We start from the raw sequence: 57001 nt of genomic DNA on the forward strand, positions 1-57001 counted from the left end.
GCTGCGTAAACCAGTCCGGAAATACGGCCGCCTGCCTGCATAGGCCGGGATGCGCATCCCGGCCTATGCATCAAGTAAACCACAATACGTCCACACAAGTCCGGGGTGACGGAGTGCGGACCATACCACTCGCCGCTTAAACGAGCCCGACAGGCAGCGGGCCACATCAAGAAACCCGAACGCGAATTAACCGCGCAGGATCGAACGGCCAGCGTAGGCAGCCTGCGGGCCCAGCATTTCCTCGATGCGGATCAGCTGGTTGTACTTTGCGAGCCGGTCGGAACGGGCGAGCGAGCCGGTCTTGATCTGACCGCAGTTCGTCGCAACAGCGAGATCGGCGATGGTGGAATCTTCCGTTTCGCCCGAACGGTGCGACATGACGGCGGTGTAACCGGCCTTGTGCGCCGTCTCGACCGCATCCAGCGTCTCGGAGAGCGAACCGATCTGGTTGACCTTGACGAGGATGGAGTTTGCGACACCCATCTTGATGCCGTCGCGCAGACGCGCGGAGTTGGTGACGAAGAGATCGTCGCCGACGAGCTGGCACTTGTTGCCGATGAGATCGGTCAGCGTCTTCCAGCCTTCCCAGTCGTCTTCGGCCATGCCGTCTTCGATGGAAATGATCGGGTACTTGGCAACGAGTTCCGCCAGATATTCCGCCATTGCGCCCGATTCCAGCGTGCGGCCTTCGCCTTCGAGAACGTATTTTCCGTCCTTGAAGAATTCGGTCGAGGCACAGTCGAGACCGACGAACATGTCGTCGCCCGGGCGGTAGCCGGCCTTTTCAATCGACTTCATGATGAAATCGAGCGCGGCCGGTGCGCTTTCGAGACCCGGTGCGAAACCGCCCTCGTCGCCGACATTGGTGTTGTGACCCTGTGCCGCCAGTTCTTTCTTCAGCGTATGGAACACTTCAGAACCCATGCGCACGGCTTCGCGGATGTTTTCCGCGCCGACCGGCAGGATCATGAATTCCTGGAAGTCGATGGGGTTATCGGCATGCGCGCCGCCATTGATGATGTTCATCATCGGAACCGGCAGCAGATGTGCGTTCGGGCCGCCGACATAACGGTAAAGCGGCAGGCCGGAGGCTTCGGCAGCAGCCTTGGCGACAGCGAGCGATACGCCGAGGATGGCGTTGGCGCCGATGCGCGACTTGTTCGGCGTGCCGTCGAGCGCGATCATCATCTGGTCGATCTGGATCTGGTTCTCGGCATCGAAACCGCCGATGGCGTCGAAGATTTCCGTATTGACGGCTTCGACCGCCTTTTCCACGCCCTTGCCGAGATAACGCTTGCCGCCATCGCGCAGCTCAACCGCCTCATGCGCGCCGGTGGAGGCGCCCGAAGGAACGGCGGCACGGCCCATGGAGCCGTCTTCGAGGTAAACATCGACTTCAACGGTCGGGTTGCCGCGGCTGTCGAGGATTTCGCGCGCGATGATATCGGTAATGGCAGTCATGGTCTCTCCCTTGGGAATGGAACAGATATTTTCCGTCGCCTGTCTTAGACGATGGTGAAGAAATTACAATGACGACGGGTGGCAGAAACGGCGCGCCCGCCATTAAAATCGATTGGCACAGACTGTGCTCGCCGTAACGCCTCCGCCCCTCAGGCTTTGGTGATGGCGTCGAAAGCAAGCAGCTTTTCGAGCAGTTTCGGCATGTCCTTCAGATGAACCATGTTGGGGCCGTCCGACGGTGCATTGTCCGGGTCCTCATGGGTTTCGATGAAGAGCCCGGCGACACCGACAGCAACCGCCGCCCGCGCGAGCGTCTCGACGAATTCGCGCTGGCCGCCCGTGGAACCGCCCTGCCCGCCCGGCTGCTGAACCGAATGCGTGGCGTCAAAGACAACAGGCGCGCCGAGCGAAGCCATGATCGGCAGCGAGCGCATGTCGGAAACAAGCGTGTTGTAACCGAAGGAGGCGCCGCGCTCGCACAGAAGCACATTCGGATTGCCGCTCTCATTCAGCTTGGCCAGCACGTTCTTCATGTCCCAGGGGGCGAGAAACTGGCCCTTCTTGACGTTGATAACGCGGCCGGTTTTCGCGGCGGCGACGAGAAGATCGGTCTGGCGGCTGAGAAAGGCCGGGATTTGCAGCACATCCACCACTTCGGACACGATGGCGCATTGTTCTTCGGTGTGAATGTCGGTCAGAACAGGAAAGCCGAATTCCTTCTTGAGATCGGCGAAAACCTGCATAGCGCTGTCAAGGCCGATGCCGCGTTTGCCGGAAAGCGACGTACGGTTCGCCTTGTCGAAGGACGACTTATAAACGAGCCCGATCCCCAGCTTGTCGCAAAGCTCCTTCAGGACACCGGCGATCATGAAAGCATGTTCCCGGCTTTCCATCTGGCAGGGGCCGGCAATCAGAGAAAATCGCTCGCTGTTGGAAAAGGAAACCGAATTGGCGCCGTCGCCGGCGGTGACTTTGAGATTGTTCGTAACGCTCATCATTTTTCCTCGAAGGCGAATGCAACGCCCTGACCGGGCGCGGCGGACACCACAAGACGGCCGTCCGCTTCTGCGCTGAAGACGCCATTAGCAGCAAGCACCGCTTCTGTCACGGCAAGATCGTCAACGGAAAAGACGATGCCTGCGCCGTGCAGGCCATTCGGAGAATTGGGCAGGCTTTCGCTGAAGGCCGGTTTTTGGTTCAGCCTGATGTGCGCGTTGCCGGTCGCAAAAATAATATCTCCATCTGGAGACATCTCCTCCTCACAGGCAAATACCGTTTCGATCAGACGGACTGCGTTCTGATCGCCACCGGAAAACAGAACGATCTCGCTGAGGCCGGAAGCACCATTGGCGTGGCGCTCCAGCGCCGCCCGGTCGTTCGGCAAAGCCAGCAATCGCTGGCAGCTGAACAGAAAGAAATCCGAAGCCGCGCCGCTCGCTGCGAATGCCAGCCGGAATGCCGCCTCACTCTCTGAACCATCCGGCATCCGCACGGGCCGTGAAAATTCAAAGATATCGCCTGCCGAGAAGCCGGATGCGGAAAACCTGTCATGATCGGCAATGGCGCTTTCGCTTCTTGCCACCAGGGCCGAAAAACCCTCCTCGCCATGACGCTGCCGAAAGGCCCGATCCCTACCGGTGAACACGTCGCCCCTGTTCACCGATTCATTATATTTAGCCGGGTCAGCAATCGCGAGCGGTTCCAGATAGGTGCCGTCCGTGAAGAAAACGCAGGCATTCTGCGTTCCGAAGGGATGGAGAGCCTCCGGCGCGACGGTGAAGCCGAGAAGCTCAAGGCGGTCTTTCGCCACGGCAAGAGACTGTACCGGCAAAACGAGATGATCGACACTATTTCGGTTCGCCATTTTCGAGCCCCTGTGCTGCGGGTTTGCGCGTGACAAAAGCACAGATGATGCCAGCAATGCAAACAGTCAGCTTCGCCGGGCCGGCCCGGTCAAGCACCTATGGCTTACCGGCATGCATCGAGACGGTTGATCGCCTCCACGTTTTTCGCCGACGATCCTTTCGGATCGAAATCCGATGCCAGCCAGATGTCGACGATGGCTTTCGCCAGTTCCGGTCCGATCACGCGGGCGCCCATGGTGATGATCTGGGCGTTGTTGGATTTCGCCGCGCGTTCGGCGGAATATGTGTCGTGGGTCAAGGCGGCTCGGATGCCGGGCACCTTGTTGGCGGAAATGCAGACGCCGATACCGGTTCCGCAAAACAAGAGGCCGCGATCGAATTCACCGGCGATGATGCTGCCGGCCACGGCTTCGGCCAGATCGGCATAAAATCCGTCCTGACTTCGATCCACGACGGTCAGCCCTTGCCTGCCGGAAAGATGGGCGAGCACCGCATCCAGCAGGGGTTTTCCGGCGCTGTCAGCGCCCGCGACAATTCTCATTTCGGTGTCTCCCGTTATTCGCGTGCGAGCCTCGTGGGCTTCAGCCGACATGTCCTGTTTTCAAGATTGCAATCTGGCCTGTGCGCCTTCGGCAAGGCTGCGCAGGATGAGCGCGCAGGAGGTGGCGCCGGCATCGAGAACACCGAGCGAGCGCTCGCCGAGACGGCTGGCGCGGCCGATCTTCGCAACGAGATTGATGGTCGAATCCCTGCCGGTTTCGGCGGCAGCGACAAGGGCTGCGGCAGCATCGTGGAATGACGCGCCCGAGGCGGTGGCGGTGTCGAATGCCGTCACCGCCGGCACCAGCGTATCCAGCAGCGTCTTGTCGCCCACCTTGGCCGAGCCGATGGAACTGACGCCTTCGAGGCCGGCATGCAGCATTCTGCTGAAGGACGGTGCATCGATAACCTCGGCATTTTCGATTTTCTCGGCGAATTGCGTAAACATCACCCCATAAAGAGGCCCCATGGAACCGCCGATTTCCGTCATCAGGATCGTGCCGAGCGTATCGAGCGCCTTGGCAAGCGAGGCGTCCTGCCCTCTAAGCCGGTCCGCCGCCAGGCCGAATCCCTTGGCCATGTTCACGCCATGGTCGCCATCGCCGATCTTGCCGTCGATCTCGCTGAGATAGGCGCGGTTTTCGATGATGCTTTCGGCCATGGAGAGAACGATGTCGCCGGCCCTGGCGTTCTGAAAAGACTGCATGAATTTTCTCCTCACAGCATAACGGTGCAAAGCGCTTCGGCATCGAGCAGCGGTTTCAGCTCGTCATCCAGCGCCATCACGGTCAAAGTCGCGCCCACCATCTCAAGCGACGTGAAATAGTTGCCGATATAGGTTTTGTGGATTTTCAGGCCACGCGCCGAAATCTCGGATTCTATCGTGTCGTTGAGGATGTAGAGTTCGTTGACGGGCGTCGCGCCAAGCCCGGAGACCAGCACCGCCACCTCGCTGCCGGCCGGCAGGTTGTGATCATCGAGCACGATCTTGCACATGTCCTTCGCCACATCAGCGGCGGATTTCAGCTTCTCGACGCGAACGCCGGGTTCGCCGTGGTGGCCTATGCCCACTTCCATCGTGCCCGGTTCGATCTGGAAGTTGGGATGGCCGACCGCCGGCAGGGTGCAGGGGCCGAGACCGACGCCGATGGAGCGGCAATTGTCGATGGCCTTCTGGGCGGTGGCGCGCACCTCCTCCAGCGAAGCGCCGCTTGCCGCCTTGGCGCCGCCGATCTTCCACATGAAGATTTCGCCAGCGACACCGCGGCGTTTCTCACGCTCCTCGGGGGCAGCGGAACACACATCGTCATTGGCGACGACGGTGGCGATCTCGATGCCGTCTTTGGCGGCGAGTTTTGTCGCCATCTTCACATTCATATTGTCCCCGGCATAATTGCCGTAGAGCACGATCACGCCCCTGCCGCCATTGGCTTCGCGGATCGCGTCGTGAAAGCTCTTGGCCGTGGGTGATGAAAACAATTCGCCAACGGCGACGGCATCCAGCATGTTGCGGCCGGTGTAGCCGATAAAGGCCGGCTCATGGCCGGAGCCGCCACCCGTGACAACACCGACCTTGCCGGCGACCGGCGCGCCCCTGGCAACGACGACACGCGGATTATCCGCGAGGCGCACGATGTCGCGATGGGCCTTGACGAAGCCTTTCACCGTATCCTCAACCACCTCGTCGGGGTTATTCACAAATCTCTGCATTACTCTCCTCCTTTATGCCGTCTACGCGCCAGCCCCTATCGCCTCTCAGGCGACAGCGGCTGAGCTTGCGGCTCCGCCCCCGGCCAATCCTCTTTTGACAGCGTCAAGCGAAACCGTCAGAGCCTGCTCTATTTCCCGAAGCGATGCGGGGCTGATACGCCTTACCGGCTGGGCATCCGCGCGACGGTGAAGGCGGGCTGGAAACTCGATGCTGATCGGCATCTCCGGCTTTTTGGCAATCTCACCGAGCAGCTTGTGGCAATCGATATCGCCTTCGCCCACCGGCACGAAAAACCAGCCCTCCGGCGTGCGTTTCACATCCTTGATATGCGCATGGACCGAGGCCGGCAGCGCCGCCACCGCGTCATCGGCAAAATTCTTGAGTTGCGGACGATGGGACGCGGTATTGGCCGCGTCATAATTCAGCCCCAGCCATGGGGAGCCGAAACGACGCGTGAGCGCGACGCCCTCCTGCGCGATGTTGAAAAGGTTGTCGCTGCCATCGCCGGGATTTTCCAGCCCGATCACGATGCCGAAGGCCTCAGCACGACGCAGAAGCACTTCGATATTGCGCAGGAACCGGTCTTCGCGTTGCCGGGCCGAGGCATTTGTGGCGATAACCCTCGCGCCGATTCCCGCTGCAAAAGCCATTCTGCCGGTGAAAATTTCTACGGAATCGTCCAGTCCAAGATCGATATGCGACGACATGGCATGGCAGCCCAGCCCGGCATCATCAAGCGACCGGCGCCATGACGCCATTTCAGCCGGCAGGAACGCGCTTTCATCAAATGGTTCGGTGTAACCGACGATAAAGGCAGGCTCCACATGGCGAAAACCGATCCTGGCGATGCTCTCCAGCATCTCCTCGCGCCCATAGCCGTCATATGGCGCGCCGGACGCCGATATGATGCGATCTTTCATGCAATCCTCCCCTTGAGCCGCAGCCGAAGGGACGATGCCGATCACGCTGCAACCTCATTATTCCGACCGGAAAATGACGGAGAGCTCCGCTCGTGAGCAAGCGGAAAAAATTAACGCGCCAGTGAATTCAATTCACGTAACAATCGCATTCCTATTCAAACGCAGGATCCTGAAGGTCTTCGATCAGCCAGTCGGCAAACCGTCTTGCCAGTCTGCGCTGGCTGCCGGATTTGGGATAGGCGAGATAATGGCCGACATAGTGGAGGTCCTGCGTCGCGCCGCTTAAGGGCGCGACCAGCCGCCCGGATTTTATCTCGCGATGGGCAAGCCGTGTCGATTCCAGCGCCACGCCGACGCCATTGGCGGCGGCATCGATCGCCAGGAAACTACGGTCGAAACTCATGGCCTGAATGGGCGGCTTGCCGAGCCCGTTGGCCTCGAACCAGTCCGGCCATTGCAGACGTTTGTTGTCGCTTCGAATAAGCAATTGCCGGTTCAAATCCCGGGGTGTCGTGATCTCGTCCGCGAGCGCCGGCGAGCACAGCGGCGTGACACGCTCGCTGCCCAGCGGAATGATGATGAGATCGTCTCCCTGCGGTTCGCCATAGATGATATCGGCATCGAATTCACCATCGACGAAACGCACATAGGCGGTGCTGGCCGCCAGCCGCACCTCAATGCCCGGATTGGCGTTTAAAAATTGCGGCAGGCGCGGCGACAATACCTGCGCCGCATAGCTCGGCGCGCAATGCAGGCGCAGAAGATGGGAGCGGTTGGAGGACACTACCTCAATGCCCTGCCGCAACTCCTCGAAGGCGTTCGATGCATGTGTCAGAAGCGTCTGCCCCGCCGCCGTCAGGCGCACCGTTCGTGTGGTGCGCTCGAAAAGCGGCGTACCGAGCACCCTTTCGAGCTTGACGATGGCATGGCTGACGGCGCTCGCCGACAGGTTGAGCTCATCGGCAGCGGCCCGGAATGAGCCAAGTCTGGCGGCGGATTCGAAGGCGCGGATGGAGGTGAGTGAAATGCCGTTCAACATTCGATTACTGAAGCAGATTCATGAGATGATGTAAACTTCGCGTTTGAAGCGCCCTCTGCCCATCTGCAATATCGAGGCTGCATTCGTCGCAGGACGGGATGCGGCGGCAGGTCGGGAGCACCGCCGTCAAGCGTATGAAGCCGGCCCGCCCGGCTTGGGAGGATTGCTTATGTTGTTGAATGGAAAGACCGCGGTTATTTCAGGCGCCGCCAGCAAACGCGGCATCGGCCGCGCCACGGCGGAACTTTTCGCCCGCCACGGCGCCCGCGTCGCCATCGTGGATCTGGATGAAACCGGCAGCATCGAAGCTGCGGCCTCGCTTGAAAAAGTGGATGGCGGCGAGCATCTCGGGGTCGGCGGCAATGTGGCGGATCGCGCCTCCTGCGAGGCGGCCGCGCAAAAAGTCATCGCCGCTTTCGGCAAGATCGATATCCTCATCAATAATGCCGGCATTACCCAGCCGGTGAAGACGCTCGACATTACCGGCGCAGACTGGCAGCGCATCGTCGATGTCAACATGACCGGTGTGCTGAATTTCAGCCAGGCCTTCATTCCCAATATGCGCGACAATGGCGGCGGCTCGATTGCCTGCATGTCGTCCGTCTCCGCGCAACGTGGCGGCGGCATTTTCGGCGGGCCGCATTATTCGGCGGCCAAGGCGGGCGTTCTCGGTCTCGCAAAGGCCATGGCGCGTGAATTCGGCCCTGACGGCATTCGCGTCAACTCCGTCACTCCCGGCCTGATCCAGACCGACATTACCGGCGGCAAGCTGACCGACGATATGCGCCGCGACATTCTCAAGGGCATTCCGCTAAACCGTCTCGGCGACGCTATCGATGTCGCCAATATCTATCTCTTCCTCGCCTCGGATCTCTCCTCCTATGTCACCGGCGCGGTTGTCGATGTGAATGGCGGAATGCTCATTCACTGAAAACCACCTTTCGAAGCCGGAAAATCGGCTTCGATTTTTCTGACCGGGAGGAGGAAACCATGGCTCAGGCGTATTCGGACACAGATGCAACGAAGGAAGCGGCGCTGGCGAATGTATCGCTGGCGGAACGCGCCTGGCGCATCCGGCGCAACGCCCTTTTGATGGGTGAGGTGCAGGGCCAGGGTTATGTAGGCCAGGCGCTCGGCATTGCCGATGTTCTGGCGGTGGCCTGGTTTCACACCATGCGTTACCGGGCGGACGATCCGCACTGGGAAGGCCGCGACCGGTTTCTGCTTTCCATCGGCCATTATGCGATTGCGCTTTACGCGGCGCTCATCGAGGCGGGCATCATCCCGGAAGACGAGCTGGAGACCTACGGCTGCGACGGATCGCGCCTGCCCATGTCCGGCATGGCCTCCTATACGCCGGGCATGGAAATCACCGGCGGATCGCTCGGCCATGGGCTTGGCATAGCGGTCGGAATGGCTCTTGGCCTCAAGCGCAAGAATTCCGACCGGTTCATCATCAACCTGATGTCGGATGGCGAGTTGGGCGAAGGTTCCACCTGGGAGGCCGCGATGGGCGCATCCCATCACAGGCTCGGCAATCTCATCAATCTTGTGGATTTCAACAATCAACAAGCGGACGGCCCTTCCCGCGAGATGCTGTCCTCCGAACCCGTGGACGCCAAATTCGCGGCCTTCGGCTGGCACGTGCAGCGCGTGGACGGCAACGATATCGACAAGGTTCGCGAGGCCTTCGATATCGCAATGTCACTTGCCGATGACAGGCCGCGCGCCATCATTTTCGATACCCGGATGGGCCGCGGTGTGCCCTTTCTCGAAAACCGCGAAATCACCCATTTCATTCGCGTGGAAGCGCATGAGTGGAAGCTGGCGCTTGACGCCCTTGAGGAAGGACGGCCGCAATGAGCGCAGCAGCCCCGCAGAAGCGCCTTACCACATCGGCGATGATCGCCTCCATCGCCGCCGAAGGCCAGCCGACACGGCCTGCCCCCTTCGGTCACGCCCTTGTTCAGCTGGCGAAGGAACGCGAGGATATTGTCGGCCTCACCGCCGATCTCGGCAAATATACCGACCTGCATATTTTCGCCAAAGCCTTTCCCGAGCGCTTTTATCAGATGGGCATGGCCGAGCAGCTTTTGATGAGCACTGCCGCCGGTCTGGCGCGCGAAGGTTTCGTGCCCTTTGCGACCACCTATGCGGTCTTCGCCGCCCGCCGCGCTTATGATTTCATCGCGATGGCGATTGCCGAGGAAAACCTGCCGGTGAAGATCGTCTGCGCCCTGCCCGGCCTGACGACGGGTTACGGCCCCAGCCATCAGGCAACCGACGATCTGGCGATCTTTCGCGCGCTGCCGAACATGACGATCATCGACCCGTGCGATGCGACCGACATAGAAGGCGCGGTGCCAGCCATCACGGATTTTAACGGCCCCGTTTATATGCGCCTGCTGCGCGGCCAGGTGCCGGTGGTGCTCGAAGAATATGGCTATCGGTTCGAACTCGGCAAGGCGAAGCTTATCCGCGATGGTGCGCAGGTTCTTTTCATATCGTCCGGCATATTGACGATGCGGGTTCTCGAAGCGGCTGCCCTGCTTGAGAAGGAGGGCGTCGGCTGCGCCGTGTTGCATTCCCCCACCATCAAGCCGCTCGATACCGCCTCGATCTTCGCGGAAGTGGACCGGGCGGATCGTCTGGTCATCGTGGCGGAAAACCACAGCGAAATCGGCGGGCTTGGAGAGGCCGTAGCGATGGCGCTGATGAAAAGCGGCCGGGTGCCGCGCCTGCGGCAGATCGCCCTGCCCGATGCTTTTCTGGATGCAGGCGCGCTGCCCACCCTGCATGACCGCTACGGCATCTCGACGGCGATGATCGTGGCGCGCGCAAGGGCGTGGCTGGAGAATGAAAATTTTGAAGTACCGCACGGTTCGGTCTAAAGGCTGAAGCTCAGACATGGTGCGGAATCAGCCCGGGGGGAGCCGGCGGTTTCAAGGGAGTGGAGCGCGTTATCCGCGTGGTCGGACAACGCCGAGAGTGTTTAAATCCAGGGAGGAGAAAAATGAGTATTTCCATCAACAGGCGTATGTTCCTGACCGGTACCGGACTGGCGCTGGCTGCGCCGGCCGTTCTGACGACGGCCCGCAACGCCCGGGCCGCCACGACGCTGACGCTCGGCCATGGGGCTGCGCCGGGCAATCCGCGCACGCTGGCGGCCGCGAAATTCGCGGAACTCGTTGCCCAGAAAACCGAAGGCCGCGTGGCGATCAATGTCGCCGGTTCGGAAACGCTTGGCAGCGACGCCGCCATGCTGACCAGCCTGCGCACCGGGGCGCTGGATTTCACCGCCAACAGCCAGGGTCCGGTTTCGAGCGTTGTTCCAGAACTTGCGGCGCTTGGCCTGCCCTTTCTGTTCAGCAATGCCGATCAGGCGATCAAGGTACTCGAGGGCGATGTCGGCGCATCGCTCGATGCGCGTTTCCAGAAGGTCGGCATCGTGCCGCTCGACTGGTGGGATAACGGCATCCGCCATGTCTCCAACTCCAAACACGCCATCACCAAGCCACAGGACGTCGCGGGCCTGAAAATCCGCACGCCGGCCGACCCGATGACCATGGATATCTTCAAGGCGCTGGATGCGGCGACGGTTCAGATCGCGTTTGGCGAACTCTACATCGCGCTTCAGCAGGGTGTCGTTGACGGGCAGGAAAATCCGCTCGTGAATATCGAAAGCTCCAAGCTTTACGAGGTCAACAAACATATCAGCCTCACCGCCCATAAATGGGAGTCCACCCCGTTCCTGATGTCCAAATTCGCCGAGGGGCGGCTGGGCAAGGATTTTGAGGCGGTCAAGGCGGCTGCGAAGGAGGCAGGCGCGCTTCAGCGCAAACTCTCGGCGGAAAAGGCAAGCGCGTCACTGGCCGCCTTCAGGGCCAATGCCGCCATCGAGGTGGTGGAAGACCTCGACCACGCGGCCTTCGCGAAAGCGACCGCGCAGGTGCTGGAGACATGGAAGCAGAAGCCCTTCGGCGATTTCGTCGCCGCGCTGGAAAAGGCTGCCAAGGGCTGACGAGCAGGATGCCGGGCCGGCGCATGCCGCCAGGCCTCGCCTTCATGTCCACCGACAGGATCGGCGGGAGCCTCGCTCACGCCGACATTCATACGGTTTCAGTTTTCAGGAGATGCGCCAATGCTCGAAGGAGCCTTGTCCGCCGCCAATCGCGTTGACAGTTTCATCGCCACCCTCTGCCGCATCATCATCGTGGCAACCGGCATTCTGCTCACGGTCATCATGACCGCAAACGTCATCGTCCGCTATCTATCGACATCCGGCGGGCTGGATTTTGCGGAAGAACTGCCAACCATGCTGTTTCCATGGTTCATCGTCGCTGGCATTACCCTTGCCGCGCAGAGCGGCGCGCATATGGCGGTTGAATGGATCTATGACAAGTTCGACGAACGCGGCAAGGTGGGCGTTCTGCTGTTCGCCAATCTCGTGACGGTCGCAAGTTTCGTCATTCTCGCGCAGCAGGCGCTTGTCGTCGCCGAGATCGCTGGCGCGGAAATCAGCCCTGTGCTGCAATTGCCCAATAGCATCGGATATTATTCCATCGCCTTCGGCGCGGCACTGGTCTCGGTCACGACCGCAACCGCGAGCCTGCGCATTCTCTCCAGCGGCTGGCATGCCCGCCCGCACGGTGCAACCGAGGAGATGCCGCTATGACCATCGTGATGATCATTGCATTTTGTATTCTAATGATGATTGCGGTTCCGGTCGGTTATGCGCTGATCATCTCTGCCGGCGTCGCCGTGCTGTGGAACGGTTATGTGCCGCTTTTGATCGTGGCGCAGCAGGTGTACGACCAGACGCAGTCTTTCCCGATGCTGGCGCTGCCGTTCTTCATGCTCGCGGGCACGCTGATGCTCGGCGGCAAACTCGGAACCCAGCTTCTGGAACTCGCCTCCAAGGCCATGCAGCGCTGGCGCGGCGGCCCGCTTTCCACCACCGTCATTTCGTCGGTCGTGTTCGGCGGCGTGTCCGGCTCCGCGGTCGCCAATGCGAGCGCACTCGGTTCGGTGCTCATTCCATGGCAAAAGCGCCAAGGCTACCCCGCTCCCCTCTGTGCGGCCAACAATGCCACCTCAGCGGTCATCGACGTGCTCATTCCGCCGTCGATCCCGATGATCCTCTATTCATTGGTCAGCGGCGTCAGCATCGCCAATCTGTTCATCGCCGGCATTCTGCCGGGCCTGCTCATGGCCGCCGGTTTCATCTTCGTCTGCTGGGCCATTGCCGTGCGGCGCGGTTATGCGGTGCGTGACGAAAGCATCCGCAAGCGCGATCTGGCGCTACTTGCATTCCGCAGCCTGCCGGCGATCCTCCTGCCGATCCTGATCATCCTCGGCCTCCGCTTCGGCTTTGCAACGCCAACCGAAGTGGCCGTTCTTTCCGTCGTCTATTCGCTCGTGCTCAGCATCTTCTTTTATCGCGATCTGACGTGGAAGCGTTTCTGCGACAATTTCGTCGAAGCTGGTTCCGCAACCGGCGTCGTCATGCTGGTCATCATGGGCAGTGCGGCGGTGGGCTGGGTGCTGACCTTCGATCAGGCGCCCCAGCATTTCGCCACCTGGGTGGCCGAGAATATCTCCAACCCGATCCTGATCATTCTCATGATGAACATCCTGATGCTGATCATCGGCATGCCGCTCGATCTGCCGCCGTCGATCCTGCTGCTCGGACCGATCTTCGTGCCGCTCGCCGATATGATCGGGCTCGACCGGGTGCAGCTCGGCATGATGATGGTCATCAATCTCGGTATCGGGCTCTATACGCCACCGATCGGCACCACACTCTTCATCTCGTCCTCCATAGCCAGAGCGCCGCTCGGCGCGACGACGAAGGAATTGTGGCCGTTCTTCACCATGGCGATGCTGCTCCTCATCGCGGTCAGCTTCATTCCTGCGCTCACGATCTACTGATATAAGAGCCGTAGCAAACGGCAGCCAGAAACCACCGGCCGGGTCTCTCCGATCGGTGGTTTCTGGTATTCAAGATGCGGCACACATCGTTAGATCTGCTTTGTTGATAGTTTCGACGATCAAATCACGATCTGCGATGCACCCTTCACGAAGTTTTAGGGGATTGCGGAACACATATGGAACATATAGTGTTCGTTCTGTATTTGTTTCGCGACTTCAACGACGATTCTCAAGGGTGTTTTCCTCATGCTCACGCGCAAACAGCAGGAATTGCTTCTCTTCATTCATGAAAGAATGAAAGAGTCCGGCGTGCCGCCCTCCTTCGATGAAATGAAGGACGCACTCGATCTTGCATCCAAATCCGGCATCCACCGGCTGATCACGGCACTCGAGGAGCGCGGCTTTATTCGCCGGCTACCTAACAGGGCGCGGGCGCTGGAAGTCATCAAGCTACCGGAGGCCTATGCGCCGGGTGCAAGGCCGCAGCGCGGCTTCTCGCCGAGCGTCATCGAAGGCAGCCTCGGCAAACCGAAGACGCCGGAGCCGGCCCCTGCCCCCAAGGCGCCCACTAATGATTTCGCCGGCGCCGCCACCGTGCCGGTCATGGGCCGCATCGCCGCCGGTGTGCCGATTTCCGCCATCCAGAACAACACCCATGATGTGGCCGTGCCGGTCGACATGCTCGGCTCGGGCGAACATTACGCTCTTGAGGTCAAGGGCGACTCGATGATCGAAGCCGGCATTTTTGATGGCGATACCGTCATCATCCGCAACGGCAACACGGCCAATCCGGGCGACATCGTCGTGGCACTGGTGGATGATGAAGAAGCGACCCTCAAGCGTTTCCGCCGCAAGGGAGCGTCCATCGCTCTGGAAGCCGCCAACCCCGCCTATGAGACCCGCATCTTCGGACCGGACCGGGTGAAAATCCAGGGCAAGCTCGTGGGGCTGATCCGCCGTTATCATTAATTGGCAGCCCGCCTTTTTTCGCCAGGGGCGTCATCGAGAAGAGGACGCTCCCTTTGAGGCATCTTGGCTTGTTCCCTGGAACAATTCGGCCCTGCGCAAGTAAAGAGAGGGTGTGTTTCGCCCTCATCTCCGGGCGGTGACGTGGATATGCCTCCTTCTCCCTTCCCTCACCTTCCCATTCATCAACGCGGCTTATGGGAGCCATGGATTATTTGCAATATTCCAAAGGCCATCCGCCGGTATAGAAATGCGCGTCATATCGGGGAAACATGTCATGTACGATCTTTATATCGCCAACAAGAATTACTCCTCATGGTCGCTACGGCCCTGGGTGTTGATGCGCACGCTCGGCATCGCCTTCGATGAAAAACTCGTTCCGTTCGGAGAAGGCGTTTCCTTCTCCACCTTCTCGCCGACCGGCAAGGTGCCCTGCCTTGTCGATGAGGGCGTGACGGTTTGGGAATCGCTGTCGATCGCCGAATATCTGGCGGAAAGACACCAGGGCGTCTGGGCGACCGACAAGCAGGCACGGGCCTGGTCACGTTCGGCGGCGAGCGAAATGCATGCGGGCTTTTCCTCGCTGCGCAATCTCTACCCGATGTCGGTCGGCATTCGGGTAAAGCCGAAGGGTGGCGATACCGGGCTTGCGGCCGATATAAAGCGCATCGATACGCTGTGGAGCGAAGGCCTCGCGAAATTCGGCGGGCCTTTTCTTGCCGGCCAGAAATTCACGGCGGTCGATGCCTTCTTCTGCCCGGTGGCATTTCGTTTCCAGACTTATGGCGCGGAACTTTCGCCCGCGGCGAAAGCCTATTGCGACCGGCTGCTCGCCCTTCCCGCGATGCGCGAATGGTACGAGGCCGGACTGAAGGAAGTCTGGCGCGATGCGGCGCATGAAGAGGAAATTAGCGGGATCGGCGAATTGACCGCGGATCTGCGCATCAAGCCCTGACGGTCCATGCTGGCGGCACTTTATTGCGATGCCGCCAGCAACCGCATGATGGCATCAGGCACGTCGTGATCGAAACGGCCGCTTTTCCAGTCGTAATAGCGATGTTCGCTCCAGGGCCTGTCCATGCCGGCGATTGCGGCGCGCAGCCTGCCGACGACCGCTGCCTGCTCGTTGCCGGCGAAGTCCATTTCCAGCGAACCGATCCGTCGCAGGATATCCCGGTTCAGCAGAAGTGCACCCGAGCGGCATTGGGAGAAGGACGTTCTGCGGGAGACGATAATGATATCGGCGATATCGCAAGCCTTTCCGGCAAAGCGGCCATCTTCCAGAACGATGATCCATTCGCCGCTTCCCGCGCGCGCAACACACCATGTGCCTTTGCTGCAGGTGAAAACACCGGGCTCGGCGTCTCTCAAGGCCGCTGTCATCTGCCGTGCAACTGCACTCATCTCTTGCGGATCAAGCTTCGCCCTCGGGGCCAAAGCCACGGTTTTTGCCGTAGCCTCGCTCTTTAGAAAGACCGGCGGCACAGGCTGTTCCGGCAAAAGCAGCGCCCTTTGCCACTGGCCATAAACGAAACCCTGCGGCTGAGCCTTCGTCGTGTAGGCTTTGCCGTCTTCCAGCAATGCCACCAGCTCGCCATCCTCGTGAACAAGCAAATCGGGCGGATCGCGATAGGCCGTGGCGGATGACAGGCCGAAGGCGAGGAATAGAAGCGGCATGCCCAGAAGCGCAAGCCGGCTGCGCAGCAAAGTCAGCAGCAGAAAACCAGCCGAGGCGAGCCCCAGAAACCACCCGTGCGGCCGGCCCGTCGCAGCGCTTCCGCCCCAGGACGCCACCTCCTGCGCAACCTCGATGACGAGGGCCATGCCGTATCCCATGACCTTCAGAAATGGTGCGTCCAGCCCGAAAGGCATCAGCAGCATGGCGACAAGGCCGAAAGGCATGACGATCAGCGACATGGCGGCCAGATTGGCGAAAAGTCCATAGGTGGTGACACGCTGAAAATGCTCGACCGAATAGATCGCCGTCGAAAGACCACCGATCAGCGACGTCGTGATGACACCGCCGATAATGGCGCCCGCCGTTTGCGCCACCGTCATCCATGCCGGTTTGCGTCCGATGAACAGACGCTCGCGATCGATACGCCAGCGGCTCCAGGCGGCATAGGAGGCGACGAGCGCGATGGTCGCGGCAAAAGACATCTGAAAGCTCGGACCCATGATTTCCGAGGGCGAAAAAGCGAGAATGACCAAAGCGGAAAGCGCGACATTCCTGAGGCTGAGCGAGGGTTGATCGAACAGCACAGCGATCAGCATCACCGACATCATCAGCCAGGCGCGTTCGGCGGAGACGGCGAAACCTGAAATCAGGTAATAGGCGAGCGTCATCAAGAGCGCGGCGAAAGCCGAAATCTTCTTCACGGGCCAGCGCTGCGCAAATGCCGGAAAAAGGCTGAAGGCAAGCCTCAGTCCTACGAAGAATATGCCCGACGCCAGCGCCATGTTGAGCCCGGATATGGCGACGATATGGGCAAGGCCTGAGAGCCGCAACGCTTCCATTGTTTCGGCGGATATGGCCTGTCTCTCATCGGTGACGATGGAGGCGGCAAAGGCGCCGGCATCGCCGCCGATGGTGTTGCGGATGCGCTCGGCAATGGCGGTGCGAAGGCCATAGAGCCGCATGTCGGCCCATTCCAGCCAGCCCGTCTTCGCGTCGATGCCGGGTGGAGTTACCGTCTGTGGCGGCTTATAGAAGAATCCGGTCGCGCCTATGCCCCTGAAATAGGAGGCGAAGGCGAAATCGTTGAGCCCAGGCAGGGCCGGGCCGGATGGCGGCGAAAGCCGCGCCTTGCCACGAATGGTCGCGCCGAGCGCGGCGGGCTCGCCTCCCCCACGTGACAGGAGCGAGACCTTCCCCGGCGGGCGTGACAATCCCGGCGCTTCCGTTGCGGTGAGTTGCACCACATATCGCCAGTCCCCGCGCGCATCCACCTCCCTTCGGGTCACCGTGCCGGTGATGGTGGTGGTGACGGGCGTATCCAGCACCACTGTTCCGGCACGCCACGCTTCGACCCCGGCGAAAAGCATGCCCAGCAAAAGCAGCGCGAAAAGGCCGCAGGCCGTGGCTGCAAAGCCCGAGCGATATTTCGCGAAGAACGCCAGACCGGCGGCGATGAGACATGTGATCGCCAGAACGGAGAATGAAGGCGAGGTGTTGAGGGAAAACCAGAGGATCGCACCGCAGCCGATGAAAACCGGAACGAAAAGAAAATCGTGGCCGAATGCGCGCTCCTCGGCGACGCATGCGGCGATTTTTTGGGAGGCGATGGTTCGCAGGTTCGGCTTGCCGACAAGAGCGGGCATGTCATATGTCGCGACATCGCCGGTTCTGCGAAGCGGATAAAGGATTTCCGCCGTGCCGGGCAAATCGCCCTGCATCGTTTCGGCATATCTGAAATGCTGTTTTTCCCCTTGACCGAGCAATCCGCGCCGCGCCCCTGCCGCACCGGGAACAGGTTTGCAGGGGGATGCGAGGGATTGCAATCCTTTCCTTTAACCCTGCGTTGACTGAGATTGAATTGCCATCGCCGGGAAAGACGGAAGCAAGGCAATTGCGTTTGCCGCAATGCACAATTTGACCTTTGGATAGCTTGGCATCTGCGCAAGGATCATATAGCTAATCGGTAGACGCTTAACCGCGGGGCGTGTCTCAACGCCCCCACCCGCATGTTTTCGGAGGATCAGTATGACGGAAAAAAGCGCTACAGTGACACTTGGCGAAAAGCAGGTCGAACTCCCGGTCAGGGAAGGCACGATCGGACCAAGCGTCGTCGATATCGCCACGCTGTACAAGCACACGGGCTCTTTCACTTACGACCCGGGTTTCACGTCGACGGCCTCCTGCGAATCCAAGATCACCTATATTGACGGTGACGAGGGCGTTCTCCTGCATCGTGGTTTCCCCATCGAGCAGCTTGCCGAACAGGGCGACTTCCTGGAAACCTGCTATCTGCTGCTTTACGGCGAACTGCCGACCGCGGCTCAGAAGAAGGACTTCGACACCCGCGTGACGCGCCACACCATGGTGCATGAGCAGATGAGCCGCTTCTTCACCGGCTACCGTCGCGATGCGCATCCGATGGCCGTCATGTGCGGCACGGTCGGCGCTCTCTCGGCCTTCTACCATGACTCGACCGACATCACCGATCCGCACCAGCGCATGGTCGCTTCGCTGCGCATGATCGCCAAGATGCCGACAATCGCCGCCATGGCCTACAAGTACCATATCGGCCAGCCCTTCGTTTACCCGAAGAACGACCTCGATTACGCCTCCAACTTCCTGCACATGTGCTTTGCCGTGCCCTGCGAGGATTACAAGGTCGATCCGGTTCTGGCCCGCGCCATGGACCGCATCTTCATCCTGCATGCCGATCACGAGCAGAACGCCTCCACCTCCACGGTGCGTCTTGCCGGTTCTTCGGGTGCGAACCCGTTCGCCTGTATCGCGGCCGGCATCGCCTGCCTCTGGGGCCCGGCTCACGGCGGCGCCAACGAAGCGGCGCTCAACATGCTCAACGAAATCGGCACGGTTGACCGAATTCCGGAATATATCGCCCGCGCCAAGGACAAGAACGACCCGTTCCGCCTGATGGGCTTTGGCCACCGCGTCTACAAGAACTACGACCCGCGCGCCAAGATCATGCAGAAGACGATGTACGAAGTGCTGGAAGCCACCGGCAACTCCGACGATCCGATCATGCAGGTCGCGCTGGAGCTGGAAAAGATCGCCCTTTCCGACCCCTACTTCGTCGAAAAGAAGCTCTACCCGAATGTCGACTTCTATTCGGGCATCACGCTGAAGGCGCTCGGCTTCCCCACGACCATGTTCACCGTTCTCTTCGCTCTTGCCCGCACCGTCGGCTGGATCGCACAGTGGAACGAAATGATCGAAGATCCGCAGCAGCGCATCGGCCGTCCGCGCCAGCTCTATACGGGCGCCGGCAAGCGCGACTACGTTCCGGTTTCCAAGCGCTAAGCCGCGAAACCCTATAAGATCAAAGGCCGGCAGGTTTTCACCCACCGGCCTTTTTTGTTGGGCATCGAAATGGTTCTCAGTGGCGTGCCGCGACGCCCAGGAACTGCTTGAGTTCGGGTGTTGCGGGATTGGAAAAAACCTCCTCCGGCGGGCCTATTTCATGCACCCTGCCCTCATGCATGAAGACGACGCGGGAGCAGACGTCGCGCGCAAATTTCATTTCATGCGTCACCATCAAGAGCGTCATGCCTTCAGCGGCAAGTTCGCGCACCACCGCAAGCACTTCCGCAACCAGTTCGGGATCGAGCGCCGAGGTAATTTCATCGCACAGCAGCGCGATGGGCTGCATGGCGAGAGCGCGGGCGATGGCGACGCGCTGCTGCTGGCCGCCGGACAATTCATCGGGATAGGCATCGAATTTATGCGCCAGCCCGACCCGTTCCAGCATCTTGCGGGCAACGGCTTCCGCTTCCGGCTTCGGCGTCTTCTTCACCACGGTCTGCGACAGCATGACGTTGCCGCCGACGGTCTGGTGCGGGAAGAGGTTAAACTGCTGGAAGATCATGCCGACCTTCAGCCGCAGGGCTTTCAGATGCAGATCGTCTTCGAGAAGCTGCGCGCCGGCGACCGATATGGAACCGGCCGAAATTGTCTCCAGCCCATTGATGCAGCGAAGCAGGGTCGATTTTCCCGATCCGCTCTTGCCGATGATGGCTATGACCTCACCCGGCTCTACATCGAGGTTGATGCCCTTCAGAACCTCGTTGCTGCCATAGCTTTTGCGGACTTCAGTGATTTCGATGAGCGACATTGAGCTTCCTTTCGAGGATCTGGCTGCTCTTCGACAGAGGCCAGCACAGCGCGAAATAGATGAGGGCGACGAGTCCATAAACGGTGAAGGGCTGGAAGGTGGCGTTGGTGACGACCGTGCCGGCCTTGGACAGTTCCACGAAACCGATGATCGAGGTCACGGCCGTTCCCTTGATGACCTGCACGAAGAAACCGACGGTTGGCGGAATGGCGACCCGCAGGGCCTGCGGCAGGATGACGTAACGCATTTGCTGCAGGCGTCCCATGGCAAGGCTTGCCGATGCCTCCCACTGGCCCTTGGCTACGGATTCAACGCAGCCGCGCCAGATTTCCGTGAGGAAGGCCGCCGCCCACAGGATCAGCGTCAGGCCCGCCGCCAGCCAGGCCGGCACATCGATGCCGAACAGGCCGAGGCCGAAAAAGGCGATGAAGAGCTGCATCAAAAGCGGCGTGCCCTGAAAAAGCTCGACATAATAGCGTGCGAAAGCCCGCATCGATTTTTTCCGGGAAATGCGCATGAAGAGCAGAAGCAGCGCCACCAGACCACCGCCGGCAAAAGAGACGAGCGAGAGAAGGACGGTCCAGCGCGTGGCGAGCAGCAGGTTTCTGAGAATATCCCAAGTGGAGAATTCGATCATCGGACACTCCTGCGCGGAAAGATGAGGTTGCCGCCCATCACCAGCACCTGCCGGAGAAGGATGGCGAGCACGAGATAAATGACGGTGGAGACCATATAGGCTTCGAAGGCGCGGAAGGTGCGCGACTGGATGAAATTGGCCGCGAAGGTCAAATCCTCGGCGGCGATCTGCGATACGACCGAAGAGCCGAGCATGACAATCACCACCTGCGACGAAAGCGCCGGCCAGATGCGTTGCAGCGAGGGCACCAGAACCACATGCCGGAAGGTTTCAAAGCGGGTCATGGCAAGGCTTGCCCCCGCCTCGAACTGCCCCTTTGGCGTCGCCTGAATACCGGCCCGGATGATCTCGCAGCTATAGGCCCCGAGATTGACCACCATGGCGATGTTGGCGGCGGTCAGTTCCGACAATTGCAGGCCAAGCGATGGCAGGCCGAAAAAGATAAAAAACAATTGTATGAGGAATGGCGTGTTGCGAATGAGCTCCACATAGGTCGCGACCGGCGGCCGCAGCCATTTGGGGCCCAGCGCGCGCACCCAGGCGCAGACGATGCCGAGGGCGATGCCGAGAACGCCGCCGATGGCAATCAATTCCAGCGTAACGGCGATGCCTTTGGCGATCTGCGGATAATAGTCGAGAAGCCATCCAAAATCGAATGTGTATTTCACCCGATGCTTCCTTTCGGCGAGGACAAACCATGCGCCGGTCCTGCCTCAAGGCGAGGCCGGCGCATGCGTTTTTCCGGGTTGCTCAGAGATCCTTGGGCAGGTCGGTTTTCAGCCATTTCTGCGCGATCGTGTTCAAGGAACCATCGGTCTTTGCGGTGGCGATGATGGCGTTGACCTTTTCAAGCAGCGCCGGCTGTTCCTTGTTCAGGCCGATATAGCAGGGCGAATTCTTGATCAGGAACTTCAGTTCGGGGCGCTTTGGCGGGTTCTTGGCGAGAATGGCGGCGGCCACGACATTGCCCGTGGCGACGGCTTCTACCTGGCCGGCGAGGAAGGCGGAGATCGTGCCGTTATTGTCCTCATAACGCTTGATGGTCGTATCGGCAGGCGCCACCTTCGTCAGCTCCAGATCCTCGACGGCACCACGGGTGACGCCAATGGTCTTGCCGGACAAATCTTCAGCCTTGGTGACGGCAACCGAATCCGGCGCGAACACGCCGTTGAAGAAGGGTGCATAGGCGGTGGAGAAGTCGATGACCTTTTCACGGTCCGGGTTCCTGCCGAGGCTCGAAATCACGAGGTCGACCTTGTTGGTCTGCAGATAGGGAACGCGGTTAGCGCTGGTGACCGGTACGAGTTCGACCTTCACGCCCAGCTTCTCGCCGATCAGATTGGCGACGTCGATATCGTAGCCCTGCGGGGCCATATCCGTGCCGACGCTGCCGAAGGGCGGGAAATCCTGCGGGACGGCAACGCGTATCGTGCCGCGGGAGGTGATATCACCGAGCGCATCGGCAAAGGCTGCGGGCGAAAAACCGAGCGTTGCGGAAATCGCGGCAATGGCAAGCAGTGAACGTCTGGAAATCATTGAGAATTACTCCTTGGGGCTTGAGGAAAGAGGCTGAAGTGAAAGGGAATTGCGAAGCTCGTAGAGCGGGTCCGGCCTGCGGGTGAGATCGAGACCGGTTTCGACCTCGTCGAGATGGCGGATGGCGAGTTCGGCGGCGCCATGGAAATCGGCAGCCTTGATCGCTTCGAAGATGCGGCAATGTCCGTCATGCGACTGCTGCGCATGGAAATCGGACTGATAGAGCATGGAGATGAGGATGGTTCTCGCCGTCAGGTCGCGCAACGTTTCGACGATGATGTCGTTTCCAGCGATTTCGGCGATGCGGATGTGAAAATCGCCCATCAGGCAGGTCAGGCGCTGGCGGTCGCCTTTGGCAATCGCCGCCTTCTCCTCATCGAGATGATCGGCGAGGATGGCGATGCCTTGCGCGCTGACGCCGGAAAGATTGCGCAAAAGCCCATATTCGATGATGCGCCGCGCCTCATAGACCTTGATGGATTCTTCGGCGGAAGGCTCCACCACGAACCAGCCGCGGCGCGGGCTGACGGTGACGATGCCGCGCGTCTCCAGCCGCATCATCGCTTCGCGGATGCGCGTGCGAGACACGCTGAAAAGGCTGGCGAGCTGGTTCTCGCTGAGGCGGGTTCCCGGACGAATGCGCGCGGAAAGAATGCCGGAGATGATGGCGTCTTCTACCGCGCTCTGGGCGCTTTCTGATGTATGGCTATCTTGCATACAAGATTGAAAGCAAGAGGTGTGCCAGTCGGAAATTTATGGGCCGGGAGCCGTCTGACGGTCAGCCGTTTGCCGCCCTAACGATCAAATGCAGTAAAATCGCGCCCTCGCCTGCCTGCATCGGCAGCAGGACGGCAGCCCGTGGGAGAGTGTGCCTATATGATTATTGTGAGGGACGAGCTTTGCTCTTCAGGACATCCAGAAGAATGCGCGCACCGGTTTCGCCCGGAGGCACATCCGTGTGCAAACGCTGCTGCACGAGTGCATAACCTTCGAGCATCGCCTGCCGCTCGGTGGTGTCGGAAGACAGACGCTCTGCCCAGCGCAGCATCGAACCTGCCCTTACCACCTCGTTGAAATATTCCGGCACGACGGCGTAATCGGCAATCAGGTTCGGCAGCGCGCCTGTCCAGGTCTTCACCCGCTTGCTCAGCATGGTGAAAATCCAGTCCGTCTTGTAGACCGAGATCGTCGGCACGCCCGCGAGCGCGAGTTCCAGAATGACCGTGCCGGAAGCGGCAATCGCCGCATCGGCTTCAGCAAAGGCATTCCATTTAAAAGCGGAATCGATACCGATTTCGGGCCTGATATCCTCCGGCCATGACGCTGCCAGTTCGCGGATGCGTTTTTCCTGACGCGGCACGGTGGGCAACAGGAACCGCGTCGGACCGTTGCGCTCCACAAAAGCTCTCGCTGCCGCCTGAAACGGCTCCATCAACCGCGTCGTCTCCGTGGAACGCGACCCTGGCAGGAGGAGAATGGTCTTCGGTTCGCCATTCGCCGGCAGAGAACGTTCCGCCCGCTTTTGACGCACGGAGAGCACATCGGGGTCGACGCTGAGGCGATGACCGACAAAAGTTGTCGGCGGACCACCGAGACGGCGCATGGCTTCCGGCTCGAAGGGCAGCAGCGCCAGCACGTGATCGACATAGGAGAGCATCGCCGTGGCGCGATATTCCTTCCACGCCCAGACGCTGGGGCAGACGTAATTGACGACCGGCAGATGCGGCAATTGCTGCCGGACTTTTTTCGCAACGCGATGGGTGAAATCCGGGCTGTCGATGATCAGGAGAATATCGGGCTTTGCGGCGGCGATTGCCTGAGCGGTCTGGTTGATCCGCGCAATGAGCTTCGGCAGTTTTTTCAGAACCTGCGTGAAGCCCATGATGGAGAGTTCGGAATAGTCGAACAGGGAAACCAGTCCCTGCGCTTCCAGCGCTTCGCCGCCGACACCGACCAGCTCGACAGGCCCCGTATATTGGGCCTTGAGCGAGCGGATCAGATCCGCGCCTAAAAGATCGCCGGATACTTCCCCGGCTATGACCGCCACTTTTAGTGCCGCCGTCATCCGATCATGTCTCCGCCAAGTGATGTATCGATGCCGCAGACGAATATGCCCGCCTCATCGGCCGCTTTCAACATCGCCTCGCGATCAAGCACCAGCGCCCGCCCGGCTTCGACGGCAATACCAGCCAGCCCGGCTTTTCGCGCATTCTCTACCGTTTCCACACCGATTGTCGGCAGGTCGGCGCGCACATCCTGCTGCGGCTTGCACAGCTTTACGAGCACACCCCTGCGGCGCGGGGATATCCGTCCTTCGGCGCGCAATGCCGCGACGCGCGCCAGCATGGCATCCGTGCCCTCGACGCCTTCCAGCGCGACAATGCGGCCGCCGACGGCGACGGCGCCCTGCCCCACATCGAGCTTGCCAAGTGCAAGCGCGGCCTCAGCCGCCTTGCGTATATCGCGCAGATCATCCTCGGCAGGTTTTTGCGCACCGAAAGGGCCTATAGCGGCCAGCAGGCCGGGGGCGATCTCGTGAGCGCCGATGACTTTTGCGCCGAGCGTGCCGATGATCTTGATGACCATCTGCAGAACGGCGTCGTCGCCGCTGGACAGCAGCGTCCTGACAATGGACGGCAGTTTGAGCAGGATGCCGAGTGTGGGGCGGATCTCGCGCCATTCCGGCCGCCGCGCCACACCACCGGACAGCACGACGCGGTCTACCCGGTTTTCGCGCAGCAGACGGCCAAGCCCGGCGACATCGCCGACACTGATGACGGCATTGTCGAAACCGCTCCAGTCGAAACGGGAATCATCACGCAGGCGCACGATAAAAGGGTTTTCGCCCATCTCACGGGCAGCGGCCGCCACATAAAGCGGCAGCTGGCCGCTGCCGGCCACAATGGCGAGACGCCCGCCGCCTGTCACGGCTCACTTGCCCCGGTTGGGCGAAGAGATCGCGCGGTCGCTATCCGCACCGATGAAATCGATGACTTCAAGCGCCTGCGGGCAATCCAGATAGTCGTTACGGTCGATGGCCGCCGCATTGCCGCGGATCGTGCCTTCGGCTTCGAAAATCGCCTTGTAGACGCGTCTGACCTTGTGGATATCGGCACGCTCGATGCCGGCACGGGTCATGCCGACGACGTTCAGGCCGCCGAGGATGCCGGGATTGCCATTCAGCATGCCATAGGGAATGACATCGTAATTGACCGCCGAAAGTCCGCCGATAAAGGCCTGGCGGCCGATGCGCGTGAACTGGTGCACGGCGCAGCCACCGCCGAGAATAGCGCGGTCCTCAATGGTGACATGGCCGGCCAGCATCACATTGTTGGAAAGCACGATGTGGCTGCCGAGGCGGCAATCATGCGCCACATGCGAATTGGCGAGGAAGAGATTATCGTCACCGATAATGGTCTTGCTGCTGCCATCGGAACTGCCGGCGTTCATCGTCACGCCTTCACGCATGATGCAGCGCTCACCGATCTCGAGGGTCGTTTCCGAACCGTCATGGCGAATTGCCTGCGGCGTGCCGCCGATGACCGCCATGGGATGGACAACCGAGCCACGGCCGATCACGGTCAGGCCGGAAACAACGGCGTGATTGTGCAGCTGAACATCGTCATGCAGCGTGACTTTCGCGCCGACATAGCTCAGCGCACCGATGATGACGTTTTCACCGATCACCGCGCCGTCTTCGATCACGGCGCTCGGGTGAATTCTGGCCGAGGCGGCAATCGTGCTCATTGCTGATCCTCGGGGATCATCATGGCGCCGACATCGGCCTCCGCCACCAGCGCGCCGTCCACCTTCGCTTCGCAATGGAATTTGAAGACATTACCGCGCTGGCGCTGCTTGACGACATGGATTTCCAGACGATCACCGGGGACTACGGGTTTGCGGAACCGCGCATTGTCGATTGTCATGAAGTAAACCAGGTGACCGCCCTCACCCTGACTGCGAGCGCAGATCGCACCTGCCGTCTGGGCCATGGCTTCGACGATCAGAACGCCCGGCATGATCGGCCGGTCCGGGAAATGGCCGGTGAAATGCGGTTCGTTGACGGTGACGTTCTTGATGCCAATCGCCGAGTTGTTACCGTCGATCTCGATGATCTTGTCGATCAGCAGGAATGGGTAACGATGCGGCAGAAGCTTCATGACTTCCAGAATGTCAGCCGCGCCGAGCGCCGTCTTCGTTTCTTCAGTCATTGTTTTTCTCTCCTGTTTTTTTATCACGCCCTTCAGCGCGCGCCAGAATTTCGGCCATGTCGCGCAGGAAATATTTCATCGGACGCGCGGGCGTGCCGCCATAACGGGCGCCTGCCGGAACGTCCGCCACAACGCCGCTCATCGCCGCGATCTGTACGCCGTCGCCAATGTTGATATGGCCATTGATGCCGGCCGCGCCGCCAATCATCACACCGTCGCCGATGCGGGTGCTGCCCGCAATGCCGACCTTGCTGACGATGCCGCAATGGCGGCCGATGCGGACGTTGTGGCCGATCTGAACCTGATTGTCGATCTTGGTGCCTTCGCCGATGACCGTGTCATCCATGGTGCCGCGATCGATCGTGGTGTTGGCGCCAATCTCGACATTGTCCTGAATGATGACCCGGCCGATCTGCACGATCTTCAACATGCCGCGCGGACCGGGCGCATAACCGAAACCGTCCTGACCGATGCGCGCACCGTTATGGATAATCACATTATTACCGATGAGGGCTGCAAGAACGCTTGCGCCGCCGGCAATGGTGCAATCGCGCCCGATCTGCACATCCTGGCCTATGATGACGCCAGGGCCGATGCGCGTGCCCGCGCCGATATGGGCGCCGGCGCCAATCACGGCAAGAGACTCGACGATGACGCCCGCCTCCAGCTTCGCGGATGGATCGACATGCGCAGCATGGGAAATTTCAGCTTCCATACGCGCAATCGGACCAGGCCGCATGGCGGAAGGATGCAGCAAGGCACCAACCTGCGCAAAAAGCGTATGCGGGTTTTTCGATATCAGCGCAGGGGTATGAGACGGAAGCATGTCTACAAGTGCGGCGTCACAAATGACGGCGCCAGCGTCGCAGGTCTGCAGCTCATCGCGGTTCTTGCGCGAAAGGATATAGCAGAGCTGATCGGGTTTTGCCCGGTAGACCGGCGCAACGGACCGAATGATCCGCTCTCCCGCCGCGTCATCAGACAGTTCCGCCCCAAAACGGTCTGCGATATCTTTCAATCGCAGTCCCTCGTGGGGCGGAAAAAAGGCGTTGTATTCCATCAGCCGGAAACTCCAGAACGTTCAAAGTTGCAGTTCTGGACTGCCGATATCAGAAAGTGTTGGACATGCCAAACCGGAAACGCTGTTCCTCGTCGTAGTCTTCCTTGGCGAAAGGCACGGCGTAGTCGACGCGGATCGGACCGAAGGGCGACGCCCACATCACGCCGATACCGGCGGATGCGCGGATGGAGTTGTCGTCCTTCACACCGGCGCTGTTGGCAACCTTGTTGCCATAGAGCGTGCCGGCATCCACGAAGCCAGCGAGGCGAAGGCCGAAATCTTCCGGAACGCCAGGCATCGGAGCAGTGACTTCAGCAGAAGCGGCGAAATAGGTGGTGCCGCCGATGGAGTCGGAACCGATGCGCGGACCGATACCGTCGTTCTTGAAGCCGCGAACCTGACGGCCACCGAACTTGAACTGATCGAATACCAGCAGATTGTCGCCTGTCGGCACCACGTGACCGGCCTGACCGGTCAGCGAGCCGATGACATCGTACTCATCGGAGAGCGTGTAGAAGAAGCGAGCCTTGGCGTAAATCTTGTAATATTCGGAATCGCCGCCGAGACCTGCAAATTCGTTCGTCAGAGCAGCCTGCCAGCCTTCGCGCGGCATGTTGCGGTCGTCGAGCGTATTGTAGTTCAGCGTGTTCGAAATGATGGACTGCGTCCAGTCACCGCCACGGATCAGGTCCTTGTAGGGAGCGGCAAGGTTGCTGCCGGTTTCCCAGTCGCCTTCGCCGTCATAATTGAGCTGCTTGTAGGTGTACTTGAACGTCGTTGAGAGGTCTTCGGTGATCGGCGCGGTCACGCGCAGCGAGAAGCCCTGCTCGTCGTAGTCATAATAGTCTTCGCTGCGGCTCTGGCTCTTGAACAGGTCGAAACCTGCGGCAAGACGGTAGCCGAGGAAATAGGGTTCCGTGAAGGACAGCGTATAGCTGCGCGCATCATCTTCACCCGCACCGGCGGCGAGACGGATGTACTGGCCGCGGCCGAGGAAGTTCTTCTCTTCGATGGAGGCTTCGAGCAGCACACCGTCGTTCTGCGAGTAGCCGGCGCCGATACCGAACGAACCCGTCGACTGATCTTCTACGTCAACAACGATAACGACGCGGTCAGGCGCGCTGCCGCCGGCGGTCGAAATATTGACCTTCGAGAAATAGCCGAGCGCTTCGAGACGGCGCTTTGCAGCCGTGATGACCGTCTGGTTGAATGCATCGCCTTCGGAAATATCGAACTCGCGACGAATGACGTAGTCACGCGTACGGGTGTTGCCGCGGATTTCGATACGCTCGACATAGGCGCGCTCGCCCTGATCGACGATATAGGTCACACCGATGGTGTTGCCAGCCATGTCGCGGTCGCCGCGCGGCGTTACGCGGGCAAAGGGATAACCTTCGCCGGCCACGCGCTTGGAAATCGCTTCCATGCTCTGCTGAACTTCCTTGGCGCTGTAGCTTCCGCCCTGGTGGGTTTCCACGAGGCCCTGAAGTTCCGAACCATCGACGCCCGGAACGGTCGATTCGACCGCGACGTTGCCGAAGTTGTAACGCTGACCTTCATCGACCGTGATGGAGATGGTGTATTCGTTCTTAGACTCGTCCAGCACAGCCTCGGAGGACACGACACGGAAGTCGGCATAACCGCGGTTGTAATAGAACTGGCGCAGCGCCTCTTCGTCGGCGCGCAGCTTGTCCTCGTTATAGACGTCCTTACGCGTCAGGAACGACAGCATGTTGGACTTCTTGGTATTGATAACGGCGGCCAGACGGCCATCGCTATAGGCATTGTTGCCAATGAAATCGATGCGGCCGATCTTCGTGCGCTCGCCTTCATTGATGACGAAAGCAATGTTCACACGGCCCTGACCGACGGAAACGGTCTGCGTGGTGACTTCAACATCGCTACGGCCGATGGCGGCGTAGGCTTCCTTGATGCGGGCAATATCCGCAGTCACGATGGCCTGATTGAACGGGCCGAGGGACTGGGTCTGCACAACGCCAGCGAGCTTGTCGTCCTTGATCTTGCGGTTACCGTTGAAGACCACCTGGTTGACGAGCTGGTTCTCATTGACGGTCACGACCAGCGTGCTGCCGGAAACGCGCATGGAGACATTCGAGAAGTAACCGGTGGCGTAAAGACGCTTCACCGATTCATCGATGTCCGAATTGGAAAAGTTCTTACCCGGCGCAATGGTGATGTTGGAACGCACGGAGTCCGCACCGGACCGGTCGGCCCCGCGAACATCGATCCTGCTGATGACGGCCGCATTTGCAGCGCCAGCAGAGGCAAGCACGCCAAGGCCCGCAACCGAAGCAACACCGGCAGACAGAGCAACCGCCGACACAGCGTTCAAAAATCTTGAACCAGCCTTCATTTCAATTCTTACCTTTTTACGTTGTCCCTCAGCGGGCGGAACCCGACTCCGGCCATGTGCGTCGTTTTACCTGCTTTTCCCCTACAAGCAAGCGCGAACGTTAAATTCTGTTTACTTCGTGCTCCAGAGTGGCTCATTCGCCACTTCGGCATAAAAACAAGGTAAACAAATAACTAACAAAACCGTTAAAACACAATCCTCAGCCGATCAAGCTGCTGATATCATTCCATGTTGCAAAAACCATAAGACCCAAAATCATCATCATCCCGATACGGAACGCGACTTCCTGCGCTCCCGCGCCAAGCGGCCTGCCGCGAATGGCCTCGATGGCGTAGAACACCAGATGCCCGCCATCCAGAACCGGCACAGGCATCAGGTTCAAAAGACCGATGGAGACGGAAAGAACGGCGGCAAGCTGGATAACAGCGGAAATGCCGAGCGTCGCCATCTGGCCGGACGCCTGCGCCACACGCACCGGACCACCAAGCTGATCGGCATTCATGCGCCCTGTCACGAGATTGCCGATATAGTTTAATGTTCCGGTAATGATGTGGCCAGTTTCCCGCACGCCTTCGACCAGCGCCTCGGACGGCGAATATTCGATATGGCGGAAATTGCCGCTGGTCTGGTCGGTGACGATGCCGATAATGCCCATTTCCAGCTTGTTGCCGAACTGGTCTGTGGTTTCGGTGCGGGTCGGGACCATCGGCAGCTTCAGCTCCTCGCCCGCCCTTTCGACCGTCACCGTGATCGGCGTGCCCGGCCGGATGCCGACGTAACGGCGGACATCCTCGAAGGTCATCACTTTTTCGCCATCGATCGCGATGAGCCGGTCGCCGGGCTGCACGCCGGCGGCAGCCGCCGCGCTGTTTTCACGGACTTCCGCCACGACCGGATCGGCGATCATCCGGCCGTAAATGCCGAAGAGCACCGCGAAGATGAGAATCGCGAGAATGAAATTGGCGATCGGGCCTGCGGCAACCGTGGCCGCCCTTTTCCACAGCTTTGCGCCGGAAAGCGTCTGCGCCCTCTCCTCCAGAGACATATGCGACAGGCCGGAACTATCCGGCTTGCTCGCCGCATCCTCATCGCCGAAGAACTTGACGTAACCGCCGAGCGGGATCGCCGAAATCTTCCATCGCGTGCCGCGTTTGTCGGTGAAACCGATCAGTTCCGGGCCGAAGCCGATGGAGAATGCGGTGGAGCGGATGCCGCACCAGCGACCGACCAAATAATGGCCCATTTCATGGACAAAAACGAGCAGTGACAGCACCAGGATGAAGGGCACGATATAGCCGGTCAGAAAGCCGGTCGCCGCCATTACTGTGTTCATGACAATCTGCCCTTTGTGTCGTGACCCTTCGCGCCGCTCAGAAACCCGGCAACAGACCGCCGCCCGATCCGGGCACGTCGCCGGTTGCCGCCGCATGCACGAAAGCAATGAGGAATACCGTAAAGCAGGCGAAAACAAGACCGTCGACACGGTCCATGAAGCCGCCGTGGCCCGGAATGAGATGACTGGAATCCTTGACCTGGAAACGCCGTTTCACGAAAGATTCGAAGAGATCGCCGATCTGGCTGAACACCGAAAGGATAAGGGCGAGCCCCAGCACCAGCACGCTGATCCTGCCGTGATAGGCCATGGACACCGCGCCGCCGCCGATCACGGCCGCCACCGCCCCGCCGATCGCGCCGGACCAGGTCTTGCCGGGCGAGATCGAAGGCGCAAGCTTCGGCCCGCCAATGGCGCGTCCGACGAAATAGGCGAGAATATCCGTCGACCAGACAACGGCAAAGATAAACAGGATGGACACGAAGCCGGTCAGCTCGTCACCACGTATGGCTGCCAGCGATATGCCGCTCAGGCCCGCATAAAAAATGCCGCCCACCAGCCACCAGTTCCTGCCGCGCAGAATTGGAAACAGCGCCGCCGTCAACGTGAAGCCGGATAAGAGCGGCAGATCGAGCGAGGATTCGCCGAATATCGTATTGCCGGCGATGACGGCGACCGCGAACCAGCCCCAGGCATTGCCGGTCGAGTTGGTCTCCGACAGCCGGGTAATCGTCGACCATTCATAATAGATGAGGATCGCCAGAAGGCCCGCGACGATGCGGAACAGAATGCCACCATACCAGGTCGCGGCCAGAATGACCGCCGCCATGACGATTGCGGACACGATCCGCAGTCTGAGTTCACGGCTCATCAGGCGCCTGCCACGGCAACCTGCTCGGTGAGTGCACCGAAGCGGCGGTCACGCGTTGCATATTGCTCGATTGCGGAGAAGAATCGCTGGCGGTCGAAGTCCGGCCAATATTCGGGAACGAACAGGAACTCGGAATAAGCGGCCTGCCAGAGCAGGAAGTTCGACAGGCGCTCTTCGCCGCTGGTGCGGATGATGAGATCAGGATCAGGCATACCCGACGTGTCGAGTCTGGCCGAAATCATCTCCGGCGTAATGGATTCGGCATTAAGCCGGCCTTCGGCGACATCGCGCGCTATCGCCGCTGTCGCACGCGCAATCTCGTCGCGGCTTCCGTAGTTGAAGGCGATCACCAGCGTCAGCTTGGTATTGCCCGCCGTCATCTGCTCCGCCTCTTCGAGGAGAGAGCGTATGTCATGCTTCAGCCCCTGCCGGTCGCCGATGATCCGCACGCGAACATTTTCGCGGTGCAGTTCCGCAAGGTCACGCCGGATGAAGGCTTTCAAAAGCCCCATCAGATCGCTCACCTCGGATTCGGGCCTACGCCAGTTTTCCGACGAGAAGGCAAAGAGCGTGAGATAGCGTATTCCGCAATCGCCGGCCGCGCGCACGGTCTCGCGCACGGCCTCCACACCGCGGCGATGCCCCATCACGCGCGGAAGACCGCGCTGCTTTGCCCAGCGTCCATTGCCATCCATGATGATGGCGACGTGCTCGGGTATGGAGGAACGTGTCGTCGTCGGCATATCGATCCAGTAACAGGGCAGCGCGGAATTAAAACGAATAAAATACAGGTCTATCGCAAGCGATATCAGACCTGCATGATTTCCTTTTCCTTCTCGGCAAGCAAGCGGTCAATTTCCGAAATCGTGTCATCGGTCATTTTCTGAACCTTTTCCGACTGTCCACGGCTTTCGTCCTGACCGATGTCACCGTCCTTTTCGGCTTTTTTCAGACCATCCATGCCATCGCGGCGCACATGGCGAATCGCCACCTTTGATTTTTCGGCATAATCATGGGCGACCTTGACGAGCGATTTGCGGCGCTCCTCGTTGAGTTCAGGCAGCGGGATACGCAGGTTCTGGCCGTCAACGATGGGGTTGAGGCCGAGATTGGATTCGCGGATCGCACGGTCGACGGCGTTGACCATCGACTTGTCCCAGATGTTGACGCCGAGCATGCGCGGCTCCGGAACAGTGATATTCGCAACCTGGTTCAGCGGTACGCGCGAGCCATAAGCCTCGATGGTGACCGGATCGAGAATATTGGCCGAAGCGCGGCCGGTGCGAAGCGATGCGATATCGCTCTTGAATGCATTGATGGCGCCGTCCATACGGCGCTTGATATCGTTGAGGTCAACACCACTCATCTTGATACTCCATCTTGTCGGCCAAGCCGGCCGTAATCGCCCCTTGAGGCGGCATCGTTTTGATTATTTGTCGTGCACGATGGTCTTGCGGCCGCCGCCGGTCAATATCTGCGCAAAACCGCCCTTCTCGTGGATCGAGAAAACAATGATCGGAATGTGGTTTTCGCGGGCAAGCGCAACGGCGGCGATATCCATGACCGCCAGTCCCTTGCCGAGCACTTCGCTGTGGGTCAATTCGTCGAAACGGGTTGCCGTCGGGTCCTTCTTCGGGTCGGCGGAATAGATGCCGTCCACCTGTGTGCCCTTGAAGATCGCTTCGGCGCCCATTTCCGCAGCGCGCAAGGCTGCGGCAGAATCAGTGGTGAAGAAGGGGTTGCCCGTACCGCCAGCGAAGATCACCACACGCCCCTGCGCGAGATGATGGAGCGCCGCGCGCTGCGAGAAGCTCTCACAGATTTCAGGCATGGCGATTGCGGAGAGAACGACGGTGTCGATGCTGAGCTTTCGCAGCGAGGTCGCGAGCGCCAGCGCGTTGATGACGGTCGCCAGCATACCCATATGGTCGCCGGTAACGCGGTCGCCGCCCTTGGAGGCCACGGCAACGCCGCGGAAAATATTGCCGCCGCCGACGACAACGCCGACTTCGACGCCCATCGCCCTCGCCTCGGCGATATCGGAAGCGATGCGATCAGCCACCGCCACATCGATACCGAAACCCTGATCGCCCATGAGGGCTTCGCCGGAAGCCTTGAGAAGAACGCGTTTGTAGATCGGCTTGGAAGACATCATGACTCCTCGGAAATGTAACCGAAACGCGGATACACGAAGGGCACCGCGTTGTCACGCGATGCCCTCCCGTTTTCCCAAGATTGGGTAAATATAATCAGCCCTTGGCGACGGCTGCGACTTCGGCTGCGAAATCGCTTTCTTCCTTCTCGACGCCATCGCCGAGCAGGAGGCGAACCATGCCCGTTACTTCGATGGAAGCGCCGGCTTCCTTTTCGGCTTCCTTGACGGCAGCGCCGACAGTCAGGTCCGGGTTGATGACGAAAGCCTGCGACAGAAGGGCGACTTCCTCGAAGAACTTGCGCATACGGCCATCAACCATCTTTTCGATGATGGCTTCCGGCTTGCCGGATTCACGGGCCTGTTCGATGAAGACGTTGCGCTCGCGCTCGGCAACGGCGGCGTCGACTTCTTCAGCGCGGATGGCGAGCGGGTTGGTCGCAGCGATGTGCATGGCAACCTGACGGCCGATGGAGTTCAGAACGGCCTTGTCGCCTTCCGACTTCAGGGCAACGAGAACGCCGAGCTTGCCGATGCCGTCGCCGGCAGCGTTGTGGATGTAGGTCGCAACAACGCCGTGCGGAACTTCGAGCGCTGCCGAGCGGCGGAGCGTCATGTTCTCACCGATGGTGGCAATCGCGTCCTTGATGCTGTCGGCAACGGACTTGCCGGTTGCCGGATAGGTGGCAGCGGAAACAGCGTCAACGGTGCCGTTGGTGGTGAGGGCAACCTGGGCGATACCGCGGATGAGGTCCTGGAACGCATCGTTACGGGCAACGAAGTCGGTTTCGGAGTTCAGCTCAACGACGACAGCCTTGTGACCCATGGTGGCAACGCCGACCAGACCTTCGGCAGCCGTGCGGCCGGACTTCTTGTCGGCCTTTGCGATGCCCTTGGCGCGCAGCCAGTCGATCGCCGCTTCCATGTCGCCATTGGTCTCAGCAAGAGCCTTCTTGCAGTCCATCATGCCTGCGCCAGACTTTTCGCGCAGTTCCTTCACCATTGCGGCTGTGATTTCGGTCATTGTGTGCCTCTTATCGGTTCGATCGGTCAGCCGGCGGAATTTGCCGTGCCGAAGTTCTGGGTGATGACTGTACCCGGCCGCACACCCTTTGAAACCGAAGAGGATTTCAGGAAAGGGGCATGCGCATTCCCAAGTGCTGCGGCGTCTCCATGCATCGAGATGATGGGTGCCGCTGAAGTATGACAGCGTTATGAAGACTGCCTTCCGTTTCAACCGCATCGGACGCCAGCGATTTCATAAAAACGTGGCGGAGCGCTTGAAACGAACAAGGCCGTCAACCCATTGAAGGTCTTTGACGGCCTTGCCATATCCTGGTCGAGGAGACGGCGACCGAGATCGCCGCCAGACAGGGCCTATATCAGGCGCCAGCCTCGTCTTCGAGAGCGGGCTCGATCGGAGCTTCTTCCGAAGCGCCGATGTCGCGGCCGGAAGCGCCCTGCTGACGGGCAATACCGTCGATGGCAGCGCGGGCGATCAGGTCGCAGTAAAGCGAGATGGCGCGCGAAGCATCGTCGTTACCCGGGATCGGGTAGTCGATGTGGTCCGGATCGCAGTTGCTGTCGATGATAGCAACGACCGGAATGCCAAGACGCTTGGCTTCTTCGATCGCGATCTTTTCCTTGTTGGTGTCGATGATGAACATCAGGTCCGGAACGCCGCCCATATCGCGGATACCGCCGAGAGCCTTTTCAAGCTTTTCGCGCTCGCGCTCGAGGTTCAGGCGTTCCTTCTTGGAGTAGCCGGAAGCTTCCGAGTTCAGGATCTCGTCGACCTTGCGCAGGCGCTGGATCGAGTTGGAGATGGTCTTCCAGTTGGTCATCATGCCGCCGAGCCAGCGGGAGTTGACGTAGTACTGGGCCGAACGCTTTGCGCTGTCGGCGATGATTTCGGACGCCTGGCGCTTGGTGCCAACGAACAGAACGCGGCCGCCACGGGCAACGGTGTCGGACACGACCTGAAGGGCGCGCGACAGCATCGGAACGGTCTGAGCCAGGTCGATGATGTGGATGTTGTTACGGTCGCCGAAGATGTACGGCTTCATCTTCGGATTCCAGCGGTGCGTCTGGTGGCCGAAGTGAACACCAGCTTCCAGAAGCTGGCGCATAGAAAAATCGGGCAATGCCATGCCTTGTTACTCCTTTTCCGGTTTAACCCCCGCGAAGCGAACAGCACCGATTTTCATCGATACCACCGGGCGGAACGGACCGGATTTCTCCCGGAACATCCCAAGCTTCGCGTGTGGAATGGTGAGCCGCATACAGTCGCCCGCATGAAAATGCAAGCATTTATGCGAAAAAACCGCAGAAACAGCCGCGTTTCAGCGGACAGGCTTGTTTTCGCAGGTTTCGGGCTTGAGAATATCAAGCTTCGCAAGCTTTCCAGTCAGAACGAAATCGCCGTAATCCATCGTCAGATCGCGGGTGATTCCATTTTCATAGAGCTTGAACGACATGCGGTAGATCGGCAAATCGTCCGTGCCGGTCTTGTCGTTGTAATAGGCGATCGTTACCGGCCAGAATGCCGCCTTGGCGAATTCGCCCGCCTTACCGGCGTCGGCATCGCCATCCTTCGGCATCTGCGACTTGCCGACGAGCGTGGAGGTGATCAGGCTTTCATCGCCATCGTCCGAACCGTCGAATATCCGGGATTCGAAGATGCGCTTTCCCAGTTTCGCATGTTCGATGACCTGAAACATATGCTGCGTCGGGAATTCGCTGGCGACGAGACTGACCTGGCGGGCATCCGGGCGGGTCAGATCGACCTTCACGCCATCGGTGCCGTCGGTCGCAGCGCCCTGCACTTCCTTGTCCAGCTTGTCGTCGGTGTAGGACTTGGTCTCAAAGGTGAATTTCTTGGCCGTGAGATCCTCGAAGGTCGTGGTCTGCTGGTCGGTCATGCGCACGGCATCGCCGGTGTTGATCTGCGTCACGAAGCGGAAATCCGTCTTGTAGCCCTGACAGGCCGAGCCGGTGAATTCATAGACCATGCGGCCCGTCATGCCCTCGATGCCGGATCGATCGGACGCATCCTTGAGTTCGAGATCGTAGACGGCGCGGTGGGCGACGAGATCGGGAACCGTGACCGGCAAGGCATTGGCAGCGTTCGACAGGCCGGTCATAAGCCCTGTTGCGGCAACGAAACCAAGCGTCCTGACAAACATGCAATATCTCCTGTTGGACTCGCCGCTCATATTGTACAAGCAACCGCCCGGCTTTTGGATCAACATCTTCTGAATGCCGGATTCTTGAAGGATTTACAACAAAACCGGAGACGAAAATGTCGGACGTCATCGAAGGCCGCCTCAAGGAACTTGGCTTTACGCTCCCCGTAGCCGCAGCACCAGCCGCAAACTACGTTCCATTCACCATCAGCGGCAATCTGCTTTATGTATCGGGTCAACTGCCGATGGAATCGGGCAAGATTGCGGTGACGGGCCTCGTTGGCCGCGATGTCGACGTGCCAGGCGCCCAGCGCGCGGCCGAACTTTGCGCCGTCAACATTCTCGCACAGGTCAAGGCCGCTTTAAATGGCGATCTCTCGAAAATCCGCCGTGTCATCAAGCTGAATGGCTTTGTTGCGTCGGTTCCGGAGTTCGTGGAACAGCACCTCGTCATCAACGGTGCTTCCAATCTCATTGCCAATGTTCTCGGTGAGCCCGGCAAACATGCCCGCGCCGCCGTCGGCATGGCCTGCCTGCCCTTCAATGCCGCCGTCGAAATCGACGCCATCGTGGAAATCGACGTATGACGCTGAAACTCTCCTGGCTGACGGCTCAGCCCGTCGCCCATCGTGGTTATCATGATCTCAATAAGGCGGTCTGGGAAAACACGATTTCCGCCTTTTCCCGCGCCATCGAGGCCGGTTTCGCCATCGAATGCGACGTGCAGCTGGCAGCCGACAGTGTGCCGGTGATTTTTCACGACGACGACATGGCCCGCCTGACCAGCATCAAGGGCGATGTGCGCGAACGCACATCCGCCGAGCTGTCGCTTCTTGCCGTCGGCCAGACCGGGGATCGGGTCCCTACCCTCAAGCAGCTTCTCACGCTCTGCGCCGGCAAGGTGCCGCTGGTCATTGAGCTGAAAGGCCGCGCCGGTGAAGGCGTCGACGACGGTTTTGCCGAGGCGGTGCTGGAAGACCTTGAGGACTACAAGGGCCATGTGGCGCTGATGAGCTTCGACCACCATCTGCTGAAAGATCTGAAGGCGGCCGGCTCGCCCTGGCCGCTGGGTCTGACGGCCGAAGGCGACAAGCCGGAAGACTTCTTCAAACATGACGAAGCGATGCAGATTGGTCTCGATTTTATCTCCTATCATTGGGGTCATCTGCCCAACAGCTTCATCGAGGCGCAAAGAAAACTTGGCCTTCCGGTGATTACCTGGACGGTCAGGGATGAAAATGCGCGCGAGACTACCTATAAATATGCGGACCAGATGACATTCGAAGGTTTCGACCCGAGAGAGAACCCGTCCGCCACGGCATGACAGAAGACTATTCCATTCGCGTTGCGCAATCCTTCAGGGATATCGATCCGGAAAGCTGGAAGCGGCTTTCCGGAACCTCGCGCAATACATCAGGAAAAATCTACAACCCGTTTATTTCCCATGAATTTTTATCATCCATGGAAGAATCGGGATCGGCGACAGCGAAAACCGGCTGGCTGGGGCACCATCTGCTTCTCGAAAACGCCTCCGGAGCTCTGGTCGGCGCGGTGCCCGCCTATCTGAAGAACCACAGCAAGGGCGAATATGTCTTCGACCACGGCTGGGCGGATGCTTTCGAGCGGGCCGGCGGGCATTATTATCCGAAACTGCAGTGCTCGGTTCCCTTCACGCCTGCAACCGGACCACGGTTGCTCGTCTGCAAGAACGAGGACGAGACACGTTTCAAAGCGCTCCTGGCCTCCGGTCTCGCGCAGGTGACGGAAAAGATCGGCGTCTCGTCGGCACATGTCACATTTCTGGAAGAGAACGATCTCTCCGCCCTTTTGCCGCGCGATTTCCTGCACAGGACCGACCAGCAGTTCCACTTCATCAATGACGGTTATCGCGACCACGGTGATTTTCTCGACGCCCTTTCCTCGCGCAAGCGCAAGGGGCTGAAAAAGGAACGCCGCGCGGCGCTGGAAAACGGCATCGAGATCGACTGGCTGACCGGAAGCGACCTGACCGAGGATATCTGGGACCAGTTCTTCGCTTTCTACATGGATACCGGCAGCCGCAAATGGGGCCGGCCCTATCTGACGCGGGAATTTTATTCGCTGATCGGTGAGCGTATGGCCGATGACGTGCTGCTGGTGATGGCGAAACGTGAGGGGCGCTATATTGCCGGCGCGATCAATTTCATCGGCTCGGATGCGCTTTATGGCCGCCACTGGGGCTGCGTCGAGGATCACCCCTTTCTGCATTTCGAGGTCTGTTATCATCAGGCGATCGATTTCGCGCTTTCCAGGGGATTGAAACGGGTGGAAGCCGGCGCTCAGGGCGAACACAAGCTGGCGCGCGGTTACATGCCCGTCACTACCCACTCGGCGCATTTCATTGTCCATCCAGGCCTGCGCCGCGCCATTGCCGATTATCTTCAGCGCGAGCGCGAGGAAGTCGAGCATATCGGCGATTATCTTGATGAACACACGCCCTTCCGCAAGGGCGAGAGACAGGAACCGGACGTATAGTCCGCCATGAGGAGAGATCACGATGACGGCCAGCGCCTATGACGACAACAATATCTTCGCAAAAATCCTGCGCGGCGAAATTCCGAGCCACAAGCTTTACGAAGACGAGCACACGCTTGCTTTCATGGATGTGATGCCGCAGGCCCCCGGCCATCTGCTCGTGGTTCCGAAAACCGGCTCCCGCAACCTGCTCGATGCCGACCCGGAAGTGCTGGCGAGGACCATTCCCGTGGTGCAGAAACTCGCCGTGGCGGCCAAGGAAGCCTTCGATGCCGATGGCGTCTTCATCGCCCAGTTCAACGAACCGGCGGCTGGCCAGACCGTTTTTCACCTGCATTTCCACGTCATTCCGCGCAAGGAAGGCGAGCCACTGAAGCCGCATTCCGGCGTGATGGCCGATGGCGAGGTATTGAAGGCCCACGCGGAGAAGATAAAGGCCGCGCTTGCTTCGTGATGGTTGCCTAGCACGCGCGTATCCTGCAAAGCGTAGCACATCTCCACGTCGTCACCCCGGACTTGGTCCGGGGTCCAGTGCGATCAAGTCCTTGATCGCGAGAGAGTCTTCTTACGGCGCAGACGCCCATTGACTGGATGCCAGATCGTGTCCGACTGTGTCGTTTCTCATCATTCCACAGGCAGATATGCATTCCGTTCCGGCCAGGGCCAGCCTTCAAGCACTGCCAAATCCGGCCGGAATATTTCCACCTTCAGCGGATAACAGGCCGCCGTATCGCTCGAATGCGTGGCGCTGCAGTCACCGCCCGGGCAGGCGGAAAGCGCGCCGATAAGATCGATCTCGGCAAAAAGCTCCAGATAATCGCCCGGCCGCACCGGGCTCGCCTTCATGAAATATTGGTGTGTGTCGCGGGTGAAACCAGTACACATGAAGACGTTGAGGACGTCATGCACATGCTGTTCCGCCTGCCGGAATGACAGGCCCTTGGCGGAGGCCAGCGCATTGGTCAGATTGGAATGGCAGCAATGGTGGTAGTCGCCGCCGCTCAGGAGCTTATTGGTATAGGGATCGCAGCGTGTGCCGATCACGTCATGCACACCGCCGCCGTCTTCGTCGAAGCCATACCATGACAGCGTATCATGTGTGATCGTCGCCATCGGCCGCAGGGACGGCAGGTTGCTCCACAGCCGGTTGCCGACTGAAACATGGGTGGCGTGCAGGGCACGGGTCTTGCCGCTGAAAAACCGCTCGGTCAGATCATGGGCGTTCCAGAGGTTCAGGTCTCCCACCTGCGGACCTTCAACGCTTACGATGCGAAAGAAATGCCCCTTTGGCACATGAAAGCTGCGGCCGTCACGCGGCGGCACGATGACCTCATCGATTTTTTTCATGCTTCGTTTGGCTTCTTCCAGACGCGCGAGGTCTGGCATTTCAAGCGTCCCGTTCGGATAAACGACAACAGGACGGACGGCGCGGCGTGCGGCGGCGTCGACGGGTTCGGCGGCGGGCATGGGGGTCATGAAATCCTCGGGCAATCAAAATCTCGAGGCGAAATTGCGCCATGCCTGCTCGCCTGACAAGACGGGTTTTTCTTGCGCTCAGGCCAAGTCTTACTTACCCTTGAGGCATCATGAAATTACCGCCGCTCACCACTCTCCGGGCATTCGAAGCCGCAGCCAGAAGAACAAGTTTTTCTCTGGCTGCGCAGGAACTCGGCATGACGGCAACTGCTGTCAGCCAGCACGTGCGCAATCTGGAGGCCTGGCTCGGTGAGGCGCTGTTCGAGCGGCACGCACGGGGTGTGAGGCTTACCCCGGCCGGAAAGGAATTCGGCACGACGGTTTCGACCTCCTTACGCCAGATTGCCTCTGGCGCCGCCCGGATCCGTCAGGGCCATGACCGCATGGTCGTCCGCCTTGCCAGCCTGCCCTCTGTCGTGGCGCATTTTCTGACGCCCCGCTTGCCTCGCTTTCGGGCGCTTTACCCCGATATACAGGTATCCATCAGCTATTCCGGCGCGCATCACGCGATACCAGCCGATCTCACCATAGGACATGGCATCGCATCCGAGGAAAACGCGGTCGCGCTTTTCAGCGCAGAGACACGGCCGACATGCGCGCCGGACTATGTCGCTAAATTCGGTCCTTTCGACAATGTTGACAGCCTGTTACGAGCGGAATTGCTGCATGACGACACCGAGGCGGCGTGGCAGGACTGGTTCGCAGCCGGGGGAATATCCCTGCCCGATAACGCCGGTCCGGTTTTCGCGGATTTCAATCTGCTCGTGACCGCTCTCAAAGCCGGTCAAGGCATCGGCCTCTGCCCGACGGCGCTGCTTCACGACGAGATCGCCGAAGGTCAACTGACCGTGCTCTTCGACCGGGCGGCCGATAGGGAGAAATATTACTGGCTGATGGAAGCCGAAGAGATGACGGCACCATCCCGCATCCTGTCGGACTGGCTTCTTGCAGAGGCCCGAGGGAGCGAAATGCGTGGCAGTTATTCCGCCGCGACGATCTGAACACGAGAGGCTGCCGCCTCTTCCATCCGTTCCCTCGCCGACAGCCAGTTGAGCAAGCGGGCGGATGCAGCACAAATGACAACAAAAGCAGCGAGACCACCGAAAACATCCGAAAGATGGTGTCCACCCTGAACAAGAACGGCCAGCGGCATCAAGAGGTTTATCGGCAAGATCACCGCCATCACCGCCCAGTGACGCGGTATGAACCAGACTGACATTGCCGCCATGAAGATGTGAAACGATGGAAAGCCGATCAACCCCAGCACATTTTTAGGCGAAAGATAGACCACTCCCTCCGTTATGAGGCGGTTCAACTCCTGACCGTAGGTATTATCGACGGCCAACGGAATGGCCTGCGATACCCATTGCGGCAATTGCACATAGGCCGAAGGTCCGAATGTCGGCAAGAATATCCAAAAGACGATGCATGCAAATGCACCCAGTACTCCCGTCACGAGGAAATGGTGCAGCATCCGCTCGTTGCCGGTAAATCCAAGCGTCAGGACGATCACCAAAAGCTGCGGCAACGATGAGGCATAGACGAAAAACAGGCCGGTTCCGATCCATGGGTGGGCTGCCGCCCACAGGACGATGCCTGTCCAGCTGTAGCCAAACGCCGCATCCACACTGAAAAGCATATGATCAATCCCCGGAAAGGCCACGGGTAGGAACATGTAGTTGAAAACCGAAGCAACAAGCGTGAACAGGATGAATAACCCGCCAGAAATCAGGGCGGCAGCAATGCGAAGATCGCGCCCGGTAGTGCGATAAACCTGGCCGAGGATAAAAACACCGACGCCTGCCAGAACGCACAGAAGATATCCTGCGTAGTCGAATTGAATGCCTTTGGCCGCAATCAATACCGCATCGACAACGAATAATATGGCGATAATGCCAAGTACAAAACGCTCTGCCGCAAAGAGTCGCATTGAATTGCTGCCCCTGTTTCAATCAGCGGCAAAGTAGGGCAACGGCCTTAATATTCGGATAAAGCGTGCACTAGAAACCGAGCGCGAACAACCCACCCGCCAGAAGCAGGATCGGCACAGCCACGCCGACGATGACCCGCTGGCCTGCCATCAGAAAAGCGATGAAACCGAGTGTGGCAGCGCCGATGCGCAGCCACAGGGGCGATGCTTCCAGCGTTCCGGTTGGAAAGACGATCAGCTTGGCGGTGACGGCCATGACGAGTGCGGTGGCGACCGCCCTTACCCAGTGCAGCGCTTCGGAATCCTCCTTCAGGCGGTTACCGGCGAGAACGCCGAGCCAGCGCCAGAGATCGGTCGCCAGCCAGCCGGCAATCGCGATGAAGAGATAAGGCGCCCACCAATGTTCGGTGATCATGGTTCGCTCTCCGGTGAGACGGGTTTTATCCGACGGCGAAACACGAGGCGGTCGATCAGATAGGCCGCCGTGCCCCCGCCGATCCCGGCATAGAGAATATCGAATTCCGGTGCGATGACCGCGAAGGCCGGTCCGGCGATAACACCGATGACGAAGGCGACCTTGACAACGGAATGACGGGCCGAAGCCCAGATCGATGCCACGAAATAGACAGGCGTGAGAAAAAACAGCACGCCGGCGACAAGCGGCGGAAAGGCGGCGACAACGCCGTAACACAGGCCGACGATGATGGCATTGACCACGGTGAGCGTCATGCCGAAACCGGCGAACCAGGCGGCGCGTGCTTCGCGCGGCACCTTGGAGAGATTTTGCGTGGCAAAAACCCAGGCCGTGATTGCGACGAAGTGGGAGAGAAACAGCAAGATCCATGTCGGCGTCTTCGCGCCGCGCATTTCTGGGACGATGGAGGCGACCATCGGCATCATCCGGACCGAGGACAGCGTCACCGCCAGAAAGCAGGCGGCAAGATTGGCGCCGCCGACCATGGAGCCGATCAGGATCATCTTGGCCGGCAGGGCCCAGATCATCAGCGTCATGAACACGGCTTCACCGCGCGCGACACCGGATTCCAGCGCGAAGGCGCTAAAACCGACGAAAGATGTCATCAGAATGAGCGAGGGCAGCGAAAATATGCCCCGCATTCCCCGGAAAAACCAGCCGCTCAGGGGGATGGTATCGCTGTCGGCAGTCTGCATTGCTGACCCACTTGTGCATGTCACCCGAAACTGTGCCGTAGCTTCGGGGTAACGTCATGCATAAACAAAAAATGAAACGCGCCGGAGGTATCAGGGAAAACGCGACGCGCTTCATACATGAAAATGCCGGGCTTTCGCCCGGCATCGGTTTATCGGTCGAAGACCTTGGTCATTTCTTCTTCGGCACTTTCGGCACCGCATTGGTCTTGCGCCGTGGCTTGCTGTCCTCGTCCGACTTATCGGCCTCGGCAACAAGGACATCCGCCTCTTCATTGGCCTTCGCCGCCTTGGAAGCGGGTTTCGTTTTGGCCTTCGCCTTGCCGGGCGATTTGGCCGCCTTCAGTTCGGCCTCCGGCTGCGGCTTCACGGGTGCCGTCTCCGGCAGGACCTCGAGTATGAGACCATCGGAGCCGTCATCCTTCTTGCCGACGGTGACGCTGACGACGCCGCCCTTCTTGAGCTTGCCAAAGAGGATTTCGTTGGCGAGCGGCTTCTTGATGTTTTCCTGGATCACGCGCGACAGAGGACGGGCGCCCATCTTCTCGTCGTAACCCTTCTCCGCCAGCCAGGAGATCGCATCTTCATGCAGATCGAAAGTGACGTTGCGTTCGGAGAGCTGGGTTTCCAGCTGCATGACGAACTTCTGCACGACCTTGTGGATGACAGCGGTCGGCAGCGGCGAGAACGGAATGATCGCGTCCAGACGGTTGCGGAACTCCGGCGTGAACAGGCGGTTGATTGCCTCTTCATCTTCACCCGTACGGCGCGAAGAACCGAAACCGATGGCGGATTTCGCCATTTCGGATGCACCCGCATTCGTCGTCATGATGAGGATGACGTTGCGGAAGTCGATCTTCTTGCCGTTATGGTCGGTCAGCGAGCCGTGGTCCATCACCTGCAACAGGATGTTGTAGATATCCGGATGCGCCTTTTCGATTTCGTCCAGCAGCACCACGGAATGCGGATGCTGGTCGACTCCGTCGGTCAACAGACCGCCTTGATCGAAGCCGACATAACCGGGAGGTGCGCCGAGCAGGCGCGACACGGTATGACGCTCCATATATTCCGACATGTCGAAGCGCAGCATCTCGACGCCGAGCGAGGCGGCAAGCTGCTTGGCCACTTCCGTCTTGCCCACGCCCGTCGGGCCGGAGAAGACATAGGAGCCAATCGGCTTGTTCGGTTCGCGCAGGCCCGCACGCGCCAGCTTGATGGCCGTGGCAAGCGCCTCGATGGCGATGTCCTGACCATAAACGACCGAGCGCAGTTCCTTTTCAAGGTTGGCGAGAACCATCTCGTCATCCTTGGAGACCGTCTTCGGGGGAATGCGGGCCATCGTCGCGATGGTGGCCTCGATTTCCCGCTCGGTGATCAGCTTGCGGCGCTTGGAGGCCGGCAGCAGCATCTGCGCCGCACCGGTCTCGTCGATCACGTCGATCGCCTTGTCCGGCAGCTTGCGGTCGGAAATGTAGCGGGCCGACAGCTCGACAGCAGCCTTGATCGCCTCGTTGGAATATCTGAGGTGGTGGTAGTCCTCGAAATAGGGCTTCAGCCCCTTCATGATCGCGATGGCGTCATCGATGGACGGCTCGTTGACGTCGATCTTCTGGAAACGGCGCACAAGCGCGCGATCCTTTTCGAAGAATTGCCGATATTCCTTATAGGTGGTCGAGCCGATGCAGCGGATCGCGCCCGAAGACAAAGCAGGCTTCAAGAGGTTCGATGCATCCATCGCGCCACCCGAGGTCGCGCCCGCACCGATGACGGTGTGGATTTCATCGATGAACAGAACCGCGCCCGGATATTCTTCGAGCTCCTTGACGACCTGCTTCAACCGCTCTTCGAAATCGCCGCGATAGCGGGTTCCGGCCAGCAGCGTACCCATGTCGAGCGAGAAGATGGTGTCATTGGCGAGCGCCTCCGGCACCTTGCCTTCGACGATACGCTTGGCGAGACCTTCGGCAATCGCCGTCTTGCCCACGCCCGGATCGCCCACATAAAGCGGGTTGTTCTTGGAGCGGCGGCAGAGGATCTGGATGGTGCGGTTGACCTCGTCGTGGCGGCCGATCAGCGGATCGATCTTGCCGTTTTTCGCCTTTTCATTGAGGTTGATGCAGTAAGCCTTCAGCGCATCCTGCTGCTTCTTGGCGGACGATCCGTCTTCCTCGGGATTGCTGCGGCTCGCCTTGTTTTCGCTTTCCGGTTCATCGGCACCGCGCGGCGTGCGCGTCTGCGACGTGCCGGGGCGCTTACCGATGCCGTGGGAGATGTAGTTGACCGCGTCGTAACGGGTCATCTCCTGCTCCTGCAGGAAATAGGCGGCGTGGCTTTCGCGCTCGGCGAAAATGGCCACAAGCACGTTCGCGCCGGTCACTTCCTCGCGGCCGGACGATTGAACATGGATGACGGCCCGCTGGATGACCCGCTGGAAGCCGGATGTGGGTTTGGAATCTTCGTCGTAACCCGTGACGAGGTTCGTCAGTTCATTGTCGACGTAATCGCTGACAGTCTTGCGAAGCGCATCGAGATCGACATTGCAGGCGCCCATGACGGCTGCGGCATCCGCGTCGTCGATCAGCGCCAGAAGGAGATGTTCCAGCGTCGCATATTCGTGGTGACGCTCATTTGCAAAGGTCAGTGCCTGGTGCAGCGCCTTCTCGAGACTTGGGGAAAAAGTTGGCACGTTGCGATCCTCATTTCTTTTCCATGACGCATTGCAGCGGATGCTGGTGCTGTCGGGCGAAATCCATGACCTGGCTTACTTTCGTCTCTGCGACCTCATATGTAAACACCCCGCATTCGCCCACGCCGTGCTGGTGCACGTGCAGCATGATGCGGGTTGCCGCTTCGCGATCCTTCTGGAAAAAACGCTCCAGAATGTGGATGACGAATTCCATGGGAGTGTAGTCGTCATTCAGTAAAAGAACACGGTACAAATTCGGTCTTTTTGTTTTTGGCTTGACGCGGGTGATAACAGACGTTCCGCGGTTGGTGCCGCCGCCGTCTTCCCCTTCGCCCTCGCCCTGCATGTAGATCGGCCTAGCGATCATCTTTCATCATTCTCCAAACCGTTCTCAAACCGACAGTTCTTTGCCAGGAGGGAGAACTTCGCCTCTTCATATCTAGGTCGTTAAGACGCGATTTTAAGCCCCTTGCGAAACGGTGCAATCACTATTGCGTTTGCGAAGAGGCAAACCTCGGGAAAAGTGCGGATATGGAGGCAGCCAGGGCGCAGGAAGACACGGACCCGCAGTAGCGGCGCATTTTTCAGGCCGGATGCAATGGATGCGACAGGTCGCGGCGCAGCCGAATCCGGTTCGCCGCCGCCCGCCTTATTCCTTGTCGTCGAGCATTTCGCGAACGGCGATGGCGAGCTGCTTGAGCGAGAAGGGTTTGGGCAGGAAACCGAACTTGGCGTCGGCCGGCAGGTTCTTTGCGAAAGCATCCTCGGCATACCCCGAAACGAAGATGAATTTCAGGTCCGGATAGGACTTTCGCAGTTCCCTCAGCAGCGACGGACCGTCCATTTCCGGCATCACGACGTCGGAAACGACGATGTCGACCTTGCCTTCCAGTTCCTCCATCACCTCCAGGGCTTCGGTGCCGGACCCGGCCTCGTGCACGGTGTAGCCTCTGGTTTCCAGCATGCGCTTGCCGCCGCGCCGCACCGCTTCCTCGTCCTCCACCAGAAGCACGACGGCGGATTTGCCGGTGAGATCCAACGGCTCTTCCTTCACCGGCTCGGCTGCGATGACCGGAGCAAGCGCGGCCTCGCCGGACTGCCCGTTGCCCTGAACGGCCTCCACCACATGGCGCGGCAGGTAGATGCGGAAGGCGGTTCCCTTGCCAACTTCCGATTCGGGATAGATATAACCGCCCGACTGCTTGACGATGCCATAGACCATCGACAGGCCAAGGCCGGTGCCCTTGCCGACTTCCTTGGTGGTGAAGAAGGGCTCGAAAATCTTGTCCATGATCTCCGGCGGAATACCCGTGCCATTATCGGCGACTTCCACCATCACCATGTCCTCGGCCGGGAATTCCGGACGGCCAAGCGCTGCGATTTCTTTCGCGTCGACGTTGCGCGTCCTGATGGTGATCTTGCCGCCGTCGGGCATGGCGTCGCGTGCATTGACGCAGAGATTGATGAGCACCTGCTCGAATTGCGACAGATCCGTCTTCACCGGCCACAGATCGCGGCCGTAATCGACCTCCAGCTTGACATTGGTGCCGGAAATAAGCCTGTCCACCAGCATGCGCAGATCGCCGATCACATCCGTCAGGTTGAGGATGGCCGGACGCATGGTCTGCTTGCGCGAGAACGCCAGAAGCTGGCGTACCAGCACGGCCGCGCGGTTGGCGTTGCGCTTGATCTCCATGAGATCGGCGAAGCTCGGATCGGCAGGCCGCGCCTGTAGCAGAAGATGGTCCGACGACAGCAGGATGGCGGTCAACACGTTGTTGAAATCGTGGGCGATGCCGCCCGCCAGCGTGCCAACGGCATTCATCTTCTGCGTCTGCGCCATCTGGGTCTCGAGCGCCTTCTGCTCGGTCACTTCTATGGCATAAACGATAGCCACCTCTTCCGGCGCTTCATCGTCCTGATCGATGACGGCGTTGACGTAGAAACGGAAATGCCGGCCCTCGTCGCTCGGATGGCGGGAATCGAAGGGCGCGATATCGCCCTGACGGTCCTTGGCTTCGGCCAGCGCCTGTTCGAGCCGCGGCTTCTCATTATCATGGATGACAGTCTCAAGCGCCACGCCGCGATCGATATCGTCGCGACCGACGACGCCGGAGAACAATTTCAGGAACGGCGCGTTGATCCGCAGGATGCGGCCTTCGCCGTCGAGCGAGGCAATCGCCATCGGCGTGTTGTTGAAAAAGCGGGTGAAACGCATGGCGGAGGAGGATTCCGTATCCTCCTGCCCCTTTGGGCGCATCAGGACGATGGTGCGGCTCTCGCCGGGCGCGCCATCTTTCGAGGTGACCTGATGCACGAGGCGGGCCGGCATGCTCTGGCCGTTCACCCGTCGCATGTCGAGATCGAGGATTTCAGTGCGCTTCGCCGTGCCCTGCGGGTGCACCGATTCGATCAGCGCCATGCCCTCGCCGGCGACGATATCGGAAACGGTCATAGAACCGGGTGAGAACTGCGCCAGATCGATGCCGAGCCATTCCGACAGGGTAGCGTTCAGATAAACGATCTCGCCCTTGCGCCCGGCGGAAAAGAAACCGGCCGGGGCGTGATCGAGGTAATCGATGGCATTCTGCAATTCGCGGAAGAAGCGCTCCTGATCCTCGCGCTCCGGTGTGATGTCGGCGATCTGGAAGACGTGCAGCCCCTCGCCGCCCGCATCCTTCAGCACCCGGCCCTTCAGCCTGTACCAGTGCGGGCCGGCATTGGAATCCTCACCCAGCGGCTTCAGCAGCCGGAACTCTTCGTAACCGTCGCGGCCTTCGCGCAGCACGTTGATGAGCCGGTAAAGCGCTTCGGTCGATTCCCGGCTGCGCGACAGGAGCGTTTCGAGACTCTGGATATCGCTCGCCTTGGTGGTGCCGCTCATCCGGCAATAGGTGGCATTGGCATAGACCATATGCCCCTTGGCGTCGGTGATCAGCGTGCCTTCGGGATGGGCCGAGAGAAAGCGGCGGGCAAGCCCGTCGGATTGCGACTGCGGCATGACCTCGATGAAGCCGATGATCGACGATACCAGAAAGAAGATGCCCATCATGGCCAGCACGCCGAGAATGCCGAGCACGATTTCGTTTTCGAGCGAATCCTTGAAATAGACGAAGGCGGCAGCGGCGGCGATCAGAACCAGCGCCAGAAGCAGAATGCGCAGGACCGTGCCGGAACGGGCGCGCCTGTCCACCAGCGGAAGGTCGTTGTCGCTTGTCTCGCGCACCCGTGTCATCTTGGCCTCGCAGTCGTGCAGGTCGTCATTCGGTCAGCCCCATTTCCCTGACGGAATCGGGCAGTAAAATTTCTTGTAGCAACTCGCTTGACCGGCAAAAAGCTCCGCCAGGACACAAAGGCTTAAAAACGCACAGCGAAAACGGCCTGAAAGGTGTATAAAAGCCGTAAAAGACTACGGCCTTGTACAGGTAAGCTCCTTCACCTGACATTGAATGCGCGGCGCGGAACAGACGATCTTGCCGTCAGCGACAGTGCAAACCGAGCATCCGTCCGTGAAGTCGACGCAGGAAGGATTGTCGCGCACGAACTCCGCCATGGTCGCGGCGTTGTCCGGCACCTTGTCTTCGGCCCAGGCCATCGAATACGGAAACGCGAAAAACGGTGGCAACAGCAAAACGACACGCATCAAATGCCGTGCGGAGCAGCCGTTCATGCGCAATGACTGGAACATTCCGGAACGCTCCTTCGGCAAAAGAATTGCAACTTTCACTGTCTTTCAGCATTGAAGGACGAGATATGGCGCTTTGGTGGCGTCGTTACGGTTGAGGCGGCAATCCTGTGGGGCGAAATGAATAAACCTTGTATCGCGCCCAAAAAAATCGTCTTTTCCTGCTTGACGTTCACTTTATAAGAACCACGGCAATATTAATTGCCCAAGAAACGAAAAAGCCAAAAAATCTGAAGGGATGATCTCCATGATGGAAGATTTTATCGGCGCTTATGGAAACCGTCTCATCGTCGCCGTCGTCGGTGTGGGTGTGGCCCTGCTTGTTCTGGCGATTGCGCTGTGGCTTCTGCGCAGGCGCAGCGGTTCTGCCCCTTTCATCCGCGGCGGGCGCAACCGGCAGCCGCGCCTGCAGGTTCTCGATGCAACGGCCGTGGACGCACGCCGCCGTCTGGTGCTGGTGCGCCGTGACAATGTCGAGCATCTCGTCATGATCGGCGGCCCAACGGATATCGTCATCGAAAGCGGTATAGGCGCGATCCCCATTGTCAGGGACGTGCAGGAGCCGGAATTGAAGGCGCTGCCGCGCCAGGAAAGCGAGCAGAAGCGAGCCGAGCCGGCGATCCAGCAGGAACGTCGCCCCGCCCTGCCGCAACAGCAGCCCGTTGCAGCTGCGGCTCCCGTTTCCGTGCCTGAAGAACCCGTGAAGCAAGCACAGCGGCCGGAGCCGCCGGCACCTGTGGCGTCCCCGCGTCCAGCACCCATTGCGGCGGCCGCCGCTCAGGTTCCGCCACGCCCATCGACCCCGCCGCAACCCGTACCCACGCCTTCTACGGCGCGCGAAACCGCGCCGCCGACAAGACAGGCGGCACCCGAGCGGGAGACAGCGCGCCCCACGCCACCGCCAATACCGGTTGCAGCGGCTCCGGTCGCTGCCGTCTTGCCCATGGCGGCGGCATCGCTCGACATGGCGGCGGCGCGAACGGAACCCAGGCGTGCCGAGCCCGTCGTGCCAGCTCCGGCACCGGTCGCACCGCCGATCCCTGCACAGGCGCCCATAGAGGCAAAGGCGGAAGAACGGACTGCGGAATTCGCTCCGCCGGTCTTTGCCGCGCGCGAGCCGGTGATCGACCAATCCATCGCCGCCGATTTTCTCGACGCCGCACGGGAGCGCGTCCTTCCCGACCTGAAGCCGGGACAAACAACGCCGCCCGCACCTTTCCCGCCCAAGCCTGAAAATCCGGCTGTGGCTTCGAACGACGCCGAGCCGAAATTTTCCGACGAGCTCGCCAGTGATTTCGAAAGCTTCCTTGAGGCGGAGATCGCCAAGAGCAAGGAGGCGGATAACGAACCGTCCATCGCCCCTGTCGCGGAAAAGCAGATCAAGCCGCAGCCAGCTTCCCCGCCTGTCACCGGCGCTTCACCGGATGGAGACATGCAGAAGGAAATGGCGCGTATTTTCGGAGAGCTTTCCGTGACCCGCGACCGCTGACGCGCGCGGGTCTTCCGACCAGAAATTCGAAATAGAAAAAGGGCACGGAAGCGATTTCCGTGCCCTTATTATTTGTCATGCGATTTGCCGACCTGCCGGCCGCAGCGCCTTATTCGTCGCGATAGACTTTTTCGCGACGCTCGTGACGCTCCTGCGCCTCGATGGAGAGCGTTGCAATCGGGCGGGCGTCCAGACGCTTGAGGCCGATAGGCTCGCCCGTTTCCTCACAGTAACCGTAAGTACCGTCTTCGATCCGCTGAAGAGCCGCATCGATCTTGGAAATCAGCTTGCGCTGACGGTCGCGGGCGCGAAGTTCGATCGCCCGGTCCGTTTCGGAAGAAGCCCGATCGGCGAGATCGGGGTGGTTAGCGCTTTCTTCGGCGAGATGTCCGAGGGTCTCGCGCGCTTCTCTCAGGATGTCATTTTTCCAGGCGACCAGCTTCGCGCGGAAGTAAGCCCGCTGGCTGGCATTCATGAACTCATCGTCTTCCGAGAGCACATATTTGCTAAGATCGATCTTCTCACTCAACGCGATTCTCCTCGAAGAACATCTCAATGCGGCGGTGTATACTCCAATGATAGTGGCCGATTCAAGTCTGCAGATCAGTTTTCAGGCATTTTTAAAACTGACACAAAAATCATCTAAATGACTAATTTTTATCCTTTATTCGTATTGAAGCGAACTCTTCTTCAATCACTTCAACGCGACTTACCAACAGGAAAGAGGACTTGCGGTCCTGCAACCCTATCCTGTAGCATTCAACCCATGCCCTGACATTCGAACGCCGGTCCCCGCCCTTGACAGCATCTTCCCCGAGCCGAGTTTATCTTCTGCGCCACGCCAAGGCTGCCTGGGCGGCGCCGGGAGAACGGGATTTCGACCGGGGATTGAACGAAGCGGGTTTTGCCGAGGCGGAGGTCATCGCCGACCTTGCCGCCGACCGGCATTACCGCCCCGATCTGCTTCTGTCATCCACGGCTGCGCGTTGCCGGCAGACCACGCAGGCCTGGCAGCGGGCGTTCAACGAAGGCATAGACATCTTCTACGTCGATGAAATGTATAATGCGCGCAGCGAAACCTACCTCTCCCTCATCGCCGCGCAGGCGCAGGCGCAATCGGTGATGCTGGTGGGCCACAACCCCACCATGGAGGCGACGCTGGAAGCGATGATCGGCGAAGATTTGCTGCATGCCGCCCTGCCCTCGGGTTTTCCGACATCGGGCCTTGCGGTTCTCGACCATGATGACAGCGCCGCAAACGGTAAAAACAGCTGGCGGCTGGTCGATTTTCTCGCGCCGGGCAAATAATCGCTGCGGCCCTTCCTACGAATTTTGCAAAGCCGCCCTGCTGAAAATCCGCTGGAGCGCTTCTTTTTTGGGCAGCCATACCTTCCTATATTGCAGCCGTGACCGTTAAACACAGCCAGGAAACTGCCATTGCCGCCTTCTCTTACGTCCCTGACAGACAGCGCGCTTATCGCATTCGATAATCTGGCCGACCGTGCGAGCAACCTCACCCACCCGACATTGCGGCTTGGCGTCACCGGCCTTTCGCGGGCGGGCAAGACGGTTTTCATCTCTTCCCTCGTCCACAATCTCCTGAACGGCGGCCGGCTGCCGCTGTTCGAGGCGATGCGGTCCGGACGTGTCTCGAATGTGCGGCTGGAGCCGCAGCCGGATGACGCCATTCCGCGTTTTCAATATGAGGATCATATTCAGGCGCTGGTGCGCGACCGGCTGTGGCCGGATTCGACACGGGCGATCTCGGAACTCAGGATAACGCTGGATTATCAGAGCGCCAGCGGCTGGGGCCGATGGTTTTCGGCCGGCAAGCTCTCCATCGATATTGTCGATTATCCCGGCGAATGGCTGCTCGACCTGCCGCTTCTGTCGCAGGACTATAAACAGTTCAGCGACGCGACCGTCGCCCTTGCCGGAAGCGGCATCCGCGCCGAACTGGCGCAGGAATGGCTGGCGATCGCCTCTTCGCTCGACATCAACGCACCGGCCGAGGAGATGACGGCTCGACGTCTGGCCGAAAGTTTCGCAGCCTATCTGAAGGCCTGTAAATCCGATGAAAGATCGCTTTCCACCCTGCCGCCCGGCCGCTTTCTGATGCCCGGCGATCTGGAAGGATCGCCCGCGCTGACCTTCGCACCGCTTCCCGGCCTGACGGACGAGAAAGCGCCGAAAGGCTCGCTGCGCGCCATGATGGAACGGCGCTATGACGCCTACAAGTCGATTGTGGTCAAACCCTTCTTCCGCGAGCATTTCGCCCGCCTTGACCGGCAGATCGTTCTGATCGACACGTTGCAGGCGGTCAATCGCGGCCCTGAAGCCGTGCAGGATTTGGAGCGGGCGCTGGGCGACGTGCTTGCCTGTTTCCGCCCCGGCACCAACAGTCTGCTGTCGTCGCTGATCGGCCGGCGTATCGACAAGGTGCTGATCGCCGCCACCAAAGCCGATCACCTGCACCACGAAAGCCACGACCGGCTGGAGCGCCTGACCCGCCGTCTGGTGGACCGCGCCATCACCACCATCGGCATGAATGGCGCCGGCATCGAGGTCATGGCGCTCGCTTCCGTGCGCGCCACCAGAGAGGCGAGCGTGCGACAGGATGGCCACGAGCTGCCCGTTATCGTCGGCACGCCCATGGCCGGTGAAACCATCAATGGCGAGACCTTCGACGGCAATCGCAAGACGGCGATCTTTCCCGGCGATCTGCCCGAGGATCCGGAACCGCTTTTCCGCAGCATCGACAGGGATGGCGACAAGGCGTCGCTGCCGGACGTCAATGTCGTGCGCTTCCGCCCGCCGAATATAGACGAGCCGGGCGGCGGCATCCGCCTTTCCGTTCCCCATATCAGGCTCGACCGCGCCATGCAGTTCCTGTTCGGAGACAAGCTCGCATGAAGCTTCCCACACAAAACGATCCGCAGGCGCGCCGTCCGGCCGCTTTCACGCTTGAAACCGAAGAGACGGCACGACCGTCCGCCGCACAGAAACGCGCGCCGCGCAGCTTCGACGCCGAGATTTCGCTGACGCCCGACGAGGACGATCCGTTTCTGGCGCCTGAAGAGATCGATGCCGCCGCGCTGCCGGTGGCGTCTCCGAAGAAAAGCCGCTTCTCCTTCGGCAAGCTTGCGCTCGGCGCGCTTGGCGTCCTGTTCTCGCTCGCCTTTGGGCTCTGGGCGGATCAGCTCATCCGCAACCTGTTCTCCCGTTCCGACTGGCTGGGTTACACGGCCACTACCGCTCTTATTGTGGCGCTTTTCGCCGTTCTCGTTCTCGTCGGCCGGGAAGTCTTCGGCATCATGCGGCTTAACGCCGTGCAATCCTTGAAGGCTGATGCCGAGACGGCGAGCCTCGACAAGAGCCCGAAACCCGCGCGCGCCATCGTCACCCGCCTGAATGCCGTTCTCTCCCACCGGGCCGAAACGGCCAAGGGGCGTGCGGCGCTGAAGGAAACGGAAAACGATGTGATCGACGGCCCGCATCTGATCGAGCTTGCCGAACGTGAGTTGCTCGTTCCGCTCGACAGGCAGGCCCGCGCCCTCATTCTCAATTCGTCCAAGCGAGTCTCTGTCGTCACCGCCGTCAGCCCGCGCGCGGTGGTCGATCTCGCTTATGTGTTGTTTGAAGTGACGCGGCTGGTGCGCGCCATGGCGGAGCTTTATGGCGGCCGTCCCGGCACACTCGGCATGCTGAAGCTGCTGCGCGATGTCGTCGCCCATCTTGCCGTCACGGGCTCGATCGCCGTTGGCGACGGGCTCGCCCAACAGGTTCTCGGCCACGGTCTTGCCTCGAAACTCTCGGCACGACTCGGCGAAGGCGTCATCAACGGCCTGATGACGGCCCGAATCGGCATTGCCGCGATGGATCTGTGCCGTCCGCTGCCGTTCCGGGCGGTGAAGCGGCCGGGGATCGGCGATTTCATGTCCGATCTCACACCCGATTTAAGCGGTGGAAAAACCGGTGAAAAAGCCTGATTGCCCGGGCTTGGGCGGTTCAAAAGGTTACGAACGAAGCCGCAAATGAGGGCGAAATAAACCAAGCATTAACCATTCCGCCGGTAGATTGCAGCCTATCGAACAGGCATCTTCGCCGGGGAAAGTATCATGTATTCGCGCTTCTTTTCGCTTGTGGGCGGACTTGCCGCCATATTGTCCGTCAGCGGCGGTTTCGGCATGTCTGACGTCCATGCCGCATCACGTGATCGCGACGACGTGTTCTTCCGCTCCGTGGCCGGTGTGTGGAAAGGCCCGGGCGAAATCGTCGCCGGCAAATACAAGGGCACGAAGTTCACCTGCGATCTGACGGGCGAGCCGCTCGACGACAAGCAGACCGGCATCAAGCTCGGCGGCACCTGCCGCGTCGGCGTCTTCAGCCAGCCCATGTCCGCCGTCATCAGCCAGAAGGGCAACTCTTACGAGGGCAAATTCCTCGACGGTGCTGAAG

General features: G+C 60.0%; 56 protein-coding genes (1 of these 56 cut by a window edge). 20 read left to right on the forward strand and 36 right to left on the reverse strand.

Translation table 11 applies throughout. From position 1 onward, the window contains the following. Positions 1 to 186: 186 nt before the first annotated feature. The 8 genes from eno to ACQZ40_RS04760 form a co-directional block, all read right to left on the reverse strand. Positions 187 to 1461 carry a phosphopyruvate hydratase gene (gene eno, locus ACQZ40_RS04725; RefSeq protein ID WP_065653903.1) on the reverse strand — a complete coding sequence of 425 codons (1275 nt, stop codon included), beginning with the start codon at positions 1459 to 1461 and terminating at the stop codon, positions 187 to 189. A gap of 149 nt (positions 1462 to 1610) precedes the next feature. Further along, entirely contained in the window at positions 1611 to 2456 is an 846-nt protein-coding gene (gene kdsA, locus ACQZ40_RS04730; protein ID WP_080856313.1) for a 3-deoxy-8-phosphooctulonate synthase, read from the reverse strand. Continuing rightward, positions 2456 to 3325, reverse strand: a complete 870-nt coding sequence (locus ACQZ40_RS04735; RefSeq protein WP_448747501.1) for a VOC family protein — start codon at positions 3323 to 3325, stop codon at positions 2456 to 2458. Before ACQZ40_RS04735 ends, kdsA begins: the two co-directional genes overlap by 1 nt. Before the next feature lie 104 nt (positions 3326 to 3429). Further along, a complete protein-coding gene (gene derI, locus ACQZ40_RS04740) occupies positions 3430 to 3867 on the reverse strand; it encodes a D-erythrulose-4-phosphate isomerase (protein ID WP_065653906.1) in 438 nt (145 codons plus the stop codon). Between the two features lie 60 nt (positions 3868 to 3927). Continuing rightward, on the reverse strand, positions 3928 to 4572 hold the full coding sequence (gene dhaL, locus ACQZ40_RS04745; RefSeq protein WP_065653907.1) for a dihydroxyacetone kinase subunit DhaL: 645 nt from the start codon (positions 4570 to 4572) through the stop codon (positions 3928 to 3930). A gap of 11 nt (positions 4573 to 4583) precedes the next feature. Continuing rightward, positions 4584 to 5576: a dihydroxyacetone kinase subunit DhaK gene (locus tag ACQZ40_RS04750; protein WP_065653908.1), complete on the reverse strand. Its 993-nt coding sequence runs from the start codon at positions 5574 to 5576 to the stop codon at positions 4584 to 4586. 45 nt (positions 5577 to 5621) lie between these two features. Next, positions 5622 to 6497 carry a sugar phosphate isomerase/epimerase family protein gene (locus tag ACQZ40_RS04755; protein WP_448747502.1) on the reverse strand — a complete coding sequence of 292 codons (876 nt, stop codon included), beginning with the start codon at positions 6495 to 6497 and terminating at the stop codon, positions 5622 to 5624. Positions 6498 to 6648: 151 nt separating this feature from the next. Continuing rightward, positions 6649 to 7536 (reverse strand): LysR substrate-binding domain-containing protein, encoded by an 888-nt coding sequence (locus ACQZ40_RS04760; RefSeq protein ID WP_125147000.1) that lies wholly within the window; start codon positions 7534 to 7536, stop codon positions 6649 to 6651. A gap of 169 nt (positions 7537 to 7705) precedes the next feature. Here ACQZ40_RS04760 and ACQZ40_RS04765 point away from each other — a divergent pair, with 169 nt between their 5' ends. The 8 genes from ACQZ40_RS04765 to ACQZ40_RS04800 all read left to right on the forward strand — a co-directional run bounded on the left by ACQZ40_RS04765 (position 7706) and on the right by ACQZ40_RS04800 (position 15388). Then, positions 7706 to 8467: an SDR family NAD(P)-dependent oxidoreductase gene (locus ACQZ40_RS04765; protein WP_448747503.1), complete on the forward strand. Its 762-nt coding sequence runs from the start codon at positions 7706 to 7708 to the stop codon at positions 8465 to 8467. 59 nt (positions 8468 to 8526) lie between these two features. Beyond that, the gene (locus ACQZ40_RS04770) at positions 8527 to 9399 is read left to right on the forward strand and encodes a transketolase (RefSeq protein ID WP_448747504.1); all 873 of its coding nucleotides are present in this window, start codon (positions 8527 to 8529) and stop codon (positions 9397 to 9399) included. After that, entirely contained in the window at positions 9396 to 10427 is a 1032-nt protein-coding gene (locus ACQZ40_RS04775; protein ID WP_448747505.1) for a transketolase family protein, read from the forward strand. The genes ACQZ40_RS04770 and ACQZ40_RS04775 overlap by 4 nt, the downstream gene beginning before the upstream one ends. 122 nt (positions 10428 to 10549) lie before the next feature. Next, positions 10550 to 11557, forward strand: a complete 1008-nt coding sequence (locus ACQZ40_RS04780) for a TRAP transporter substrate-binding protein (RefSeq protein WP_448747506.1) — start codon at positions 10550 to 10552, stop codon at positions 11555 to 11557. Between the two features lie 120 nt (positions 11558 to 11677). Continuing rightward, positions 11678 to 12211 (forward strand): TRAP transporter small permease, encoded by a 534-nt coding sequence (locus ACQZ40_RS04785; RefSeq protein WP_078053968.1) that lies wholly within the window; start codon positions 11678 to 11680, stop codon positions 12209 to 12211. After that, positions 12208 to 13467 carry a TRAP transporter large permease subunit gene (locus tag ACQZ40_RS04790; RefSeq protein ID WP_448747507.1) on the forward strand — a complete coding sequence of 420 codons (1260 nt, stop codon included), beginning with the start codon at positions 12208 to 12210 and terminating at the stop codon, positions 13465 to 13467. The genes ACQZ40_RS04785 and ACQZ40_RS04790 overlap by 4 nt, the downstream gene beginning before the upstream one ends. Positions 13468 to 13713: 246 nt before the next feature. Further along, entirely contained in the window at positions 13714 to 14436 is a 723-nt protein-coding gene (gene lexA, locus ACQZ40_RS04795; RefSeq protein ID WP_080856301.1) for a transcriptional repressor LexA, read from the forward strand. A gap of 274 nt (positions 14437 to 14710) precedes the next feature. After that, positions 14711 to 15388, forward strand: a complete 678-nt coding sequence (locus ACQZ40_RS04800; protein WP_448747508.1) for a glutathione S-transferase family protein — start codon at positions 14711 to 14713, stop codon at positions 15386 to 15388. A 20-nt stretch (positions 15389 to 15408) separates the two neighbouring features. On the opposite strand, the gene ACQZ40_RS04805 is transcribed toward ACQZ40_RS04800, so the two are convergent. Continuing rightward, positions 15409 to 17829 carry a ComEC/Rec2 family competence protein gene (locus tag ACQZ40_RS04805; protein WP_448747599.1) on the reverse strand — a complete coding sequence of 807 codons (2421 nt, stop codon included), beginning with the start codon at positions 17827 to 17829 and terminating at the stop codon, positions 15409 to 15411. A gap of 307 nt (positions 17830 to 18136) precedes the next feature. Between ACQZ40_RS04805 and gltA the strand changes: the two genes are divergently transcribed. Then, a complete protein-coding gene (gltA, locus tag ACQZ40_RS04810) occupies positions 18137 to 19426 on the forward strand; it encodes a citrate synthase (RefSeq protein WP_003502585.1) in 1290 nt (429 codons plus the stop codon). 76 nt (positions 19427 to 19502) lie between these two features. Here gltA and ACQZ40_RS04815 read toward each other — a convergent pair whose 3' ends face one another. From ACQZ40_RS04815 to ACQZ40_RS04905, 19 genes are all read right to left on the reverse strand, one after another. Further along, positions 19503 to 20237, reverse strand: a complete 735-nt coding sequence (locus tag ACQZ40_RS04815) for an amino acid ABC transporter ATP-binding protein (RefSeq protein ID WP_035217484.1) — start codon at positions 20235 to 20237, stop codon at positions 19503 to 19505. After that, positions 20215 to 20874, reverse strand: coding sequence for an amino acid ABC transporter permease (locus ACQZ40_RS04820; RefSeq protein WP_078053972.1), 660 nt, complete (start codon positions 20872 to 20874; stop codon positions 20215 to 20217). The genes ACQZ40_RS04815 and ACQZ40_RS04820 overlap by 23 nt, the downstream gene beginning before the upstream one ends. Further along, on the reverse strand, positions 20871 to 21542 hold the full coding sequence (locus ACQZ40_RS04825; RefSeq protein ID WP_035261720.1) for an amino acid ABC transporter permease: 672 nt from the start codon (positions 21540 to 21542) through the stop codon (positions 20871 to 20873). The genes ACQZ40_RS04820 and ACQZ40_RS04825 overlap by 4 nt, the downstream gene beginning before the upstream one ends. 82 nt (positions 21543 to 21624) lie before the next feature. Next, positions 21625 to 22410: a transporter substrate-binding domain-containing protein gene (locus ACQZ40_RS04830; RefSeq protein WP_448747509.1), complete on the reverse strand. Its 786-nt coding sequence runs from the start codon at positions 22408 to 22410 to the stop codon at positions 21625 to 21627. 6 nt (positions 22411 to 22416) lie between these two features. After that, positions 22417 to 23127 carry a GntR family transcriptional regulator gene (locus tag ACQZ40_RS04835; RefSeq protein ID WP_448747510.1) on the reverse strand — a complete coding sequence of 237 codons (711 nt, stop codon included), beginning with the start codon at positions 23125 to 23127 and terminating at the stop codon, positions 22417 to 22419. A gap of 163 nt (positions 23128 to 23290) precedes the next feature. Next, complete coding sequence (lpxB, locus tag ACQZ40_RS04840) at positions 23291 to 24475, reverse strand: lipid-A-disaccharide synthase (protein ID WP_080856295.1); 1185 nt, start codon at positions 24473 to 24475, stop codon at positions 23291 to 23293. Continuing rightward, positions 24472 to 25338: an LpxI family protein gene (locus ACQZ40_RS04845; RefSeq protein WP_162934069.1), complete on the reverse strand. Its 867-nt coding sequence runs from the start codon at positions 25336 to 25338 to the stop codon at positions 24472 to 24474. Before ACQZ40_RS04845 ends, lpxB begins: the two co-directional genes overlap by 4 nt. Before the next feature lie 3 nt (positions 25339 to 25341). Next, the gene (lpxA, locus tag ACQZ40_RS04850; protein WP_448747511.1) at positions 25342 to 26157 is read right to left on the reverse strand and encodes an acyl-ACP--UDP-N-acetylglucosamine O-acyltransferase; all 816 of its coding nucleotides are present in this window, start codon (positions 26155 to 26157) and stop codon (positions 25342 to 25344) included. Then, positions 26154 to 26621, reverse strand: a complete 468-nt coding sequence (fabZ, locus tag ACQZ40_RS04855) for a 3-hydroxyacyl-ACP dehydratase FabZ (protein WP_065653924.1) — start codon at positions 26619 to 26621, stop codon at positions 26154 to 26156. Before fabZ ends, lpxA begins: the two co-directional genes overlap by 4 nt. After that, positions 26614 to 27681, reverse strand: coding sequence for a UDP-3-O-(3-hydroxymyristoyl)glucosamine N-acyltransferase (lpxD, locus tag ACQZ40_RS04860; protein WP_003521402.1), 1068 nt, complete (start codon positions 27679 to 27681; stop codon positions 26614 to 26616). The genes fabZ and lpxD overlap by 8 nt, the downstream gene beginning before the upstream one ends. A 49-nt stretch (positions 27682 to 27730) precedes the next feature. Then, on the reverse strand, positions 27731 to 30055 hold the full coding sequence (gene bamA, locus ACQZ40_RS04865; RefSeq protein ID WP_065653926.1) for an outer membrane protein assembly factor BamA: 2325 nt from the start codon (positions 30053 to 30055) through the stop codon (positions 27731 to 27733). Positions 30056 to 30254: 199 nt separating this feature from the next. Further along, positions 30255 to 31376, reverse strand: a complete 1122-nt coding sequence (gene rseP, locus ACQZ40_RS04870) for an RIP metalloprotease RseP (RefSeq protein WP_448747600.1) — start codon at positions 31374 to 31376, stop codon at positions 30255 to 30257. A gap of 49 nt (positions 31377 to 31425) precedes the next feature. Next, complete coding sequence (locus ACQZ40_RS04875) at positions 31426 to 32259, reverse strand: phosphatidate cytidylyltransferase (protein ID WP_003521405.1); 834 nt, start codon at positions 32257 to 32259, stop codon at positions 31426 to 31428. Then, complete coding sequence (locus tag ACQZ40_RS04880) at positions 32259 to 33002, reverse strand: isoprenyl transferase (RefSeq protein ID WP_065653927.1); 744 nt, start codon at positions 33000 to 33002, stop codon at positions 32259 to 32261. The genes ACQZ40_RS04875 and ACQZ40_RS04880 overlap by 1 nt, the downstream gene beginning before the upstream one ends. Before the next feature lie 65 nt (positions 33003 to 33067). Then, positions 33068 to 33625 (reverse strand): ribosome recycling factor, encoded by a 558-nt coding sequence (gene frr / locus ACQZ40_RS04885; RefSeq protein ID WP_003521407.1) that lies wholly within the window; start codon positions 33623 to 33625, stop codon positions 33068 to 33070. A gap of 63 nt (positions 33626 to 33688) precedes the next feature. Next, the gene (gene pyrH / locus ACQZ40_RS04890; RefSeq protein WP_003502561.1) at positions 33689 to 34411 is read right to left on the reverse strand and encodes a UMP kinase; all 723 of its coding nucleotides are present in this window, start codon (positions 34409 to 34411) and stop codon (positions 33689 to 33691) included. Positions 34412 to 34508: 97 nt separating this feature from the next. After that, positions 34509 to 35435, reverse strand: coding sequence for a translation elongation factor Ts (gene tsf, locus ACQZ40_RS04895; protein ID WP_003521408.1), 927 nt, complete (start codon positions 35433 to 35435; stop codon positions 34509 to 34511). Positions 35436 to 35793: 358 nt separating this feature from the next. After that, positions 35794 to 36561 carry a 30S ribosomal protein S2 gene (gene rpsB / locus ACQZ40_RS04900; protein WP_003496241.1) on the reverse strand — a complete coding sequence of 256 codons (768 nt, stop codon included), beginning with the start codon at positions 36559 to 36561 and terminating at the stop codon, positions 35794 to 35796. Between the two features lie 192 nt (positions 36562 to 36753). Beyond that, positions 36754 to 37596: a cell envelope integrity EipB family protein gene (locus tag ACQZ40_RS04905; RefSeq protein ID WP_448747512.1), complete on the reverse strand. Its 843-nt coding sequence runs from the start codon at positions 37594 to 37596 to the stop codon at positions 36754 to 36756. A 116-nt stretch (positions 37597 to 37712) separates the two neighbouring features. Between ACQZ40_RS04905 and ACQZ40_RS04910 the strand changes: the two genes are divergently transcribed. From ACQZ40_RS04910 to ACQZ40_RS04925, 4 genes are read left to right on the forward strand one after another with little or no spacing between them, the layout of a single operon-like run. Beyond that, the gene (locus ACQZ40_RS04910; protein WP_003521410.1) at positions 37713 to 38183 is read left to right on the forward strand and encodes a RidA family protein; all 471 of its coding nucleotides are present in this window, start codon (positions 37713 to 37715) and stop codon (positions 38181 to 38183) included. After that, positions 38180 to 38920: a glycerophosphodiester phosphodiesterase gene (locus ACQZ40_RS04915; protein WP_448747513.1), complete on the forward strand. Its 741-nt coding sequence runs from the start codon at positions 38180 to 38182 to the stop codon at positions 38918 to 38920. The genes ACQZ40_RS04910 and ACQZ40_RS04915 overlap by 4 nt, the downstream gene beginning before the upstream one ends. Continuing rightward, on the forward strand, positions 38917 to 40110 hold the full coding sequence (locus ACQZ40_RS04920) for a GNAT family N-acetyltransferase (RefSeq protein WP_448747514.1): 1194 nt from the start codon (positions 38917 to 38919) through the stop codon (positions 40108 to 40110). The genes ACQZ40_RS04915 and ACQZ40_RS04920 overlap by 4 nt, the downstream gene beginning before the upstream one ends. 22 nt (positions 40111 to 40132) lie before the next feature. Continuing rightward, positions 40133 to 40564: an HIT family protein gene (locus tag ACQZ40_RS04925; protein WP_003496252.1), complete on the forward strand. Its 432-nt coding sequence runs from the start codon at positions 40133 to 40135 to the stop codon at positions 40562 to 40564. Between the two features lie 170 nt (positions 40565 to 40734). Here the strand turns inward: ACQZ40_RS04925 and ACQZ40_RS04930 are convergent, their stop codons facing one another. Continuing rightward, positions 40735 to 41586, reverse strand: a complete 852-nt coding sequence (locus tag ACQZ40_RS04930; RefSeq protein ID WP_448747515.1) for an urea carboxylase-associated family protein — start codon at positions 41584 to 41586, stop codon at positions 40735 to 40737. A 110-nt stretch (positions 41587 to 41696) separates the two neighbouring features. On the opposite strand from ACQZ40_RS04930, the gene ACQZ40_RS04935 reads away from it, so the two are divergent. Continuing rightward, positions 41697 to 42587: a LysR substrate-binding domain-containing protein gene (locus ACQZ40_RS04935; RefSeq protein WP_448747516.1), complete on the forward strand. Its 891-nt coding sequence runs from the start codon at positions 41697 to 41699 to the stop codon at positions 42585 to 42587. On the opposite strand, the gene ACQZ40_RS04940 is transcribed toward ACQZ40_RS04935, so the two are convergent. From ACQZ40_RS04940 to cckA, 6 genes are all read right to left on the reverse strand, one after another. Further along, entirely contained in the window at positions 42566 to 43516 is a 951-nt protein-coding gene (locus tag ACQZ40_RS04940) for a phosphatase PAP2 family protein (protein WP_448747517.1), read from the reverse strand. The genes ACQZ40_RS04935 and ACQZ40_RS04940 overlap by 22 nt on opposite strands. A 70-nt stretch (positions 43517 to 43586) precedes the next feature. Beyond that, positions 43587 to 43931, reverse strand: a complete 345-nt coding sequence (locus ACQZ40_RS04945) for an AzlD domain-containing protein (RefSeq protein ID WP_198939204.1) — start codon at positions 43929 to 43931, stop codon at positions 43587 to 43589. Then, complete coding sequence (locus ACQZ40_RS04950; protein WP_065653935.1) at positions 43928 to 44686, reverse strand: AzlC family ABC transporter permease; 759 nt, start codon at positions 44684 to 44686, stop codon at positions 43928 to 43930. The genes ACQZ40_RS04945 and ACQZ40_RS04950 overlap by 4 nt, the downstream gene beginning before the upstream one ends. Positions 44687 to 44855: 169 nt before the next feature. After that, positions 44856 to 47369 carry an ATP-dependent Clp protease ATP-binding subunit ClpA gene (gene clpA, locus ACQZ40_RS04955; protein WP_065653936.1) on the reverse strand — a complete coding sequence of 838 codons (2514 nt, stop codon included), beginning with the start codon at positions 47367 to 47369 and terminating at the stop codon, positions 44856 to 44858. A gap of 10 nt (positions 47370 to 47379) precedes the next feature. Next, entirely contained in the window at positions 47380 to 47736 is a 357-nt protein-coding gene (clpS, locus tag ACQZ40_RS04960; RefSeq protein WP_003521420.1) for an ATP-dependent Clp protease adapter ClpS, read from the reverse strand. Between the two features lie 282 nt (positions 47737 to 48018). Next, positions 48019 to 50604, reverse strand: coding sequence for a cell cycle histidine kinase CckA (cckA, locus tag ACQZ40_RS04965; protein ID WP_448747518.1), 2586 nt, complete (start codon positions 50602 to 50604; stop codon positions 48019 to 48021). A 214-nt stretch (positions 50605 to 50818) separates the two neighbouring features. Here cckA and ACQZ40_RS04970 point away from each other — a divergent pair, with 214 nt between their 5' ends. Beyond that, positions 50819 to 51112, forward strand: coding sequence for a hypothetical protein (locus tag ACQZ40_RS04970; RefSeq protein ID WP_448747519.1), 294 nt, complete (start codon positions 50819 to 50821; stop codon positions 51110 to 51112). A gap of 180 nt (positions 51113 to 51292) precedes the next feature. Next, positions 51293 to 52543, forward strand: coding sequence for a flagellar biosynthetic protein FliO (locus tag ACQZ40_RS04975; protein ID WP_448747520.1), 1251 nt, complete (start codon positions 51293 to 51295; stop codon positions 52541 to 52543). A 109-nt stretch (positions 52544 to 52652) separates the two neighbouring features. Here the strand turns inward: ACQZ40_RS04975 and dksA are convergent, their stop codons facing one another. Then, positions 52653 to 53072, reverse strand: a complete 420-nt coding sequence (dksA, locus tag ACQZ40_RS04980) for an RNA polymerase-binding protein DksA (protein ID WP_003496274.1) — start codon at positions 53070 to 53072, stop codon at positions 52653 to 52655. A 302-nt stretch (positions 53073 to 53374) separates the two neighbouring features. Between dksA and ACQZ40_RS04985 the strand changes: the two genes are divergently transcribed. The 4 genes from ACQZ40_RS04985 to ACQZ40_RS05000 form a co-directional block, all read left to right on the forward strand. Further along, positions 53375 to 53851, forward strand: a complete 477-nt coding sequence (locus tag ACQZ40_RS04985; protein ID WP_059753198.1) for a SixA phosphatase family protein — start codon at positions 53375 to 53377, stop codon at positions 53849 to 53851. Between the two features lie 129 nt (positions 53852 to 53980). Next, positions 53981 to 55456 (forward strand): YcjX family protein, encoded by a 1476-nt coding sequence (locus ACQZ40_RS04990; RefSeq protein WP_448747521.1) that lies wholly within the window; start codon positions 53981 to 53983, stop codon positions 55454 to 55456. Continuing rightward, positions 55453 to 56532 carry a YcjF family protein gene (locus tag ACQZ40_RS04995; RefSeq protein ID WP_020810822.1) on the forward strand — a complete coding sequence of 360 codons (1080 nt, stop codon included), beginning with the start codon at positions 55453 to 55455 and terminating at the stop codon, positions 56530 to 56532. Before ACQZ40_RS04990 ends, ACQZ40_RS04995 begins: the two co-directional genes overlap by 4 nt. 129 nt (positions 56533 to 56661) lie before the next feature. Next, positions 56662 to 57001, forward strand: the 5' portion of a protein-coding gene (locus tag ACQZ40_RS05000; protein ID WP_003521427.1) for a hypothetical protein. 221 nt of this gene lie beyond the right edge of the window; only the first 340 of its 561 coding nucleotides appear in the window; the start codon lies at positions 56662 to 56664; its stop codon lies beyond the right edge, outside the window.

Source organism: Agrobacterium sp. 16-172Ci (assembly GCF_053522725.1).

Coding starts and splice junctions, on each gene's coding strand:
- ACQZ40_RS04735 (WP_448747501.1), bottom strand. CDS start 3,325: ATGGCGAACCGAAATAGTGTCGATCATCTCGTTTTGCCGGTACAGTCT.
- ACQZ40_RS04925 (WP_003496252.1), top strand. CDS start 40,133: ATGACGGCCAGCGCCTATGACGACAACAATATCTTCGCAAAAATCCTG.
- ACQZ40_RS04750 (WP_065653908.1), bottom strand. CDS start 5,576: ATGCAGAGATTTGTGAATAACCCCGACGAGGTGGTTGAGGATACGGTG.
- ACQZ40_RS04920 (WP_448747514.1), top strand. CDS start 38,917: ATGACAGAAGACTATTCCATTCGCGTTGCGCAATCCTTCAGGGATATC.
- eno (WP_065653903.1), bottom strand. CDS start 1,461: ATGACTGCCATTACCGATATCATCGCGCGCGAAATCCTCGACAGCCGC.
- ACQZ40_RS04780 (WP_448747506.1), top strand. CDS start 10,550: ATGAGTATTTCCATCAACAGGCGTATGTTCCTGACCGGTACCGGACTG.
- ACQZ40_RS04820 (WP_078053972.1), bottom strand. CDS start 20,874: ATGATCGAATTCTCCACTTGGGATATTCTCAGAAACCTGCTGCTCGCC.
- ACQZ40_RS04775 (WP_448747505.1), top strand. CDS start 9,396: ATGAGCGCAGCAGCCCCGCAGAAGCGCCTTACCACATCGGCGATGATC.
- fabZ (WP_065653924.1), bottom strand. CDS start 26,621: ATGACTGAAGAAACGAAGACGGCGCTCGGCGCGGCTGACATTCTGGAA.
- ACQZ40_RS04950 (WP_065653935.1), bottom strand. CDS start 44,686: ATGCAGACTGCCGACAGCGATACCATCCCCCTGAGCGGCTGGTTTTTC.
- tsf (WP_003521408.1), bottom strand. CDS start 35,435: ATGACCGAAATCACAGCCGCAATGGTGAAGGAACTGCGCGAAAAGTCT.
- ACQZ40_RS04800 (WP_448747508.1), top strand. CDS start 14,711: ATGTACGATCTTTATATCGCCAACAAGAATTACTCCTCATGGTCGCTA.
- ACQZ40_RS04830 (WP_448747509.1), bottom strand. CDS start 22,410: ATGATTTCCAGACGTTCACTGCTTGCCATTGCCGCGATTTCCGCAACG.
- ACQZ40_RS04970 (WP_448747519.1), top strand. CDS start 50,819: ATGCGCGGCGCGGAACAGACGATCTTGCCGTCAGCGACAGTGCAAACC.
- ACQZ40_RS04805 (WP_448747599.1), bottom strand. CDS start 17,829: ATGCAGGGCGATTTGCCCGGCACGGCGGAAATCCTTTATCCGCTTCGC.
- ACQZ40_RS04880 (WP_065653927.1), bottom strand. CDS start 33,002: ATGCCGACGACGACACGTTCCTCCATACCCGAGCACGTCGCCATCATC.
- ACQZ40_RS04945 (WP_198939204.1), bottom strand. CDS start 43,931: ATGATCACCGAACATTGGTGGGCGCCTTATCTCTTCATCGCGATTGCC.
- rseP (WP_448747600.1), bottom strand. CDS start 31,376: ATGGCGGCGACCGGCTTTCTGACCGGCTATATCGTGCCCTTCATCCTG.
- clpS (WP_003521420.1), bottom strand. CDS start 47,736: ATGATCGCTAGGCCGATCTACATGCAGGGCGAGGGCGAAGGGGAAGAC.
- ACQZ40_RS04915 (WP_448747513.1), top strand. CDS start 38,180: ATGACGCTGAAACTCTCCTGGCTGACGGCTCAGCCCGTCGCCCATCGT.
- pyrH (WP_003502561.1), bottom strand. CDS start 34,411: ATGTCTTCCAAGCCGATCTACAAACGCGTTCTTCTCAAGGCTTCCGGC.
- bamA (WP_065653926.1), bottom strand. CDS start 30,055: ATGAAGGCTGGTTCAAGATTTTTGAACGCTGTGTCGGCGGTTGCTCTG.
- ACQZ40_RS04835 (WP_448747510.1), bottom strand. CDS start 23,127: ATGCAAGATAGCCATACATCAGAAAGCGCCCAGAGCGCGGTAGAAGAC.
- ACQZ40_RS04760 (WP_125147000.1), bottom strand. CDS start 7,536: ATGTTGAACGGCATTTCACTCACCTCCATCCGCGCCTTCGAATCCGCC.
- lpxA (WP_448747511.1), bottom strand. CDS start 26,157: ATGAGCACGATTGCCGCCTCGGCCAGAATTCACCCGAGCGCCGTGATC.
- ACQZ40_RS04770 (WP_448747504.1), top strand. CDS start 8,527: ATGGCTCAGGCGTATTCGGACACAGATGCAACGAAGGAAGCGGCGCTG.
- ACQZ40_RS04910 (WP_003521410.1), top strand. CDS start 37,713: ATGTCGGACGTCATCGAAGGCCGCCTCAAGGAACTTGGCTTTACGCTC.
- ACQZ40_RS04755 (WP_448747502.1), bottom strand. CDS start 6,497: ATGAAAGATCGCATCATATCGGCGTCCGGCGCGCCATATGACGGCTAT.
- ACQZ40_RS04790 (WP_448747507.1), top strand. CDS start 12,208: ATGACCATCGTGATGATCATTGCATTTTGTATTCTAATGATGATTGCG.
- ACQZ40_RS04940 (WP_448747517.1), bottom strand. CDS start 43,516: ATGCGACTCTTTGCGGCAGAGCGTTTTGTACTTGGCATTATCGCCATA.
- ACQZ40_RS04995 (WP_020810822.1), top strand. CDS start 55,453: ATGAAGCTTCCCACACAAAACGATCCGCAGGCGCGCCGTCCGGCCGCT.
- lpxB (WP_080856295.1), bottom strand. CDS start 24,475: ATGACGGCGGCACTAAAAGTGGCGGTCATAGCCGGGGAAGTATCCGGC.
- ACQZ40_RS04975 (WP_448747520.1), top strand. CDS start 51,293: ATGATCTCCATGATGGAAGATTTTATCGGCGCTTATGGAAACCGTCTC.
- rpsB (WP_003496241.1), bottom strand. CDS start 36,561: ATGGCATTGCCCGATTTTTCTATGCGCCAGCTTCTGGAAGCTGGTGTT.
- frr (WP_003521407.1), bottom strand. CDS start 33,625: ATGAGTGGTGTTGACCTCAACGATATCAAGCGCCGTATGGACGGCGCC.
- gltA (WP_003502585.1), top strand. CDS start 18,137: ATGACGGAAAAAAGCGCTACAGTGACACTTGGCGAAAAGCAGGTCGAA.
- ACQZ40_RS04905 (WP_448747512.1), bottom strand. CDS start 37,596: ATGTTTGTCAGGACGCTTGGTTTCGTTGCCGCAACAGGGCTTATGACC.
- kdsA (WP_080856313.1), bottom strand. CDS start 2,456: ATGAGCGTTACGAACAATCTCAAAGTCACCGCCGGCGACGGCGCCAAT.
- dhaL (WP_065653907.1), bottom strand. CDS start 4,572: ATGCAGTCTTTTCAGAACGCCAGGGCCGGCGACATCGTTCTCTCCATG.
- ACQZ40_RS04785 (WP_078053968.1), top strand. CDS start 11,678: ATGCTCGAAGGAGCCTTGTCCGCCGCCAATCGCGTTGACAGTTTCATC.
- ACQZ40_RS04875 (WP_003521405.1), bottom strand. CDS start 32,259: ATGAGCCGTGAACTCAGACTGCGGATCGTGTCCGCAATCGTCATGGCG.
- lpxD (WP_003521402.1), bottom strand. CDS start 27,681: ATGGAATACAACGCCTTTTTTCCGCCCCACGAGGGACTGCGATTGAAA.
- derI (WP_065653906.1), bottom strand. CDS start 3,867: ATGAGAATTGTCGCGGGCGCTGACAGCGCCGGAAAACCCCTGCTGGAT.
- ACQZ40_RS04765 (WP_448747503.1), top strand. CDS start 7,706: ATGTTGTTGAATGGAAAGACCGCGGTTATTTCAGGCGCCGCCAGCAAA.
- cckA (WP_448747518.1), bottom strand. CDS start 50,604: ATGACACGGGTGCGCGAGACAAGCGACAACGACCTTCCGCTGGTGGAC.
- ACQZ40_RS04815 (WP_035217484.1), bottom strand. CDS start 20,237: ATGTCGCTCATCGAAATCACTGAAGTCCGCAAAAGCTATGGCAGCAAC.
- ACQZ40_RS04930 (WP_448747515.1), bottom strand. CDS start 41,586: ATGACCCCCATGCCCGCCGCCGAACCCGTCGACGCCGCCGCACGCCGC.
- ACQZ40_RS04935 (WP_448747516.1), top strand. CDS start 41,697: ATGAAATTACCGCCGCTCACCACTCTCCGGGCATTCGAAGCCGCAGCC.
- lexA (WP_080856301.1), top strand. CDS start 13,714: ATGCTCACGCGCAAACAGCAGGAATTGCTTCTCTTCATTCATGAAAGA.